This window comes from Pseudomonas sp. 32_A, assembly GCF_017490905.1.
Lineage (GTDB): Bacteria > Pseudomonadota > Gammaproteobacteria > Pseudomonadales > Pseudomonadaceae > Aquipseudomonas > Aquipseudomonas inefficax.
Genome location: NZ_JAFGYI010000030.1, coordinates 1 through 56,809 on the forward strand (window position 1 = coordinate 1; position 56,809 = coordinate 56,809).

The window sequence follows — 56,809 nt, forward strand, 5'->3', positions numbered from 1 at the left end:
GGCCTCTCTACATACAAGGTCAGGGGCAATGCCTGCCTTCAGGAGCGATCGGCCTCCCCGGAAGTGCTTCTTCAGCCCGACGAGAATAACCTCTCCCGCTAGGCCAGACACAACATACAAGGAGCGGCCTTGTGTCGCGAAAGGGCTGCAAAGCAGCCCCGGCAATTCAGAAGGTATAGGAAACCCCGGCCTGCACCGTGCGCGGCGCACCTGGGTAGGCGTAGAGGTTGAATGCTCCCTCGTCGTATTCCTTGTTGAACAGGTTCTTCAGGTCGAGATTGAGGCGAATGTTGTCGTTGACCTTGTAAAAGGCCAGCAGGTCGACAACGGTGTACTGGTCCATGTTGTAAGTCACTGCCTCGGTCTGGCCATTGCGGTCATCGACGTACTTCACCCCAACCCCCAGCCCAAGGCCTTTTGCCAATCCGTCCTGGAATTCGTAGGTGTTGAGCAGGCTGAAGCTGTTCCTTGGAATGTTCGCCAGCCGGGTGCCAGTGGGCAGGCGGTTGTCCTTGGTCACTTCAGCGTCCACGTAGGCATAACCACCGATCACGCGCCACTCCGGTGTCAGGTTGCCGGCGATGTTGATATCCAGGCCACGGCTACGTACTTCGCCAGCGGCAAGATTGTAGTTGGGGTCTGCCGGGTCGCGTGTCAGCACATTTTCCTTGACGATGTGGTAGATCGCCGCGTCAACGCTCAGCTGGCGGTCCGGCGCTTCCCATTTCACCCCCAGTTCATACGACTTTCCTTTCTCCGGGTCGAAGCCCGAACCTTGCAGGCTGGCGCCGCTGTTGGGCTTGAATGAACGGGCGGTATTGGCATAGACGGCGACAGTGTCGGTCAGGTCGTAGATCAGGCCGAAGCGCGGGGTGACGCCGTTTTCCCCCTTGCTGAAGTCGCGGTTTACGGGCCGCTTGTCGTCGTAATCATGCTCGAAGCGTTCGAAGCGCACACCGGCCAACGCCTTCAGGCGCTCGGTAAGGGCCACCTGGTCCTGGATGAAATACGCCCAGGTCTCGAGCTTCTCGCTGTCCCAGGTAGTGGGTACCGCTGCCAGCTCCGGCCGCGGCTGGCCTAGTACCGGGTTGTAGATATCGATCGTGTAGGGCGCGGTGGAACGTCGAATGATCGAACTGTAGTGGTAATTCTCGTACTCAACGCCGGTCAGCAGGGTATGGCTGAACCCACCTGTATCGAAATGCCCGGTGAGGTTCAGCTGCCAGTCGCGGTCGGTCCACTCCAGCTTGCGGTAATTGAAGTTGCGCTGCAGGGTACGGCCATCTGCGGGGGCACTGGTGGCCTCTACAGCATTGCCTTTGAGCGAGCCATCGAGGTACTGGAAGCCTCCACCCAGCGTCCAGTTGTCGTTGAGCAGGTGCTCGAAGCGCACCTGCGCCATGTTGTTGTCGTTGTGCAGCAGGTTGTCGCTGCCTTTTTCCCAGATGTAAGTGTCACGCGAGGCGCTGCCGGTCTGGGTCGGGTAGCGTGTCAGGCCACGGTCCAGCGGGTGGTTGTTGCGCATGAAATCGCCTTCGAAGACGATCTTGGTGCTGTCGTTGACCTGCCAGCTGAGCACCGGCGCCACGTCATAGCGCTCGCTTTCCACATCGTCACGGAAGCTTTCGCCGCCTTCGCCCAGCAGGTTCAGGCGGTAGGCCAGCGAGCCGTCCTGGTTCAGCGGCCCGGTGGCGTCCAGGGTCGCGCGGTGCATGCCTTGGTCATCGAACTGGCTGCCCAGGGTGACTTTCGACTCTGGCAGCGGCTGCTTGCTGACCACGTTGAAGGTGCCGCCGGGGTCGCCACGGCCGTACAGGCTGCTGGCCGGGCCACGGATCACTTCCAGGCGCTCGACGGTATTGGCGTCGGGGGCGTTGGGGTAGCCGCGGTTGATCGGGAAACCGTTGCGGTAGAACTCGCCGGTGGTGAAGCCGCGCACGGTGAAGGTGGTCAGGCCCTGGCCGCCGAAGTTGTTGGCGCGGCCGACACCGCCGGCGTAGTCCAGGCCGTCCTGCAGACGTGTGGCGCCAGTGTCTTGCAGTACATCCTTGGGCACCACGCTGACCGATTGCGGGGTTTCGTGCAAGGCGGTGTCGGTGCGGGTGGCGCTGGCCGAGCGGCTGGCCTTGTAGCCCTCGACCGGTCCATCGGCACGCTCGCTGTCGGCACTGCTGGTGATGTTCAGGGCCTGGAGTTCGATCTGGGCGGGTTCGCCGAGCGGTTCAGGCTCGGCAAAGGCCAGTGGGGAGACAGCATGAAGCACACAAAGCGAAACGAACGTGCGACGCATCGACAGTACGATCCTGGAGTAGGGCGCTGAGGGTAGGGTGAGCAAACGCCGAGAAACTACTACGAATCATTATCAAAAGCATTATTTTTGTGTGGTACTGGTGTACCAGATACCAAGAGTGAAATCCGTATTGGCCTCTTCGCGGGTAAACCCGCTCCCACAGGGGCTCACAAGGCCTTGGGCAGTGGAGTTACCTGTGGGAGCGGGTTCACCCGCGAAGAGGCCCGCGCAGGTGACTCGGCACTCAGCGAACCGCCTTGATCGCCAGCACATTGCACAACGGATGCTCCAGCACATGCGCCGTGGTCCCGCCCAGGAACGTCTGCATGGCGTCATGCCGGTGGCTGCCCATCACGATCACATCCACTCGGTTGTGGCCGACGAACTGAGCAATGGCCTTGATCGCGGTCCCTTCGAGGAAGTGCCTGCGCTCCAGCGGGATCTGGTGATGGTCGCCCAGCCGGTTGAACGCCGCCCGCTGCGAGGTCCGCACGCTGACATCGAAGCCGGGCATGGTCACCGTACCGGCGCCGAAGTCGGCTATGTGGGTCTTGGCCGCATCGCACACATGCAGTAGGTGCAGCTCGGCGTTGCACTGCAGGGCCAGGGCATGGGCGCAGTGGATCACCTGCTCATCCAGATGCTCGCCAGCGCCATGGCTGTTCAGGTCCACTGCGGCGGCTATCTGCCGGGGCAGGGGCAGGCGGATATCGCTGACCAGGTGCACGGCGACCGGGCTGTCCTTGAGCAGTTGCCAATCCAGTGGCGTTACCAGCAGGCGTTTGAGCACCGGTTCATGCTGCACGTCCTTGATCAGCAGGTCGCAACCCAGCTGTTCGACTCGCTCCAGCACGCTGGCCAGCGGGTCGCGGGTCAGCAGCAGCTCGGTAGACACATCCAGGCCGGCGTTGGCCAGTTGTTCGGCTTCATCTGCCAGCCATTGGCGGTTGTCGCTGAGTAATCGCTCACGCTCGCGGCTATCGCTCATCAAGCCGAAGGTGTCGACATCGTCGACGAACACGTTGATATCCAGCAAGGCACCGCTGGATTCCGCCAACGCCGCAGCGCGTTGCAGCGCCGGCGTGTGGCGCATCTGCGGGCCGAGCATGACGAACAGACGCTTGAACTGGCTCATCTCACACCTCCACGTGTGGCAGCCCCCCGATGATCTGGTCTTGTTCAGTCTAGACCGCGCCGGGCTGCATGAGCACCTGACGTCGGGTATGATGCGGGCCCCATCATTTTCACGAGGCCCGCCCCATGTCCCTGAGCGCTGAACAGATCGGCGAATTCCGTGCCTTCGCCGAGCAGCTGGCCGATGCTGCTGCTGTGGCGATCAAGCCATACTTTCGCGCCAGCCTGGACGTCGAGGACAAGGGGGGGCGGCTGTACGACCCGGTGACGGTGGCCGACAAGGCCGCAGAGGACGCCATGCGCGAGCTGATCCAGGCACGCTATCCCGAGCATGGCATCCTCGGCGAAGAAGCCGGCGTTGCAGTGGGCAGCAGCCCGCTGACCTGGGTGCTCGACCCGATCGACGGCACACGTGCCTTCATCACTGGCCTGCCGCTGTGGGGCACATTGATTGCCTTGAATGACGGCACGCGCCCGGTAGTCGGAGTGATGAACCAGCCGTTCACCGGCGAGCGCTTTGTCGGCACCCCGGAAGGCGCCTGGCGCGCCGGCACGCCGTTGAAGACCCGCGCCTGCGCCGACCTGGCTTCGGCCACGCTGATGTGCACCACACCGGACATGTTCGATACTGCCGAGCGCAAGGCCGCGTTCGAAGCCGTTGCCGGCAAGGCGCGCTTGATGCGTTACGGTGGCGATTGCTATGCCTACTGCATGTTGGCTTCGGGCTTTGTCGATGTGATCGTCGAGGCGAGCTTGCAGCCGTATGACGTGCAGGCGCTGATGCCGATCATTGAAGGGGCGGGGGGGGTGATCACCGCCTGGGATGGCAGCAGTGCGCAGGATGGCGGTTGTGTGGTGGCCTGTGGTGACCCGGCGCTGCATGCGCTGGTGGTGGAGATGTTGCGGCACGCCATGTGATTCATGTGTTGCCTGTGCCGGCCTCTTCGCGGGTAAACCCGCTCCCACAGGTACTGCACAGTTTTCAGGATTTGTGGTGATCTTGTGGGAGCGGGTTTACCCGCGAAGAGGCCGGCACAGGTATCCAAAACCCCCGATCACCGCACTTTTTCCGATTTCCGGGCTCTATGCTTGGCCAGGCCACACTGATCCTCGGTGCGGCCGCCGAATATCGACCCGGTGCCGATGGTTGCAAGCAATCCCAATGTCCTCTCCCGTCTGCTGCTGGCAGGCGCCCTCACATGCCTGTGCGCCTGCACCCAGCAGCAGGGGCGCGACATGCTCAACCAGTTCGGCAACGGCAAGCCCAGCGAACTGTTCCAGACCAGCGTCGACCGCCTGGCCACGCTGTCGATGCGCGACAACCTGCAGAGCTTGTACCTGCTGATGAACAAGCTGTACCTGCGCAACCCCAACCAGTGGAAGATGTCTGGCTACGTGGATGCTGCCACTGCCGAGCGGCAGATCCGTATCGCCATCGAGCAACGCCAGCCCTTGCCGCAATTGGGCAACCGTCGTGATCTTGCAGCCTTGAGCTACGCCCTGAGCCCCGAGTTTCGCGGTGACCGGGTCGGTGCCTTCATCTACGCCATCGGCAGCATGCTGATCACCGCGCACGGCGGCCGTACCGAGTTCTACATGACCGATACCATCGACCCGCTGTTCGTCAACAACGCGGCGCGCAATATCGAGAAGGCCACCTGGATGTTGAGCCAGCGACAGGATGCCAATGGTGTGCTGCTGTTGTTCTCCAACGAGATCTCGGAAGAGGGCAGCAACCTGAGTTTTGCCGTGGAGTTCGGCAAGATCGTGGCGCGGCTGGACTTGCTGGCGGAGTTGCTGGATGAGCGTTATCGGCGCATTGGTTTGAATTACGCACAAAGCCTGCTGTTGATGAATTTCTTGCCGGTGCAGTGAATTGGGCTGGCCTCTTCGCGGGTAAACCCGCTCACACAGGTACCTTACCCCTTCAGGCTGGTGGTATCTCTGTGGGAGCGGGTTCACCCGCGAAGAGGCCAGCACAACCGTTCGATAAACGAACACTGACCCTGTCCTGCCTGTCCGCTATCCGCCCATCCATTCCCAAGGTCGCATTGCCCAACCCCCGCCTTTTTGCTTAAGTGTGCCCATCCACCGGCTGTCGCCTGCCCCCGCGACCCGCAGCCGGCTCGATAGAATGACTGTGACGACCGCAACCACAGCCCACCGGGCCGTAGGGAGCGGCAACCAGAACAATAACGATACCGAGTGCCTTGCCTATGGAAAGCCGCCTGCTGAGCGAGCGCAGTAGCGTGTTTCATCACGCCGACCCTTATGCTGTGTCCGATTATGTCAACCAGCACGTAGGCCAGCATTGCATCGGCTTGTCCCGCACCACTCATCCGCAAGCCAGCCTCAGCCACCGCAAGTTCGCTGAACTCGACCTGTGCCGCATCAGCTACGGCGGCAGCGTGCGCGTTACCTCGCCGGCACTGGAAACCATCTACCACCTGCAGGTGCTGCTCAACGGCAACTGCCTATGGCGCGGGCACAAGCGCGAGCATCATCTGGTGCCAGGCGAGCTGTTGCTGATCAACCCCGACGACCCGGTTGACCTGACCTACTCGGAAGACTGCGAGAAATTCATCCTCAAGGTGCCGACCCGGTTGCTGGACTCGATCTGCGATGAACAGCGCTGGCACCGACCCGATGGCGGGGTGCGGTTCTTGCGCAACCATTACCGGCTGGACGAGCTGGACGGGTTCGTCAACCTGCTGGCCATGGTCTGCCACGAGGCGGAGGTAATCGACTCGTTGCCAAGGGTACAGAGCCATTACAGCCAGATCGTAGCCAGCAAATTGCTGACCCTGATGAGTACCAATGTCCGTCGCCAAAGCCTGAGCGCCCCTCAAGCAAGCCTTGAGCGAATTCTCGATTACATCGAGCACAATCTAAAGCTGGAGTTGTCGGCTGAGGTGTTGGCGGAGCAGGCCTGTATGAGTTTGCGTTCGTTGTATGCGCTGTTTGACCAGCATTTGGGCACCACACCCAAGCATTACGTGCGTCAGCGCAAGCTGGAGCGGGTGCATGCGTGCCTGAGCGACCCGACTTGTGGCGTGCGCAGTGTGACGGAACTGGCCCTGGACTACGGCTTCCTTCATCTGGGGCGTTTTTCCGAGGTCTATCGGCAGCAGTTTGGTGAGTTGCCGTCGCAGACGTTCAAGCGGCGGGGATGACATCCGCCCGCTTGGCCACCTGACATTTCTGCCAGTTGTTTGCATTTCATGCACAACACACCATTTGCCTTATCTCGGGTAAAAGGTAGCAATCATGTCGACTTCATTGCAGTACACCGTTTATGGGCATGATGGATGCAGTCAATACGCACCAGTGCTGCGCTTCAGCGGGCAGAGAAAAGCGCCGGTTGCAGGGCACTATTTGCTGGGGAATGGATACCGTGCGTTCAATCCGGTTTTGATGAGGTTCCTCAGCCCTGACAGCTGGAGCCCGATGGGCGCTGGAGGGTTGAATTGTTACGTCTACTGTGCTGGGGATCCCGTTAATAATACTGACCCGAGCGGTCACTTCAAGCTTCCCCGAGTGCGGTTGCCGAGCGTTCGCCCTAAGGCAGGGTTTCACATGCGAAATACAGAATTCAAAGGGAAAACAACGACTTCTCCGGTAGTAAGCGAACGTATCGTGGGAACGGTCAATGAGCTGGGCCTTGGTTATGGGAATCAGTTGAGCCACATAATGACATCGGCGGAATGGTCTGATCCTCAAATTCTACTGGTGGAAGGCACCACGCTGAAACTGATCAGCAATTATGGAGAAAACTTGAAACGGGAAGCGGGTTGGGCAGTCAGCCAAGCTGCAGCACCTATCAGTTCGCAGAGTCGACTAAGCGAGGCGATCGGCGTGCTCGTTCCGCTCTACGAAAAGATGAAGCTCGCCAAAAATACTCCTAGTGCAATCAGCTGGCTACATGACCCCAAACGGCAAATTCCGAACGTGCGAGATCCCGGCAAAGCTGGATAGCACTCTGCACAATCCGGATAGTCTCCCACCACCCGTCTCCCTAACCTGACCAGGTCTAAACAATAACAAGGGAGACCCTGGCCATGTCCCTGGGATTCGACTACCTCAATGCCTTGCTCGAGGACGACCGTGAAAAGGGCATCTACCGCTGCAAGCGCGAGATGTTCACCGACCCACGCCTGTTCGACCTGGAGATGAAACACATCTTCGAGGGCAACTGGATCTACCTGGCCCATGAAAGCCAGATCCCCGAGAAAAACGACTTCCTCACCCTGACCATGGGGCGCCAGCCGATCTTCATCGCGCGCAACAAGGACGGTGAGCTCAATGCCTTCCTCAACGCCTGCAGCCACCGCGGCGCCATGCTCTGCCGACACAAGCGCGGCAACCGTTCCAGCTACACCTGCCCGTTCCACGGCTGGACCTTCAACAACAGCGGCAAGCTGCTCAAGGTCAAAGACCCGAGCAACGCCGGCTACCCCGACAGCTTCAACTGCGACGGCTCCCACGACCTGACCAAGGTGGCGCGCTTCGAGTCGTACCGGGGCTTCCTGTTCGGCAGCCTGAATGCCGATGTCAAGCCGCTGGTCGAGCATCTGGGCGAGTCGGCCAAGATCATCGACATGATCGTCGACCAGTCGCCGGAAGGCCTGGAAGTGCTGCGCGGTGCCAGCTCGTACATCTACGAAGGCAACTGGAAGCTAACCGCCGAGAACGGCGCCGACGGCTACCACGTCAGTTCCGTGCACTGGAACTACGCCGCCACCCAGAACCAGCGCAAGCAGCGCGAGGCGGGTGAAGAGATCAAGACCATGAGTGCCGGCGCCTGGGCCAAGCAGGGCGGTGGCTTCTACTCGTTCGACCACGGCCACCTGCTGCTGTGGACCCGCTGGGCCAACCCCGAGGACCGCCCGGCCTACGAGCGCCGCGACCAGCTGGCCGCCGACTTCGGCCAGGCTCGTGCCGACTGGATGATCGAGAACTCGCGCAACCTGTGCCTGTACCCGAACGTGTACCTGATGGACCAGTTCAGTTCGCAGATCCGCATCGCCCGGCCGATTTCGGTCAACAAGACCGAAATCACCATCTACTGCATCGCGCCGAAAGGCGAGAGCGCCGATGCCCGCGCCAAGCGCATTCGCCAGTACGAAGACTTCTTCAATGTCAGCGGCATGGCCACCCCGGATGACCTGGAAGAGTTCCGCTCGTGCCAGACCGGCTACGGCGGCGGCACCGGCTGGAACGACATGTCCCGCGGCGCTGCGCACTGGGTGGAAGGCGCCGACGAGGCGGCCAAGGAAATCGAGTTGAAACCGCTGCTGTCCGGCGTACGCACCGAGGACGAAGGCCTGTTCGTACTGCAGCACAAGTATTGGCAGGAAACCATGATCCAGGCCCTGAAGGACGAACAGCAACTGATCCCCGTGGAGGCCGTGCAATGAGCCTGTATGAAACCGTGCGCGACTTCCTCTACCGCGAAGCGCGCTACCTGGACGATGCCCAGTGGGACCAGTGGCTGGAACTGTACGCCAGCGATGCCAGCTTCTGGATGCCGAGCTGGGACGATGACGACACCCTTACCGAAGACCCACAAAGCGAAATCTCGCTGATCTGGTACGGCAACCGTGGCGGCCTGGAAGACCGCGTGTTTCGCATCAAGACCGAGCGCTCCAGTGCGACCGTGCCCGACACCCGCACCTCGCACAACATCAGCAACATCGAGATCGTCGAGCAGGGCGAGGGCAGCTGCCAGGTGCGCTTCAACTGGCACACCCTGAGCTTCCGCTACAAGACTACCGACAGTTACTTCGGCACCAGCTTCTACACCCTCGACCTGCGCGGCGAACAGCCGCTGATCAAGGCCAAGAAGGTGGTGCTGAAGAACGACTACGTGCGCCAGGTCATCGACATCTACCACATCTGATCCAGGGTTTTGCGAGCGCTGCCCGGTGCGTCCCGCGACGTGCCGTGGCCAGGCTCGCCCGCGAGGTGCAACATGAGCTACCAGATCGCACTCAATTTCGAAGACGGGGTCACCCGTTTCATCGAGGCCAGCGGCCATGAAACCGTGGCCGACGCCGCCTACCGCCAGGGCATCAACATCCCGCTGGACTGCCGCGACGGCGCCTGCGGTACCTGCAAGTGCAAGGCCGAGTCCGGGCGCTACGACCTGGGCGACAACTTCATCGAAGACGCCCTGAGCGAAGATGAAGTCGCCGAAGGCTACGTACTGACCTGCCAGATGCGCGCCGAAAGCGACTGCGTCATCCGCATTCCGGCCTCGTCGCAGTTGTGCAAGACCGAACAGGCCAGTTTCGAGGCTGCCATCAGCGATGTCCGCCAGCTGTCGGCCAGCACCATTGCCCTGTCGATCAAGGGTGAAGCCCTTGGCCGCCTGGCGTTCCTGCCGGGGCAGTATGTCAACCTCAAGGTGCCGGGCAGCGAGCAGAGCCGCGCCTATTCGTTCAGCTCGCTGCAGAAGAACGGCGAGGTCAGCTTCCTGATCCGCAACGTGCCGGGTGGGCTGATGAGCAGCTTCCTGACCAACCTGGCCAAGGCCGGCGACAGCATGACCCTGGCCGGGCCGCTGGGCAGCTTTTACCTGCGGCCGATCCAGCGCCCGCTGTTGCTGCTGGCCGGTGGCACCGGCCTGGCGCCGTTCACGGCGATGCTGGAGAAGATCGCCGAGCAGGGCAGCGAGCACCCGCTGCACCTGATCTACGGCGTGACCAACGACTTCGACCTGGTCGAACTCGACCGCCTGCAGGCGCTGGCGGCGCGCATTCCCAACTTCACCTTCAGCGCCTGCGTGGCCAACCCGGACAGCCAGTACCCGCAAAAGGGCTACGTGACCCAGCACATCGAGCCGCGCCACCTCAACGACGGCGATGTGGATGTGTACCTGTGCGGCCCGCCACCGATGGTCGAGGCGGTCAGCCAGTACGTGCGCGAACAGGGCATCACCCCGGCGAACTTCTACTACGAGAAGTTCGCGGCGGCGGCCTGATTCCTTTTATCTCGAACATTACACCGCCCCCTGTGGGAGCGGGTTCACCCGCGAAGAGGCCAGCAGATACAGCGGCTTTGTCTTGTCTGACGCATTCGCGGGTAAACCCGCTCCCACAGGGGCAGCGAGAAGGCGGAAATTTGCATATGAACAACCGATTCCAAGGCAAGGTCGCCCTGGTCACCGGTGCCGCCCAGGGCATCGGCCGTGGCGTGTGCTGGCGGCTCAAGGCCGAAGGCGCGCAAGTGGTCGCGGTAGACCGTTCCGAACTGGTTCACGAACTGGCCGGCGAGGGCATGCTCACCCTCACTGCCGACCTGGAACAACATGGCGACTGCGCCCGAGTCATGGCCAGCGCCGTTGAAGCGTTCGGCCGCCTCGACATCCTGGTCAACAACGTCGGTGGCACTATCTGGGCCAAGCCCTTCGAACACTACGAAGTGGAGCAGATCGAAGCCGAAGTACGCCGTTCGTTGTTCCCCACCCTGTGGTGCTGCCATGCCGCACTGCCGTACATGCTCGAACGCGGCAGCGGCGCCATCGTCAACGTCTCGTCCATCGCCACCCGTGGCGTCAACCGCGTGCCCTACGGCGCGGCCAAGGGCGGCGTCAACGCGCTGACCGCGTGCCTGGCCTTCGAAACCGCCGGCCGGGGCATTCGTGTCAACGCCACCGCGCCTGGCGGCACCGAAGCGCCACCCCGGCGCGTGCCGCGCAACAGTGCCGAGCAGACCGAACAGGAAAAGCACTGGTACCAGCAAATCGTCGACCAGACCCTCGACAGCAGCCTGATGCACCGCTACGGCAGCATCGACGAGCAGGTGGGCGCGATCCTGTTCCTCGCTTCCGACGAAGCTTCGTACATCACCGGCGTGACCTTGCCGGTAGGGGGCGGCGACCTCGGCTGAGCGACCCTCAAGGCAAAGAGCTTTCTTTCACAACAAAAACAAGAGCGACAGATGCCATGCGAACCCTTGACGTACACCCGATCATCGATAATGCGCGCTTTACCCCGTTCCACTGGATGGTCATGGCCTGGTGCGGCCTGCTGCTGATCTTCGACGGCTATGACCTGTTCATCTACGGCGTGGTACTGCCGGTCATCATGAAAGAATGGGGCCTGACCCCGTTGCAGGCCGGTGCGCTGGGCAGCTATGCGCTGTTCGGCATGATGTTCGGCGCCCTGGCGTTCGGCAGCCTGGCTGATCGTATCGGGCGCAAGAAGGGCATCGCCATCTGTTTCGCCTTGTTCTCCGGGGCGACCATCCTCAACGGGTTTGCCAGCAGCCCGAGCGAGTTCGGCATCTACCGTTTCATTGCCGGCCTGGGCTGTGGCGGCCTCATGCCCAACGCCGTGGCATTGATGAACGAGTACGCGCCCAAGCGGCTGCGCAGCACGCTGGTAGCGATCATGTTCAGTGGCTACTCGCTCGGCGGCATGCTCTCGGCGGGTGTCGGCATCTTCATGCTGCCGCGTTTCGGCTGGGAATCGATGTTCTTCGCCGCAGCGGTGCCACTGCTGCTGTTGCCGGTGATTCTCTACCACCTTCCGGAGTCGATCGGTTTCCTGGTGCGCCAGGGCCGTACCGACGAGGCCCGCAAGCTGCTCAAGCAACTGGACCCGGACTGCGACGTGCAACCTGACGATGTACTGGTCGCCCCCGTGGGAGCGGGCTTGTCCCGCGAAAGGGCCGGCAAGTTCACCGGTGTAGTCGAACTGTTCCGCAACGGCCTGGCCATTCGCACCCTGGCGCTGTGGCTGGCGTTCTTCTGCTGCCTGCTGATGGTCTACGCGCTCAGCTCCTGGCTGCCGAAGCTGATGGCCAACGCCGGCTACAGCCTGGGCTCGAGCCTGTCGTTCCTGCTGGCGCTGAACTTCGGCGGCATGGCCGGGGCGATCCTCGGCGGCTGGCTCGGCGACCGCTACAACCTGGTCAAGGTCAAGGTGGCGTTCTTCATTGCCGCCGCGCTGTCGATCAGCCTGCTGGGCGTCAACAGCCCGATGCCGGTGTTGTACCTGCTGATCTTCATTGCCGGCGCTACCACCATCGGCACGCAGATCCTGCTGTATGCCGGCGCCGCCCAGTTGTACGGGCTATCGGTGCGCTCCACCGGGCTGGGCTGGGCCTCGGGCATCGGCCGTAACGGCGCCATTGTCGGCCCGCTGCTGGGTGGTGCGCTGATGGGCATCAACCTGCCCCTGCAACTCAATTTCATCGCCTTCGCCATCCCCGGCGCAATTGCCGCGCTGGCCATGGCCGTGCACCTGGCCAGCGGCCGCCAGCATGCCCAGGCCATTGCGGCGCAAGCGTAACTCCAGAAAACAACATGAGGTAATCCACCATGACCGTGAAAATTTCCCACACTGCCGAGGTGCAGCAGTTCTTCGAAGAGGCCGCAGGCTTTGGTAACGACGCCGGCAGCCCGCGCCTGAAACGCATTGTGCAGCGCCTGCTGCAAGACACCGCGCGGCTGATCGAAGACCTGGAAATCAGCGAGGACGAGTTCTGGCATGCCGTCGACTATCTCAACCGCCTGGGCGGTCATGGCGAGGCCGGGCTGCTGGTGGCGGGGCTGGGCATCGAACACTTCCTCGACCTGCTGCAGGATGCCAAGGACCAGCAGGCAGGCCTGGTCGGCGGCACCCCACGCACCATCGAAGGCCCGCTGTACGTGGCCGGTGCGCCCATCGCCGTAGGTGAAGTACGCATGGACGACGGCAGCGAGGAGGGCCTGGCCACGCTGATGTACCTGGAGGGCCAGGTGCTCGACCCGCAGGGCCGGCCGTTGCCGGGAGCCACGGTTGACCTGTGGCATGCCAATACCCGGGGCACTTACTCGTTCTTCGACCAGAGCCAGTCCGAGTACAACCTGCGTCGGCGCATCGTTACCGACGCCCAGGGGCGCTACCGCGCGCGCTCCATCGTGCCGTCAGGCTATGGCTGCGATCCGCAGGGGCCGACCCAGGAGTGCCTGGACCTGCTGGGGCGCCATGGCCAGCGCCCGGCGCATGTGCACTTCTTCATCTCGGCGCCGGGGCACCGACACCTGACCACCCAGATCAACCTGGCCGGGGACAAGTACCTGTGGGATGACTTTGCCTATGCCACGCGCGATGGGCTGGTGGGCGAGGTGGTGTTTGTCGAGGGCGAGGCGGGGCGGTATGCCGAGCTGAAGTTCGACTTCCAGTTGCAGCGGGCCCAGGGCGGTGCGGATGAGCAGCGCAGTGGGCGGCCGCGGGCTTTGCAAGAGGCCTGATCCAGCGGGTTTGCCGCTTCGCGGGTAAACCCGCTCCCACAGGTACGGCGAAAATGCTGAAACCTGTACAGCCCCTGTGGGAGCGGGCGAGCCCGCGAAGAAGCCAACACAAAACAAGAGCCAGCCACAAAGGCCGGCCGCCGCCTTGCGAGATATTCATGAAAACCCTGATCAAGGACTGCTCCCTGTCGGCCCTGGTCGCCGGCTGCATTGCCACGATGATCTCCTACGCAGGCCCTTTGGTGATCATCTTCCACGCCGCAGAAGCCGCCGGCCTGTCCCATCGGCAACTGTCCTCCTGGGTCTGGGCAGTGTCCATGGGCAGTGCCGTGCTCGGCGCGCTGCTCAGCCTGCGCTACCGGGTGCCGGTGGTGATCGCGTGGTCGATCCCCGGTTCGGCGTTGCTGGTCACCGCCTTGCCGCAACTGGGCCTGGAACAGGCCGTAGGCGCCTACCTGGTGGCCAACCTGGTTTTGCTGTTGATCGGCATCAGCGGGGCCTTCGACCGCATCATCACGCGCCTGCCAGGTTCCATCGCCGCCGGCATGCAGGCTGGCATCCTGTTCAGCTTCGGCATCGAGGTGTTCCGCGCCTTGCCGGTGCAACCGCTGCTGGTACTGGCAATGTTCGTCACCTACGTGGTGATGCGCCGGGTGCAGCCGCGCTACGCCGTGGCGGCGGTGCTGTGCGTGGGCACGGTAGTGACCATGGCCAGCGGGGCGTTTCGCAGCGAGGCGTTGGTGCTGGAGCTGGCGTCGCCGCAGTGGGTCACCCCGCAGTTCAGCATGGCAGCGGTATTCAGCCTGGCACTGCCCCTGGTGCTGGTAGCCCTGACTGGGCAGTTCATGCCGGGCATGGCGGTGCTGCGCAACGCCGGCTACCCCACGCCGGCCAGCCCGATCATCAGTGCCAGCGCCCTGGCCGGCGCCGCGCTGGCACCGTTCGGTTGCCACGGGCTGAACCTGGCGGCGGTCACCGCCAGCCTGTGCACCGGTCATGAGGCCCATGAAGACCCACGGCGGCGCTATGTCGCGGCGGTGGCTGGCAGTGCGCTGTACCTGCTGTTGGGGATCGCCGGGGCCACGTTGATGTCGCTGTTCGCAGCATTCCCCGCCGCCCTGATTGCCGCCCTGGCCGGGCTGGCGCTGTACGGCGCAATCAGCGAGGCCTTGGCCCGCAGCCTGGCAGAACCGGCCGAACGCGATGCCGGATTGTTCACCTTCCTGGTCACCGCTTCGGGGGTGGCCTTCCTGGGTCTTTCGGCAGCGTTCTGGGGCTTGCTGTTCGGCCTGCTGGCCCATGCGTTGCTCAGGCTGCGCCAGCCACGTGCCGGGGAGGTGCTGAGCCGTACCCCATGAACCGCCGTGTTTCCAGCGCTTTAACCATAAAAACAAAATCAAGAGAGCTTCGGAATGAACCACACCCCTTGCGTCGCCCTGGGCCTGACTTTGCTCAGCCAACCGTTGCTGGCCGCCGAAGGTGGCTTCTTCGAAGATTCGAAGGCCACACTGAGTGCCCGTAACTACTACTTCAGCCGCGACTTCTCTGACATCGTCGGGGCCAACCGGCAATCCAAGGCCGAGGAGTGGGCCCAGGGCTTCATCCTCGACTTCAAGTCGGGCTACACCCCAGGCACGGTCGGCTTTGGCGTTGACGCCCTGGGCCTGCTGGGCATCAAGCTCGACAGCAGCCCCGACCGCACCAATACCGGGTTGCTGCCGGTGCACAGTGATGGCCGGGCCGCCGATGAATACAGCCGCCTGGCGCCCACTTTCAAGGCCCGGCTGTCCAAAACCGAATTGCGCGTCGGCGAACTGCAACCCAACCTGCCGGTGCTGACCTTCAGCGACATCCGCCTGTTGCCACCGACCTACCAGGGTGCAAGCCTGAGCTCGGCAGAAATCGACGGCCTGACCGTGCAGGCTGGGCACTTGAAGAGCACCCACCTGCGCAACGAAGGCGGAGACGGCAAGATGAACGCCATGCTCGGCCATGTGCCGATGCGCCAGGCAGAAAGCGATGCCTTCAACTACCTGGGCGGGGACTATGCGTTCAATGCCAACCAGAGCAGCGTCAGCCTGTGGTACGGGCAGCTGGAGGACATCTACGAACAGGGCTTTGTCGGCCTCAAGCACAGCAAGCCTGTAGGCACCTGGGTGCTCAGCGCCAACCTGGGGTATTTCACCGCACGGGAGGATGGCGATGCGTTGCTCGGCAACATCGACAACCAGGCGTTCTTCTCTATGTTCACTGCCCGGCATGGCGGGCACAGCTTCCATGCTGGCTACCAGGGCATCTATGGCGACAGCCCGTTCCCACGGGTATTCGCCAACATCTCGCCGCTGGGTAACGAAGTGCCGACCTATGAGTTCGCCTATACCGACGAACGCTCGTACCAGGTGCGCTACGACTACAACTTCGCGGCCATGGGCGTGCCGGGGCTGACGGCGACCGTGCGCTACATCACCGGTAACAATGTCGACACTGGGCTGGGTTATGAAGGGCGCGACCGCGAGCGCGACCTGGACATCGGTTATGCGGTGCAGGGCGGGATGCTGAAGGGGTTGGGGATACGGATGCGCAATGCCATGGCCCGGTCCAACTACCGCAGCGACATCGACGAGAACCGTCTGACGCTGGTGTATACCTGGCAGTTGTTCTGACGCATCCACAGGATGCCTGCGGGACCTCTTTGGGAGCGGCCATAACCAAGGGAATTGCGCATCAGGGCTGGATGAAGGTAGCTTCTGGAAACCACCTTTTCAGGAATGCCACCCTTGGACTCCATCACCCAGGCTGTACTCGGCGCGGCCCTGCAAGGTACCGTACTCGGCCGTATCCAGGGCCGCCGCTCGCTGCTGTATGGCGCGGCGCTGGGCACGCTGCCCGACCTGGACGTGATCATCCGCTACGCCGACCCGGTGTCGCAGATGACCTACCACCGCGGCTTCTCTCATTCCTTGTTCGTGCTCACCGGGCTGGCCTTGCTGCTGGCCTGGCTGGTCAACAAGTGCTGGCCAGGCAAAGGCTATACCTTGCCCAGGCTGTTCCTGGCGTTCTGGCTGGTGCTGGTCACCCACCCGTTGCTCGACGCCTTCACGGTCTACGGCACGCAGTTGTTCTGGCCTTTGCAGGGCACCCCGGAAAGCTGGGCGGCGGTGTTCATCATCGACCCGGTCTACACCATGCCGCTGCTGGCGACGGTGATTTACGCAATCATCAGAGGGCTGACGAGCAGGGCTACGCGGTTACTGACCCTGGCCTTGGTATTCAGCGCAGCCTACCTGGGTTTCGGTCTGGCCGGACGCATGGCGGCCGAGCAGCGGTTCCAGGCTGCACTCGATCGCCAGGGTATCGCCGTCAGCGAGGTACGTGCCGTGCCGTTAGCGTTCAACAGCCTGGTCTGGCGGGTGCTGGCCAAGACCTCGGATGGCGATTACTACGAAGGCATCAGCAGCGGGTTCGACCAGCAACCGCCCGAAATGCAGCGTTTGCCGCGTAACCTGCAACTGGCGCAAGCGCTGGCCGGGCACCCATTGCACCAGCGCTTGCGCTGGTTCACCGATGACTGGCTGCGCTACGACCAGGTCGGCGATGCGCTGGTGGTGAGCGACCTGCGCATGGGCATCCCGGGGAACTACACGTTCCGCTTCAACATGGCCCACCTTGACAGCCAGGGGCACTGGATTGCCGATGTGCCGTCCATGTGGGAGGGCGCGGGGCCAGGGGCGGCGTTCAATGGCGGCGACCTGGTGCTGATCTGGCGACGGATCGTCGAACAGCAACCACCTTTGCCGCTGGCTGCCTGGACCGATCGTTACCTGGGGCCCGCCACAGTCGAGCCCGGGCGCTGAGGCATGCGTTCAGCCGGGCTGGACCTGGTCAAGTGGACGGCGATGCTGACCATGGTCGCCGACCACCTGCGTTTCCTGTGGCCTGCTGCCGATGGCCTGTTCGTACTGGGCCGGTTGGCGTTTCCGCTGTTTTGCCTGGCGATTGCGGTGAATGTGGGGCGCTCCAGAGGAGGAGCGCTCCATACCCGCGGCAACCTGCGTTATCTGGGGTTGATGCTGGTGTTCACGGTGCTGTCGGAACCTGCGTACCGTTGGCTGGACAGTGGTTCGCCAACATTCAGCGTGATGCCGACCCTGGTGTTGGGTTTGCTGGTTGCCTGGGGTATACATCATCCGTCGAGATCGGCGCGAGTGCTTGGCGTTGCCGGTCTGCTTGCAGGGTGGCTGCTAAGTGAACAGCTGATGTACGGACTGCCGGGGGTGATGCTGCCGGGCGCATGGTTGATGGCCCGCCGAACAGGAGGGGCGGCCTGGTTGTTGCCTTGCCTGTTGGCCATGGGCGGGAACCTGACCAACAGCTGGTTGAAGGAGCATCTGCTGGCGCCAATTACCGTGCTGACGCTTATTGCTGCAGCCTTGGCCATTCCGGTCGGATTGCTGTTGCTGCGTCATGATGATTGGCGGGTGCCAGCAGTCGGACGTTGGGGTTATCTGTTCTATCCGGTACATTTATTGGTGATCAAGGTCTTCGCTTGATCGCTCTGGCAGCCTCGACAGTCCTGCTTGCATTTCACAGACTCACACCCCATCTAAGCCGGCCGCATCAGATTCAGGAACCACCCATGGAACCCAACCGCTTCGGCGACATCGCCGCCTTCGTCAGTGCCGCAAAGGCCGGTAGTTTTACCGCTGCCGCCGCCACCTTGGGCCTGACGCGCTCGGCGGTGGGCAAGAGCATCGCTCGTCTGGAGTCGCGCATGGCCGTGCGCCTGCTCAACCGCACCACGCGCAAGCTGAGCCTGACAGACGAGGGCCTGGTCGCCTACGAGCGCTGGCGGCAGATTCTGGATGACCTGGACGAAGTGGAAAGCACCATGGCCCAGCGCCGTGGCAAGCCCACCGGCACTCTGCGCCTGACAGCACCTCTGTCGTTCGGCCAGCGCCATGTACTGCCGATTCTCGACCAGTACCTGAAGCAGTGGCCCGAGCTGCGCGCGGATATCCGCTTCACCGACCGTTTCGTCGACCTGGTCGAGGAAGGTATTGACGTTGCGGTACGTATCGGTGCACCGAAGGAAGACTCGCAACTGTTGACCCGCACGGTGGCCTGGCAGCAGTTCGTCACCTGCGCCTCGCCCGCGTACCTGGACACACGCGGCGCACCGCAGGTGCCCGGCGACCTCTACGGCCACGACAAGATCGCCTTCCTGGCCGGCGAGAAGGCCATGCCGTGGCGCTTCCATACCGAAGCGGGGCTGCACCTGTGCGAAGACCCCGGGCGGCTTAACATCGACAGCTCCGAGGCGATGCTCGATGGCGCGCGGGCGGGTTTCGGGCTGATACACCTGCCCACCTATATCACTGGCGACGACCTGCGCACCGGCACCTTGGTGGAGGTGCTGCAAGCCTATCGGCCGCCGGCGGACCCGATTCGCATCGTGTACCCAAGCAAGCGCCACCTGTCGCCACGGGTACGCGGCTTCATCGACCTGCTGGTAGCCAGCTGGGAACCGGGTGTGCCCTGGGAATACTGATTGGGGACTGACAGGCCCCTGTGCCGGGCCCGAAGCCGGGTTTATCGCTGGCTGCGCAGCAGGGAAACTGGCAGCCACTGATAATCCCTGTGGAGACCCCATGACTGCACTGTCCGTACTGGACCTGGTCATGATCGGTGAAGGCAAGACCTTCGCCGACGCGATCGAAGAGTCCCGCCAACTGGCGCGCCATGTCGAGCAACAGCAATACAGCCGCTACTGGATCGCCGAACACCACGACATGCCGGGCATCGGCTCGGCCGCCACGTCATTGGTCATCAACGAAATCGCCAACGCCACACGGCATATCCGCGTCGGCGCCGGTGGCATCATGCTGCCCAACCATGCGCCCTTGGTGGTGGCCGAGCAGTTCGGTACGCTCGACACCCTGCACCCGGGCCGCATCGACCTGGGCCTGGGCCGTGCACCGGGCAGCTCCGGCCCGACCGTGCGCGCCTTGCGTGGTGTTGCGCCAGAGCGCGACTTCGGCCAGGACATCGCCGAACTGCGCGACTACCTGGCTGACAACGGCAAACGGCGGGTGCGCGGCGTGCCGGGCTCGCACGACGTCCCGGTGTGGATCCTCGGCTCCAGCCTTTTCGGCGCCGACCTGGCAGCGAAACTGGGGCTGCCCTATGCCTTCGCCTCGCACTTTGCCCCGCGCTACCTGCTGCAGGCCATTGCCCATTACCGGGCCAACTTCCAGCCTTCGGCCCAACTGGCCAAACCGTACGTGATGGTGGGCATGAACCTGTTTGCCGCCGACAGCGATGCCGAGGCGGATTACCTGGCCAGCTCCCATCGCAGGTGGATGCTGGACCTGCATGTCGGGCGCTTCGGCCTGCTGCCCAAGCCGCAGGAGGGTTATGTCCAGAGCCTGCCGGACCATGAGCGCGCCGTACTTGAGCAGGTGATGGCCTGCACCGTGGCCGGCGGGCCGGAGCGGGTAAGGGAAGGGTTGCGCACGCTGATCGAGCAGACCGGCGCGGATGAACTGATGATCGACTGCCGCATCTACGACCCGCTGGCGCGGCAGCGTTCGCATGCCTATGCCGCGCAGGCCCTGGCGCAGTTGGTTTAAAGCTACCGGCCTCTTCGCGGGTGAACCCGCTCCCACAGGATAATCACAGGCTTGAACTTTGTGGGATCCCCTGTGGGAGCGGGTTCACCCGCGAAGAGGCCGGCACAGGCAACAAAAAGGGAGCCCATGAGCTCCCTTTTTCAGCATCAAGCCTGCTTCAGGAACGGATAATCCGTATACCCCTCAGCCCCATTGGCATAATCGAACTGCGCTCGGTGCGCATTCAACGGCGCCCGCACCCGCAACCGCTCTACCAGGTCCGGGTTGGCAATGAAGCTGCGCCCGAACGCTACGGCATCGATCAAGCCACGCCCGATCAGGTCTTCACCTTTCTCGGCGGTGTAGGCACCGGCAGCAATGATCACCCCCGGGTAGGCCGCACGAATCGCCTGGCGGAATTCGTCACGCAGCGGCTTGCCGCCGGCCCAGTCCGGTTCGGACAGGTGCAGGTAGGCGAGGTTGCGCTTGGCCAGTTCGCGGATCAGGTACAGGCCTGCGGCTTCCTGGTCCTCGCCATTGTCCACGCCATTGAAACCACCCAGCGGGAAAACTCGGATACCCACGCGCTCGGCGCTCCAGCTGGCAATCGCCGCATCCACTGCCTCAAGCACGATACGCGCACGGTTCTCGACGCTGCCGCCGTAGCGGTCTTCGCGTTGGTTGGCGCTGGGGGTGAGGAACTGGTGCAGCAGGTAGCCGTGGGCGGCGTGCAGCTCGATGAAGTCGAACCCGGCTTCACGGGCATTGGCGGCCGCCTGGCCAAAGTCGGCGACGATACCGGCGATTTCCGCCTCGCTCAGCGCTCGCGGCGCAGAGGTTTCCACACGCATCAGGTTGCCGTGCTCGTCACGCAGGGTAGTGCGGGCAGCTGCCGGCAGCGCCGAAGGTGCTACCGGGGCTTCGCCGCCGGGTTGCAGGGAAGTATGCGATACCCGCCCGGTGTGCCACACCTGCACGGCGCTGTGGCCGCCATCGGCGTGGATGCCCTCGTTGACATGCTTCCAGGCGGCGATCTGCTCGGCGCTGTGGATGCCCGGCGAGCCGGAATAGCCTTTGGCCTGGAAGGAAATCTGCGTGGCTTCGGTGATGATCAGCCCGGCGCTGGCGCGCTGGCGGTAATACTCGGCCATCAGTGGGGTAGGCACGTCACCCGGCTCCAGGCTGCGCAGGCGGGTCAGGGGGGCCATGAACACGCGGTTGGGCAGGGTGAGCGGGCCGACTTTCAGGGGTTGCAAGAGTTTCATTGCTGCTCCAGAGGTGGGAAACCAATGGTGCGCACGATACCGAGGTGATTGGGGAAAGGGGGGACCGGAAGCCTGGCATTGGGCTCCCCAATGGTTTGTTCTAGCAGCTTGGATGTCGCCTGTTCCGGCCTCTTCGCGGGTAAACCCGCTCCCACAGGAGTTGCACAGGCCCTGAAGGCATAGGTGATCCTGTGGGAGCGGGCGTGCCCGCGAAGAGGTCCGAACAGGAGAACGATCAGCTGCGGGCCAACCGCCCACTCACATAATGCGCCACATCATTGAACCCCGGCGTCGACGCATGCCCCGGCGTGACAAGTGAATCAATGAACGCTTCGTCCTCCGCGGTAATCTTCACCGCCAGCGCGCCGCCATAGGTATCCCACTGCTCTTCCGTCCGCGGCCCGACGATGGCCGAACTGACCGATCGGTTGTTCAGCACCCAGGCAATCGCGAACTCGACGATACCCACGCCCTTGGCCTCTACATAGGCCTGGATCTGCCGGGCAATGGCCAGCGACTCCTGGCGCCATTCCACCTCCATGATGCGTTTGTCCTGGCGCCCGGCACGGCTACCGGCATCCGGCACTGCGCCTGGCGCATACTTGCCGCTGAGCACGCCCCGCGCGAGCGGGCTGAACGGCACCACGCCCAGGCCATGGGCGGCCGCAGCGGTGAGCTGCTCCGGCTCGGCCTGGCGGTTGACGATGTTGTACAGCGGCTGGCTCACCACCGGCCTGGGCACGCCCAGGCGCTCGGCAATGTGGCAGGCTTCGGCGATGCGCCAGCCGCGGAAATTGGACACGCCCCAGTAGCGGATCTTGCCCTGGCGCAGCAGGTCGCCGATGGCCTGCACGGTTTCCTCCTGCGGCACCTTGTGGTCTTCGCGGTGCAGGTAGTAGATGTCCAGGTAGTCCATGTCCATGCGCGTCAGCGTGGCATCGAGCGCATTGAAGATGTGCTTGCGCGACAGCCCGCTGCGGTTGGGCAGGCCATCGGCCGGGCCAAAGCCGACCTTGCTGGCCACGATCCAGTCCTGGCGATGGCGGGCCACCGCTTCGCCGACGATTTCCTCCGCGCGTCCGGAGTTGTACACGTCTGCGGTGTCGATGAAGTTGATACCCTGGTCCCAGGCCTTGTCGATGATGCGCAGGGCATCCTCGGTGCTGGTCTGCTCGCCGAACATCATGCTGCCCAGAGTTAGTGCGGAAACCTGCAGGCCACTGTGGCCGAGGGGGCGGTAGATCATGCGCTTGGGTCCTTGTGCGGTCGGCTGAGCTACCCGTTTTACACACAACCGGGGCGCAATGAAAGGCAACCTCAACCGATCAGCGCCAAGGCCTCCTGCAAGGTCAGCGGACGCTTCAGGCGCTGCGACAGCGTCGCCATGGCATCGGAATAGCCTTTGGCAATGACCGCCTCGACCCGCTCATCTACGCATTGCAAGGCGATGAAGTCGCCTTTTTCCGGCTCGCCGACGAACTCGATACGGTTCCAGTCCCGCGCATGGCCCAGTACTTCGTAGGTGCGGCCGTGCTGGTAGGTCCAGAAGAACGGTACATCGGCGTAGCGGCGCTGCTCGCCGAGCATGTTGGCGGCGGCGATCACCCCATGTTGCTGGGCCAGGCGCCAGTGTTCGATACGCACCGGGCGCCCGCTGAGCGGGAAGGTGGCGATATCCCCCGCGGCCCACAGGCCATCTGCAGCGCGCATTTCAGCGTCGACTCGCACCGATTTGTCTTCGCTCAGCAGCACGCCTTGGATAAAAGCGGTCGCCGGTCTTACCCCGGTGCCCAGCAGCACCAATGGCGTCTGTAACCGCTCACCGTTGGCCAGCAGCACCGCCTCGACCTTGCCTTGGCCTTCGATCCGTTCGACCTCGGTGGGGCCGTGGAAGATGACCCCCTTGCGTTCGTGCAACTCGCGGATGCTACGGCCGATGCGCTCGCCCAGCTGGCGGGCCAGGGGGACCTCGTGGCGGGTGATCAGGTGCACCTGCACGCCGTACTTGCGCAAGGCCGAGGCGGCTTCCAGGCCGATGAAGCCGTCGCCGACGATCACTGCCGGCTGGCCGGGCTCGGCAGCGTCCAGCAGGAGCGCGGCATCCTCCCGTGAACGCAGGGTAAATACACCGGGCAGCCCCACACCCGGGATATCGGGCCGCAGCGCCTTGCCGCCGGTGGCCAGCAGGCAGGCGTCATAGTCGATCTGCTGGCCGTCGGCCAGTGTGAGCTGGCGTTTCTGGGTGTTCAGGGTACGCACCTTGCCATGCTTGCGTTCCAGCTGGCCTTTGCGCAGCGCGTCGGCTTCGAGCAGGCCCGGCACTTCATCGGGCGGCATCTGCCCGGCGATCACGAACTTGCTGAGGGAAGTACGATCGTAGGCTGGCTGGCGCTCCTGATCGACCCAGACCAGGCGGCCGGCAAAGCCATGGGCCAACAGGGTGGCGACTGCGGCACTGCCTGCGGCACCGGCGCCGACCACCACGAAGCAACGGGCATCACTGTGGCGGGGCGGCTCGGTTCTGGGCAGGGGTTGGTCGTCGACCCAGACCTCGTCACCCTTGACCCAGGTTCGATAGCGACGCAGGTCGGCCAGGGCCGGCGGCTCGCAGACCGCGCCCTCGTCCACGGCGAACGCGGCCTTGTGCCAGGGGCACACCAGCAGGCCGCCACACACCATGCCTTCATTGAGTGGTGCGCCTTCGTGGGGGCAGTTGCCCTGGTAGGCGTGCACCTGGTCGCCCTGGCGGATGAGGATGATTTCTTCGCTGCCGGCCTGCACGCGCAAGGGGCGGTGCTCGTCAAGTTGGGCCAGGCGGGCCACGGCGTGCTGGGTCATGAAGGCTCTCCAAAGGGGGCTTTGGAACCATTTGACGCCTGGGTCGGGGAGGGGATGCGTTGAGCTGACGATCGGTGGAGGGTGTGGATTGTGTGTGGTCTGGGCGGGCCTCTTCGCGGGTGAACCCGCTCCCACATGGATCCCACAATCTTCAAGTTGGTGGTGATCCTTTGGGAGCGGGTTCACCCGCGAATGCCTCAACTGGCCCTTGCAGTACTCAGCGCACCAGCCCGGGTAACCCGCAAGGCCACCAGGCTACCCAGCACGATCAACGCCGCCAGCGAATACAGTGCGGCATCGGTCGAGCCGGTCTGATCCTTGATGAAGCCGACCAGGTACGGGCTGAGGAAGCCAGCCATCTGGCCCACCGAGTTGATGATCGCAAGGCCCGCGACAGCCGCGCCAGCGCTGAGCAGTGCGGTGGGCATCGGCCAGAACATCGGCAGGCCGGTGAGCGCGCCCATGGTGGCGATCGACAGGCCGAGGATGGCAATGGCCGGGTTGCCGGCGAAGTTCACCGCGATCAAGAGCCCGATGGCGCCCATCAGCATCGGTACTACAAGGTGCCAGCGGCGCTCGTTGCGCAGGTCGGCCGAACGCCCGCAGAGGATCATGAACACACCGGCCAGCAGGTACGGGATGGCGCTGAGCCAGCCGATCAGCAGCGGGTTGTCGAAGCCCATGTTCTTGATGATCGACGGCAGCCAGAAGTTGATCGCGTACACACCGCTCTGGATGCAGAAATAGACGAAGCCGAAGGTCCAGATCAGCGGGTTGGTCAGCACGGCGAGCACGCTGTCGCCGGTGGTGCTCGGCTTGCCTGCGGCATCGGCTTCGAGGTCGGCGGCGATCAGCTGGCGTTCGGCCGGGCTCAGCCAGGCGGCTTTCTGGTAGCCGTCACTGAGCAGGAACACCGCCAGTACACCCAGGGCGACGGTCGGCAGGCCTTGGATCAGGAACATCCATTGCCAGCCGGCCAGGCCGTGCTGGCCAGCGGCGAAGTGTTGCAGGATCCAGCCGGAGAACGGCCCGCCGAGCAGGCCCGATACCGGGATCGCCGACATGAACAGGGCCATGATGCGACCGCGACGGGCCGCCGGGAACCAGCGCGAAAGGTACAGCACCACACCCGGGAAGAAGCCGGCTTCGGCGGCGCCGGTCAGCAGGCGCAGGGCGTAGAATTCGGTGGGCGTGGTGACGAACAGCAGGCAGGTGGAGAGGCTGCCCCAGGCGATCATCATCAGCGCGATCCAGCGTCGCGGGCCGAAGCGGTTGAGCGCCAGGTTGCTTGGTAGGCCGCAGAGCACATAGCCGATGAAGAAGATGCCGGCGCCAAGGCCGTACACCGTTTCGCTGAACTTGAGGGCGTCGAGCATCTGCAGCTTGGCAAAGCCGACATTGACGCGGTCCAGGTAGTTGAACAGGTAGCAGATGAAAATGAACGGAATCAGCCGCAGGGTGATGCGCCGGTACAGCGCGTTGCGGTTGGTGTCCGTGCCTTGGTCAGGGGCGGGGCTGTATGCCATGATCGGGTTCTCTGTTGTTATGGTTGTCGCCGCGTCGCCTGTTCCGGCGCTCGCCCTGACGAGTCTCGGGGACTGCGGCGTGCCTGTCTTTGTGCTTTTGCACAGCACTTGCACCGGGCTGCTGTGCCCGAGCCCAAAACCCTGACACCCAAAGGACCGTTCAATGTTCGAACTCGACCATGACCTGGCACAGGATATCGTTGACCGCGCGATGGCCATTCTGCCATGCAACGTCAATGTCATGGACAGCCAGGGGTTGATCCTCGGCAGTGGCGAACCGGAGCGTATCAACACCCGCCACGAAGGCGCGCAACTGGTGCTTGCCAACGGCCGCATCGTCGAGCTGGATAGCGACGCGGCCAAATGCCTGAAGGGTGTGCAGCCCGGGGTGAACCTGCCGCTGATGCTCGATGGCCGATTGATGGGCGTACTAGGCCTGACCGGTGACCCGCAGCAAGTGCGTACCTATGGCGAACTGGTGCGCATGACCGCCGAAATGCTGCTGGCCCAGCGCCATCTGCAGGCCGATCAGCAATGGCGACGGCAGCGCTGTGACGATCTGCTGGCCTTGCTGCTGGGCGGCAGCGGCGATTCTCCGCGATTGCTCGACGAGGCCCGACAGCTGGGCCTGAAGCCCCAGTTGCCGCGAGTACCGTGCCTGTTCGAACTGGCCTCGGGGTCGGCCGCCGAAACCCTGGCGGCATGGTTGATGAGCCGCTACCCGGACAGTTGGTGCGTCAGCCCGGCGCGCCAGTCGTTGTTGTGGTGTCGCCCGTCAGGCGTGGCGCTGGACGAACCTCGCCTGCTGGAGCGTCTGCTGCGCCATGGCTGGGAAGTGGAGCGGCTGGCCCTGGGCTGTGCCGCGCAAAGCCTGGAGCAACTGCGCCGGGGTTATCGCCGGGTGCGCGACCTGTTGGCTTATGGACGCGAGGTACTGCCGGACGAGCGCCTGCTCAGCCTGCAGCGCTACCGGTTGCCGGCATTGCTGTGGCGCCATCGCAACGATGATGCGCTGGATGAGTTGCTGGAGCCGTTGCAGCGTATTCGCAACAAGGACAGCAGTGGGCAGTTGCTCACCACCCTGCGCGCCTGGTGTGCCCATGACGGCCAGAGCCAGGCCTGTGCCGATGCCCTGGGCATCCACCGCAACAGCCTGCGCTACCGCCTGGAGCGAATTGCCGAACTGGGTGAGGTCGACCCCCTGCGCATGGAAGGGATGCTCAGCCTGTACCTCGGGTTGCAACTGCTGCCAGCAGACTGACCGAGACCTGTAGGAGCAGCCACGAAGGCATCTGCCCAAACAACCCGCCGAGCGTTTTGTGCATTTGACCGAGGCCTCCTTGCCAGTCACCTGTCAGCATGCCGCTCATCAGGACAGGAGAAAGCCCATGAAGATCGTCATTGCCCCCGACTCGTTCAAGGACAGCCTCGACGCTGCCGGTGTCGCACGCGCCATCGCGGCGGGCCTGGGCGAGGCCTGGCCGGAGGCCGAGCTGGTCGAGTGCCCGATGGCCGACGGTGGCGAAGGCACCATGGATGCGATTCTCGCCGCCAGCCACGGCGAACTGCGTCGTCAGACCGTACGCGGGCCGTTGGGGCAAAGCGTGGAGGCGGGCTGGGGCTGGCTGCCGCAAAGCCGCACGGCCATCATTGAAATGGCCCAGGCCAGTGGCCTGCAGCTGGTGCCGACCGGCCAGCGCGATGCCTGCCGCAGCAGCACCTGGGGCACCGGCGAGCTGATTGCCGCCGCCCTGGCCGCAGGCGCGCAACGGATAGTGCTGGCCATCGGCGGCAGTGCCACCAACGACGCGGGCAGCGGCATGTTGCGCGCGCTGGGCCTGCGCCTGCTGGACGCCGACGGGCAAGCACTGGAGGAGGGTGGACTGGCCTTGGCCAAGCTGGCCCGCATCGATGCCAGCGACCTCGACCCGCGCCTGGCCGAGGTGCAGTTCGAAGTCGCAGCGGACGTCGACAACCCACTGTGTGGTGCCAATGGCGCATCGGCTATCTTCGGCCCGCAGAAGGGCGCCAACCCACAGCAGGTGCAGGCACTGGACCAGGCCCTGGGGCATTTTGCCGACCATTGTGCGCAGCTGCTGGGGGAGGATGTGCGCGACTACCCTGGCTGCGGCGCTGCCGGCGGCATGGGGTTCGCGGCCCGGGCATTCATGGGCGCGCAGTTCCGCCCCGGGGTGGAAGTGGTGGCCGAACTGGCCGGCCTGGATACCTTGGTGCAGGGCGCAGCCTTGGTGGTGACCGGCGAGGGGCGCTTCGACGCCCAAACCTTGCGTGGCAAGACGCCGATGGGCGTGGCCCGGGTTGCCAAGCGCCATGGGGTACCGGTGGTGGTGCTGGCCGGGACCTTGGGTGAAGGCTACCAGCAGCTGTATGCCCATGGTGTCGATGCCGCCTTTGCCTTGGCCAGCGGGCCGATGAGCCTGGAGCAGGCATGCGCCAATGCCGCTGAGCTGTTGCAGGCGCGAGCTTGTGATATCGGGCGGCTGTGGCGCTGCGCAACGCGAACCTGATCGACCGCTGCAGTCAGCCGCAGCCCGCGCTTGGTCATTGATTTTTTTGTTGTTATCGTAGAGAGGAAAATCGAAGGTAATCAGCAAATGCCCGTCACAGAGCCTTTCCACGACAACGTCGCGGCCTTCACCGACGCCGCACAGGGCCTGGGATTGGCCTGTACCATGACGGTGGCTGAGGTGGACGAGCTGCGCAACCGCCTCAAGGCGTGCAGCTACGTGCCAGTCAACGTCGCCAGCACCCGCGCCGACCTGGGCGAAAGCCTGGTCTGGGATGAAGGCAGCGGGGCGTTGTACTTCGTCGATATCTCTGGCGGGCGCATCAACCGTCTGATACCCGATGGCCAAGCCGAGTGCCTGTACGAATCCGCGGCACGCATCGGCGCGCTAGCGTTGACCGACCAGGGCAACCTGATTTTCACCGAAGACGCCAGCGTGGCCATCTTCGATGTGTCGTTGCGCAGGGTGCGCCGGCATTCGGTTTCGGTTCACCCGCGGTCGACCTACCGTTTCAATGACGGCGCCTGCGACCCGCAGGGCCGCTTCGTGACCGGGCTGATGGACGATGCCCTGAGCGGCAACACCGGGGCGCTGTTCCGCTTTGACGGGAAGTTGACTGACCAGGTGATCCACGACGACATGGCATTGCCCACCGGTCTGGCCTGGTCGCAGGACGGCCACACGGTGTACTTCGTCGATTCGGCGGCGCGCTCGATCTACCGCGCCAGGTATCTGGCCGAAGGCCGGCTTGGCGCGGTCACACTGTTTGCCGAAACCCCTGCCGAACTGGGGCGGCCGGACGGCCTTGCACTGGACCGCGAAGGCGGCCTGTGGGTGTGCCAATACCATGGCAGTTGCCTGCTGCGTTATGACCGCCATGGCCAACTGACCGACCAGGTGCTGATGCCAGTACCGTGCCCTACCAGTTGCTGCTTCGGCGGGGAGGGGATGAATACCTTGTTCATCAGCACCGCGCGCTTCGGCATGAGTGCCGAAGACCTGCACCATTACCCTGATGCAGGCGACCTGTATGCCATCAGCCCGGCAATTGGCGGCATCCGCCGCCACACTTTCAAGGAATAAGCTTTTGCACCTGGCTGGCCGGTAGCACGGCCAGTTCGCCAAAGCGCTGCGCTGCGTCGATGTAGCGTAATGCCGACTTGGCGTCTTTCCAGCCCACATAGCTCATCAGCGCCTTCAGCTCCCAACCGTTGGCCGTGGCCCAGGTGGCGAAGCCACGGCGTAGCGAGTGGCCGGTGTACAGCGCCGCCGGTACCCCGGCGCGCTCCAGCATGCGCCGCAGAAGGCCGACCAGGCTGTTGCTGTTGAGCGCGGTGTCGCCGAGGTTGCCCCAGCGGTCGAGCTTGCGGAACACCGGCCCATGGGCGATGCCGGCGACCTCCAGCCATTGCAGGTAGGCCGTGACCGGGCACAAGGCCTTGAGCGCCGGGGTGCGGTGTTGTACGCCCAGGGCTTCGCGGTCGCCCTTGCTGCGCGGCAGGAACAGGGTGATGCCGACACCGGCCTCGGCCTGGATGTGCTCCACACGCAGGCGTGCCAGTTCATCGCCACGAAAACCACGCCAGAAACCCAGCAAAAGCAGTGCAGCGTCGCGACGCGCCCGGCGCAGGGTGGCCAGGTCATGGCGTTCCCGGGCTTGGCGGGCTTCTTCTTCGAAACACTCCACTGCGCTTTGCAGGTGCTGCAGCAACAACGGCGCGGCTTGCCTGGGTGGTGTCGGGTGCAAGGTGCGGATGCCGCGGAGTACCTGGCGCACCAGCGGCGCCTTGGTCGGGTCGGGGAAACCTTGGGCGACGTGCCATTGGCTGAGCGCCGCCAGGCGCTGGCGCAGCGTGCTGACGGCATGCTGGTCGGCGTGGTCGGCCAGGTAGCGGGCGATGCTCTCGGCCGTGGCCGGGAGAAAGCCGCCCCAGTGGGTTTCAAAATGCTCGATGGCGGCCTGGTAGCTGCGCCGGGTGTTGTCGCGGGTGGCGGCGCGGAGGTAGCGCTCGATGTCGGTCATGGTGCGTGCGCAAACGGATGATGGGTACACGATAAACTGAAATGGGCTGGTAATACATGCCCAGTCCTTGTAGGAGCGGCCTTGTGTCGCGATCGGGCCGCGAAGCGGCCCCGGCAGTATTTGCGTAACCGCTGAAATCAGAGGGGCCGCTTCGCGGCCCGATCGCGACACAAGGCCGCTCCTACAGACGTGGCGCGTCAGGCATGATCGGTTCATCCCGGCAGATCCACCACGGCTTGCGTTACACGCAGGCCTTGTCCTCGACACCATTGAACAGCGGGTACTCCCGCAGCTGCGCCGGCGACAGCGGCCGGCTGAAGTGGTAGCCCTGGGCGATATCGCAGCCGGCAAGCTTCAGGCACACCACTTGTTCGCGGGTTTCCACGCCTTCGGCCACTACTTCCAGGCCCAGGCGTTTGGCAAGGATGATGGTGGACGACACGATCGGGCTGTCGTCGTGGCTGTTGGACAGCGGCGCAATCAGCGAGCGGTCTATCTTCAGCTTGCTCAGCGGCAGTGAGTACAGGTGGGCGAAGCCGGCATAGCCGCGGCCGAAGTCGTCCAGGCTGATGCCCAGGCCGGCGTCGCGCAGGGTGTGAAGGTGTGCCACCGCCGTGCCTTCGGCGTCGAGAATGGTGGTTTCGGTGATTTCCAGCTCCAGCCGCTGCGGGGCGAGGGCGTACAGCTGCAGTTTGCTCAATAGCCGTGCAGCGAAGTCCGCCTGGCGCAGCTGCAGGGCGGATACATTGACCGCCAGCCGTGTCTCCCGGCCCTGGGCGTCCCAAGCCGACAAGGCCTCGCAAGCCAGGCGCAACACCTCCCAACCCAGCTCGACAATGAAGCCGCTGCGCTCGGCAAGGTCAATGAACCGGTCCGGGTACAGCAGGCCGAACTCGGGGTGGTCCCAGCGCACCAGCGCTTCGTAGCCCAGCACCTGCTGGGTGTCGAGGCGGATCTGTGGCTGGTAATGCAGCACGAACTGGCGCTCGGCAAGGGCGCTGCCGAAGGCCTGCTCGAGGGTGAAGGCGTGGATGTCGGCCCGGTTCAGCGACGGGTCGAAGAAACGGTACTGCGCGCGCCCGGCCTGCTTGGCCGAGTACATCGCGGCATCGGCACTGCGGATCAGGCTGTCGATGTCCTGGCCATCGCGTGGGCAGATACTCACGCCCACGCTGGGGCTGGTGTTGACCTCCTGGCCGTCCAGCGCATAGGTGGCCGACAGCTTCTGCACCAGTACGCGGACCCAGGCATTGATCTGTTCCTCGCTGCGCTCGCCGGCCAGCAGCACCACGAACTCGTCGCCACCAAAGCGCGAAGCCTCGTCGCCGGGCTCGAGCAGGCGCTGGATGCGCCCGGCCACGGCCTGCAGCAGCAGGTCGCCAATCTTGTGCCCGAGCGAGTCGTTGATCGACTTGAAGCGGTCCATGTCGATGAACAAAATCGCCATCAGCCGGCGCTTGCCGCGCTGCCGGGTCAGCGCCTGGCCGGCCACCTCGACGAACTGGCGGCGGTTGTGCAGGCCGCTGAGATGGTCGGTGGCTGCGGCATGGCTGCTGCGCCGGTGTTCGTCCTCAAGCCGGCCGATCAACTGCTGGTTGACCTGCTGGGCCTGTTCCAGCGCGCAGAAGGCCTCCTGGCGCTTGTGCAACAGGCGCAAGGTCCACAGCAGGCTGGCGAGGATCATCAGGGTCATGCTCAGGTTCAGCCAGAACTGCCGGGAATAGGCCAGCGCGGAGGGCGCGAGTATTTCGTCCTGACGTTGGCTGACCACCACGCTGAAACCCCGCTCGGGCAGGCGCCGGTACAGGCTCTGGTACGGGTCGCCGGCTGCGTATTGGGTCAGCATGCCTGTTTCACTGCCGCTGTCCGGTAGCTTGGGCAGCAGTGCGTCACCGGCCACCACCACACCGCTGCTATCGATGCGCAACCGCTCCAGGCCGTCATCCTGCAACAGGCGCACCAGCCCGCTGCTGCCCAGGTCGATGTGCTGTAGCAGCACCGCCAGGTAGCCGATGTCCAGCTGCACCACCAGGATATTGTCGATTTCGCGACCGGGCAGATTGGTCAGCGGCAGCAGGAAGGGTAGCCGCCAGTTGGGCAGGGTGGCTGGCTGGCCGGGCGCCTGCACGCTGGGTAGAAGCGGCTTGAAACCGTAGCGGGCAACGTGCCGCTGCAGCTGGCGCAACCAGTCTTCGGGCAGTTCGGCCGCTTCGTCGGCGTGGCTGGCCGACAACAGCCGGCCTTGCCGGTCGTACAGGCTCATGCGCTTGAATACCGGGTCTTCGGCAAGCATCCGCGCCAGGCTGACACTGCCCTTGCGCAGCACCTTCATGTCGTCCTGGGTAACCCGGCCCACGGCCTGGGCGCGATCTACCAGCTGGCGCAGGCTTTCGCCGACGATACTGGCCAGGTTCAGGTGCTCGGCGGCCTTGGCCGACAGCGCATCCTGGCGGGCGGCGGCCTTCTGCGAAACGTGCAGCCCCCAGAGAAAGGCTAGGGTGGCTGCACAGAGCATCAAAATCAGCAGCCGCAGAAGGCTGGCGGATGAAAGCGAACGGCGAATCACTGCTGATAGTTCCCGACCCTGGGTGATGGGTCGAAAAATACGACAGTAAGATGACAGCCTAATGACTGATGGCTAATTGCCTTTAAGGATTTCCCTTATCTGCCAGGGGTGTCTGCAGGCGTGCGGTTTCTTCCTCCATGTAGTTCATCAGCGCGCTGACTTCGGTATCGCCCAGGCGCATGTTGGGCATGGCCACGCGGTTGTACTGTTCGTACAGCAGCATGGCCAGCGGGTCTTTCTGTGCCAGCATCTGGTCGGGCTCCTTCAGCCAGCGGGTCAGCCAGTTGGCATCACGCTGGCGGGTCACGCCCAGCAGGTCGGGACCGATGCCGGCTTGCCCTGGCTCGGCGTTGCCCAGGGTGTGGCAGGACGAGCAGCGGGTACGGAACAGCTGCTCGCCACTGCTGGGGGTGCGCACCTTGGGAGCCTGAGCGTAGTCATTGGCCATGGCGCTGGCCTGTTTCCAGTTGTGCAGGCTGTTGCCCAGGCGGTCGGCGAGGATGTACGGGTTTTCGAAGGGCGATGCTTTCATCCAGCGGCCGGTGGCCTGGTTGCCGATGATCAGGCTCAGGTTGTGGTCCTTGGAGCGGCCGTTTTCCAGTCCATCGATGTACAGGCCCAGGCTGCGGCGCAATTGTTCGATATCGGCCGGCTCGCCGGTGAGCAGCGTCCAGCCGGGGCCGATACCGAACTTTTCGGCGTAGCGCTTGAGGGTGGCGGGGGTGTCGTTGTAGGGGTCGATGCTGATGGAATAGAGGAAGATATCCTTGCCGACCCGGTCACCGAGGATTTTCTGCACCTGGCGCAGGCGGGCGGTTTCCACCGGGCAGGAGTCGGAACAGCCGGTAAAGATGAAGTTGATGGCAACCACTTTGTCCTTGATCAGGTCGTCGAAGAAATGCACCTTTTCACCGTCCTGGGTGAGCAGGGGGATGTTGGGGAAGTAATCGGCCCCCCAGGGGGTTGCAGCTTCCTCGGCCACGGGGTGCTGCGGTTGCAACGGCCAGAACGGGATGCTGGCGGCGAACAGCGAGAGCACCAGCAGGAAGCGCCATGAACCGGACATGAAGCGGTCCTCGTCGATAACGGGGTTGGGGGCCGCACAGCGGCCCCCGCTTTTCGGTTACCTGATGCTGACAGGCGCCGTCACGCTCTGCCCCAGCGCCGATTTCACGGTCACGGTCGCCGGTGTGGCCGGGCCGCTGCCGGTGGTGGTGGTCGACAACCGCCAACGGGCACCGCTGGTCGTAGCACTGAGCGTCGCCGTACCCAGCAGCAGCGGGCCGCTGGTGGTTGCCGCAGTCACGGTAATGCTGTTGCCGGTGGCCACCGTGGTGGTGCCCGAAATGTCCCAGGTGAAGCGGTTGCCGCTGCGCACCTGCACCGTGGCACTGGTGACCTGGATCTGGTCGAGCGCCACTGCCGGGCTCACCGCAATGCTGACCGTGGCCGGGGCAACCGATTCAGCGCCCTTGGCATCACGAGCCGAGTAGTTGAAGCTGGCGGTGAACGCTGTGGTTACCGAGGCCGGCGGGACGTAGGTGACCGTGGTGCCGTCGGTACTGGTGGCGCCCTGGCCGGAGCCCGGCTGGCTGAGGCCGACGACGGTCAACGGCAGGTTGTTCTCGGGATCGGTGTCGTTGGCCAGCACGTTCAAGGTGATCTGCTTTCCGGCCGTGGTAGCTGCGGTGTCGTTGGCTGCGACCGGCGGTTTGTTGGCCGGGTCGTCGTCATCGTGGTCGTTGGTGCGGAAGGTCGGCAGGCCAACCGAAGCCACGTACTCCACGCCATCCCAGCCTGGCAGCGGGGTCGGCATAACCTGGAACTGGCCTGGGTGCTCCAGGTCCCAGCGCAGCAGCATCGACGAGTCTTCATGCTGGGTGTTGTGGCAGTGTTCCATGTAGGTCCCGGCAAACTCGCGGAAGCGGATCGCCACTTCCACTTCTTCCGAAGAGTCGATATCCGGCCCGATGCGATACACGTCCTTGCGCGCCCACTTTTCCCATTCTGGCGGGGCCTTGCCATCGCGGCTGAGAACCACGCCTTCTTCGAAGTGCACATGCACCGGGTGGCTCCAGCCATTGCCACCGTTGATGATCTTCCATACTTCCAGGGTGCCGTCGCCGCTGAAACCGCCGTCGGTGGACTGCTGGGCCAGTTGTGGCGCAGCGCTGATGCGCCGTGGGTCCATGCTGTAGCCAAAGCCGCCGTCGGTCTTGATGGTCCAGGGCTGGGTGTCGGTACCGTCCGAGCGACCGAAGATGAACTCGCGATGGCGGGCATCCTTGAGCTTGGCCTGGTCGGTGGCCGAGTTCCGGTCAATTGGCAGCGGCAGCATTCTCAGGCCTTCGGCCTTGCCCGGTTTGGCCGGTTCATAGGCCACCGGGTCCATGCTCAGGTCCTGGCCGCTGTAGGGTTGAACCACAAACTGCAGGAATTTGCCGATCGCCGGGTCGCCGTTGTCCCACTCCGGCCCGTTGCTGGTCTGCTTGATCACGGCCTTGTATTTTTCCGACAGCACATCGGCCAGCGCAATGGCACCTTCCGGGCCTTTGCCGCTCTGATGCTCCTCCAGGTTGACGAGGTACAGCTTGTCGCCAACCTTGATGCCATGCTTGGCGAAGTTGATGATGATGTCGTAGCGCTCGGCGATGCCCTGCAACGGCAAGACGCCATTGTTGTCCTGCAGGTTGCCATCACCGTTGAGGTCCATCGTCCCATCGAACGGCACGGTGTGTTCCATGATGTTGCCGTCGTTGGCGATCATGTGGAACGGCACCCGTGCATACGACAGATTGGAACCGGTCGGGCCTTTGAATTCGCCGCTGTTGCCGGCAATTTCCCGCACTACGGCAAGCTTCAGGTAGCGCGACACCGAGCCATTGAGAATACGGAACCGGTAACTGCGCGCGCGTACCTTGAGCACAGGCCGGTACTGCCAGTTGACCAGGATCTGGTCGCCGAGGAAGCCATCGGTGTTGAACGGGTTGAACCACAGCTGGCCCTTGGCATCCCAGGCCTTGTCAGCGATCAGCAGGTTGACGTCGTAGTCGCGGTTGCCCCACGGCATGCCCGAACCACTGGGGAAACGCAGGTTGACGCCATCCTGCAGGGCCTCGTTGCCGCGGTCCAGGGCGCTGTAGTAGTTCATCATCACGGCGTTGCCTTTGTAGACGTTCTGCGCCGTGAAATCCAACATGTGGTCGTGGAACCAGTGAGTGCTCATGGTTTCGCGCCAGTCACCACGGATCTTGATACTGCCGTTCTGGCAGGTTTTCAGGCCGGGGTTGGCATCATTGACGAACAAGGTTTCGCCCGCCGAGCAAGGGAACGCGGCACGTGGGTCTTCGGCACGGGTATTGATGGTGTCATAGCCGGCCAGTTGCAATGGCCAGCGGTAATCGTAGTACTGCCCCGGGAAGAAGTAGGCGTTTGCATAGCCATCGCTTTCGGCAGGGGAGTGGCCGTTGTGCTCATGGGTCGAAAGGGTATGCAGGCCAAACCCGGCGTTGGCCGAGGGGTCGATCGGCAGCGCGTTGTAATGGCGCATGAGGATCGGTTGGCCATAGCGCGCCATCAGCAGTTTGGGTGGGAAGGTCCCGTCGAAGGTCCATAGCGATTTGTGGTTTTGCAGTGGCATTTTCGGGTGGAAGCGGGTGTCGATGCCCTTGGTGGTGCCCAGCGTGTTCGGGATATCTGAGGTCTGGTAGTACAGGCCGCCCGGGGCAAACTCGCCAACCGCATAGTTGTGCAGTTGCTTGCGGTCACGCAGGCCGAGATTGATGCGCGCACCGGCCTGGGCAGTCTTGAACCCTGCCTGCGGATAGAACTCGTTCCAGCGCTGGTGCGACCAGCCTTTTCCTGGCGGCCGGCCTTCCGCAGGCGAACCGACCGGCTGGCGGTTGAGGAACATCTCGATCTGCGCTTTCCAGGGGTTGCGGTCGAGCACGTTGGAATACTGGGTCGGGAACGGGTACAGGCCCGGCTGTTTGAGGAACGCTTCAAGGGCTGTACCGCTGGGGCCGCTGCGGGCCACCACGTTAGGGTCCTGCGCCGGTGCCGCGCCCAAGGTGGGCACCGGGAAGGTCAGAGCGGGCGGCGGCAGCGTGGGGTCGAGTCTTTCCGTGCCGAACTCCTCGAACAGCAGTAACTGCTGGGTAAATGGCAGCGCCCCGTACAGCGGGCTGGGTTTGCCGTTGGTGGGGTATTTTTCCCCGGTTTGCAGAGCCGGCGGCAGCACGTTGTTTGCGCGTACCGTGTCGCGGTCGCCGTACACTCCATCAGTCAGTTCGAGTGAGCCTCGATTTGCCTCTGGCATGTTGTACAGGTCCAGCAAGGCCTGGGTCGGGTCAGCCGGCTGGTTGGTGTAGGCCGACGGGTCGGTTGGCGGTGGCATGCTGTTGTCGTCAAGTGGAGCTGCCGTAGCCGTGACCAGCCCAAGGCCGAGCATCAACGTGGTGAGGGTGGAAAGCTGGAATGCGTGCCTGGCAGGGTGGATCACGGCAGGTGTTTTCATTGCCTTTTGCCTCGTTCGCGACAGCATGGCTTGCGGCCATCAATGGCTTTTTGCCCGTTTCTGGGGCTGGAGCAATGGGTATGCCAACCCAAACACGAGGAATGTGTTTATAAACAAATCCTTGTGGCGCCTGATGTGCGCTAAATACCGTAGCGTCAAAAACGGGTGAAGGTCCCCACTAGTGGGTCCCCCATTGCCCACAGATTGGGTGGTGACAGCAGCGGCGCCCTGGGGTATACCTGAGCGCCACCAAGGGGAGCCTGGCAACGGGCTGAGAAACCGCTGGATGCTGCAGCGCGGTGACCCTTCGAACCTGATCCGGATCATGCCGGCGAAGGGATGGGACTTGAAACCTGCCTTTTTGCCGGCCTCACTGCGAGGCCCCGTCCATGCCAACCATCGCGGTCTCGCTGTCACCCTCATCAAGGACAGCAACATGACCGAACGTTTCAGCCAGTCCCTGCGCCGCCGCAGCGAGCCGACCTGGTCGGCGGCCGTTGGCCATCGCTTCGTCACCCAATTGTGCGACGGCAGCCTGCCGGACCCGATCATGGTTGACTACCTGGTGCAGGACCACCGCTTCCTCGACAGCTTCCTGACCCTGCTGGGCGCAGCCATCGCCACTGCCGACACCTTCGAGGCGCGCCTGCGCTTCGGTCGTTTTGCCGGGATGATCTCCAGTGACGAGAACACTTACTTCCTGCGCGCCTTCGAGGCCCTTGGGGTCAGTACTGCACAACGCAGCGAGCCGGCTGACACCGTGCCGACCGCCGGTTTCAAGGCGATCATGCGCGAAGCGGCGGCCACCCGGTCCTATGCAGCCGCGCTGGCGGTGCTCAACGTCGCCGAAGGCCTGTATCTGGACTGGGCGCTGAAGGCGCCAAAACCGATGCCGGACAACTTCGTCCACGCCGAATGGATCACCCTGCACGACAACCCGGCATTCCAAGACTTCGTTGCCTTCCTGCAAGCCGAACTCGACCGCGTCGGGCCGCAGGATGCCGCGCTGGCGGGTGACTTCTACCAGCGCACCGTGGCACTGGAGCTTGCCTTCTTCGATGCCGTCTACCCGGAGGACAAATGAACATGGATATCTTCGACCGCCTCAAGGCTGCCGCCACGCGGCAATGGAACAGCTACATCGACCACGAATTCGTGCGCCAGATGGGCGAGGGTACGTTGAGCGAAGCCGCCTTCCGTACCTATCTGGTACAGGATTACCTGTTCCTCATCCAGTTCGCCCGCGCCTGGGCGCTGGCCGCCTACAAGAGCCGTCGCCCGGCCGACATCCGCGCCGCACAGGCCGGGCTGGGGGCGATTCTGGATGAAACCGAGCTGCACTTGCGGCTGTGTGCACGCTGGGGCCTGACCCAGGCCGATATCGAGGCCGCGCCTGAACACCAGGCCACGGTTGCTTATACCCGCTATGTGCTGGACTGCGGTGCAGCGGGTGACCTGCTGGAGTTGCATGTGGCGTTGGCGCCGTGCGTGATCGGCTATGCCGAGATCGGCCGAACCCTGGCCGAGCGCATCGGCGATTTGAGCAATCACCCGTACCGCGAATGGATCGGTGAATATGCCGGGGAGGGCTACCAAGGTGTTGCAGCGGCGGCGCGCAAGCACCTGGATGAGCTGGCGGCACGAAGCATGACCGAGCAGCGGTTCGCCGAGCTGGTGGGGATTTTCGGCCAGGCGTCCAGCCTGGAGGCGGATTTCTGGCAGATGGGGTTGGACGGAGCCTGATTTGCTGCCCTGCATCGGCCCTATCGCCGGCAAGCCAGCTCTCATAGAACTGCACATAACTCATTGAATTAGCAGGGACCCTGTGGGAGCGGCTTTAGCCGCGAACACCGGCGCAGCCGGTGCCATGCACCGCGTTGGACTCTTCGCGGCTAAAGCCGCTCCCACAGGTAAACCACAGCCCTGAGGCCTGCGCAAAACGTGGGAGCTGGCTTGCCGGCGATAGGGCCGGTAGCAAATACCACAAGGCTTGGGCCACTATGCTGGTAGGGCCACTCGCAAAGCCCAGGGAGACGCATCATGAACATCATCAACGCACGCCTGCGCGGCAAGCCTGGCCTGTTCCGCATCGAGCTCAGCGGCGAACGCATCGCCGCCGTTCTGCCCCAGGCAGAAGGGGTGGCAGTGCGCGCTGCCGATGATCTGGACGCGGGGCAGAACCTGGTGGTAGCGCCGTTTATCGAACCGCACATTCACCTGGACGCCACGCTGACCGCCGGCGAGCCGCGGTGGAACATGAGTGGCACCCTGTTCGAAGGGATCGAGTGCTGGGCCGAGCGCAAGGCGATCACCACCCACGACGACATCAAGAACCGCGCGAAAAAGACCATCGGCATGCTGGTGGAGCATGGCATCCAGCACGTGCGCACCCATGTCGATGTCACCGACCCCACCCTGACCGCGCTCAAGGCCATGGCCGAAGTGCGTGACGAAGTACGCCACCTGCTCGACCTGCAAATCGTCGCCTTTCCCCAGGAGGGTATCGAATCGTACGCGAACGGCCGGGCGCTGATGACCGAGGCGGTGGCCATCGGTGCCGATGTGGTAGGTGGCATCCCGCATTTCGAGAACACTCGCGACCAGGGTGTGTCGTCGGTGAAGTTCCTGATGGACCTGGCCGAGCGTACCGGCTGCCTGGTGGATGTGCATTGCGACGAGACCGACGACCCGCAGTCGCGCTTTCTCGAAGTGTTGGCCGAAGAGGCGCGGGTGCGCGGCATGGGCCCCCGGGTAACAGCCAGCCATACCGTGGCCATGGGCTCGTACGACAATGCCTACTGCTACAAGCTGTTTCGCCTGCTCAAGCAGTCGGGTATCAATTTCGTGTCCTGCCCGACCGAGAGCATTCACCTGCAAGGGCGTTTCGACAACTACCCGAAACGCCGCGGCGTCACCCGCGTGGCCGAGCTCGACCGGGCTGGTATGAACGTGTGCTTTGGCCAGGATTCCATCGTCGACCCTTGGTACCCGCTGGGCAACGGCAACATCCTGCGTGTTCTCGAGGCCGGCCTGCACATCTGTCACATGCTTGGCTACGAAGACCTGCAGCGCTGCCTGGACCTGATCACCGACAACAGCGCCCGCACCCTGAACCTGGGCGAGCGCTACGGCATCGAGGTGGGGCGCCCGGCGAACCTGTTGCTGCTGTCCGCGCCAGACGATTACGAGATGGTGCGCAGCCAGGGGCATGCGCTGGTGTCGGTACGCAGTGGCAAGGTGCTGATGCGTAGAACACCTGCCAGGGTTGAACACTACACCTGACGCTAGCTGCGACAGCGTTTTGCAGCGCCCCGCCGGCTTGAAGCCGAGCGGGGCGCTTTGCTGTCTGGCGTACTGTTTTATCCCCTTGCACAGCCTCCATGACCCACTCACATGCGATAAGCCGTGATTATTCCACCATAGGAAATGTTTGCACGGGTAATTGCTTGCCTCCATAATTGGTATGTAATTACATGGTACATAACACGGTACAAAATCGTAGGAGCAAGCATGGCCCGGGGCGGTATAAACAAGGTTGTAGTGCAGCAGGCGCGCCAGGCGCTGATTGCCCGGGGTGAAAACCCCAGCATCGATGCAATACGTATCGAGCTGGGTAACACCGGCTCCAAGACCACGATTCACCGCTACCTGAAAGAGTTGAACGGCCAGCAGCCTGTGGCCTCCGAGGGCGGCATTGCGCTGAGTGATGTGCTGAGCCGAATGGTCGGGCAACTGGCTACCCAGTTGCAGGACGAGGCCGACCTGAAGATCGAACAGGCCGAAAGCGCCTTCACTCGACAGCGCGAACAACTGGAGGCTCAACTGGCCGTAGCCCAGCAGGCACTGGCTGCGGCGCATCAACAGCATCAGATCGATGTGGCCGCACTGGCCGCCGAATCGGAAAAACTGCTTTCCACCCAAAGCACCCTGCAGGCCGAACAGCTGCGCAGTGCCAGCCTCAACCAGTCGCTGGGCGAGATGCAGGTGCGCCTGGCCGACAAGGACGAGCAGGTCAAGTCACTGGAAGACAAGCACCGTCATGCCCGCGATGCGCTGGAGCACTACCGCAACGCCAGCCGCGAACAACGTGAGCAGGAACAGCGCCGCCACGAAGCGCAGCTGCAACAAGTGCAGGTGGAGGTGCGTCAACTGCAGCAGGGCATGATCGTCAAACAGGACGAGCTGACCCGCCTGCACCGCGACAACGAGCGCTTGCTGGGTGAACATCGCCAGGCCGCCAGCGCCTGCAGGGCGCAGGATGAATTGCTGGAGCAGCGTGATGCGCAGATTCAGGGCTTGCGCACGATCCTGGCCCAGGCGCAGGGTGCCAGCGAGGAAATGCGCCGGCAGCTGGATATGCAGGCACAGAGCCTGGAGACCAGGCGCGAATTGTGCGCGGAACAGGCTCGGCAACTCCAGCGGCTCGAGGAACAACTGAAGGAGCGTGATCAAGCGTTGGTTGAATGCCGCGCTCGGCTAGCTGTGAATGCAGATTAATCAAACTTTTCACCGCCGGTGGTTTCTTCCCTAGACACTCACCGGAGATAGCCTCATGCCCGAACCAGAACAGCCAGGCAAACATCCCCAAGGACCTCATTCGTCCGAGCAGGCGAACAGAAGCGAGGACTTGGGTTTCGATCCCGATTCACCCGATGTGGAAGATCCACAAGTCGACCCGCAAGGGCCTGCCAAGCCACCGCGGGACGTCGAAAAACACCCATGAAGTTGGCATTGTCGCAAAGGGCCGCGCAGCGGCCCCTGCGATCAAGACGGCATTGCTCGGGGCAGGCTGGCTCGAGCCCTTGGCCAGGCAAGCCCCGCTCACACGACTCAGGGCTCTGCCTGCCTGGCTGCCTCCACGCCCGCAGCCGAGAGTTTGATCGGATAGTTCACGCTGATCTGGTGGTCGCTGCCAACCGCCACGCTGCCATCCTGGATCAAACCGGCCTCCTGCAGCGTTTTCAGCATGCCGGCAACGGCTTTCTCGCCCCGGTAGTTGTCCAGCACCTCCTTGCCCAGCCCTTGGGGGTGTGCGTGCAGCAGGCGAGTCAGCACTTCGGCTTTCAATGCATCGTTACTCATGGCGGGCCTCACTTGCCGTGTTTGGCCTGAAGCGCCTTGGCATGCTCCAGATGCTGTTCGAGCTTGGGCAGGGTTTCACTGGCGAAGGCCTTCAGTTCAGCCTTGTCGGACGATGCCGCTTCCTTCTTGAACAGCTCCACCGCCTTTTCGTGAGCGTCGACCTGGTTGTTGACGTAGGACTTGTCAAACGACTCCTCCCGCCATTCCAGGATCATTTTCTTGACCTTGTCGGTTATGGCCGCTTCGTCAGGTACGGAAATGTCGAGCTTGCGAGCGATGTCGCCAAGCTTCTGGTTGGCTTGCGTGTGGTCGGTGACCATCTGCTGGGCGAAGGTCTTGATTTCGGCATTCTGAGTTTTTTCCAGAGCCAGCTTGCCGGTTACCACTTCGGCAATACCGGCCTCGGTGGCCGCTTCGACGAAGTCATCGGAACTTGCCGCCATCGCGTGTACCGATGCCAAGCCCAATACCATGGAAAAACCGACGCGCTTGATGAAGAGACTGCTCATGCTTCACTCCTTAAACCGTGGCGCGACCTCAGTGTCGCGTACGGTTGAGGGTGAACGGGGGGCAAAGGTTTAATCTTTTTCCTGGCCGGCTGCGTGCAGATGGTGCTCAACTATAGTGAAAGGCGGCGAACGCGGTATGGCTAGGGATTTCAATGTGTGCAGCCAGGAAACAGGATGAAGACGGGCTCTTCGCGCTAACCGGCGAGGGCCGCGCCGTGGCGCTTTTCCGCCTGGTACTGGCGTTCATGCTGGTGGTGATGCTGGCCTTCGTCGTGGTGGAAGGCTGGCGTATCTGGCGCGATTACCGGCACGCCTTCACCAATGCCGAGAACATGGTCACCAACCTGGCCCGGGCCACGGCGCAGCATGCCGAAGACGCCATCCGCCAGGTCGACGCCATTACCGCGGCGCTGGCCGAGCGCCTGGAAGGCGACGGCTTCGAGCATATCGACCGGCCGCGCCTGCATACCTTGCTGGTCCAACAGAAAAGCATAATGCCGCAGTTGCACGGGTTGTTCGTGTATGGTCCGGATGGCAGCTGGATCGTTACTGATCAGGAGGTAGTCCCGCCCAATGCCAACAATGCCGACCGCGACTACTTCGTCTACCACCGCGACCATCCCGACCGTGGGATACACATCGGCTCGGTGGTGCGCAGCCGTTCCACTGGCGACCTGATCATCCCCATTTCACGGCGCCTGCAATATGCCGATGGCAGCTTCGCCGGGGTGTTGCTGGGCACCATCAAGGTGGAGTGGTTCGTGCGCTACTACGGTGACTTCAAGATCGACGAACGCGGCGCGTTGGTGTTGGCCAAGCGCGACGGCACCATCCTGGTACGGCGGCCGTTCGTCGAGCAGGTGGTGGGCCGCAGCCTGAGCAGTAGTGAGATTTTCCGCATTCACCTGCCGCATGCAAGCGAAGGGGTGGCCGAAGCGGTCGCGGTGGTGGACGGCACGCCACGGCTGTATGGCTATCGCGCACTGGCCAGCTACCCGTTGGTGGTGGAAGCGGGCTTGTCGCGGGAGTCGATCGTCGCGCCCTGGCGGCACGATGCGATCAAGTCGGTGGCGGTATTGCTGCTGTTGCTGGTGGGGCTGGCGGCCTTTGGTGGTGTGGTGTTGCGCCAGTTGCGCGAGCGTATTGTCATCGAGCGGGCGCTGCACCAGGCACATCAGACCCTGAAGGCTCTGGCACTGACCGACAGCCTGACCGGCCTGGGTAACCGCCGACGGCTGGATGCAGTGTTCGAGTCGGAGCTGCGCAGGGCACGACGCAAGGGCTATCCACTGGCGCTGGTGATGCTCGACCTGGATTACTTCAAGGCCTACAACGACCGTTATGGGCACCCCGCGGGCGACCAGTGCCTGCGGCGCTTTGCCGAGGTGCTGCAGCAGGCGCTGAAGCGGCCGGCCGACCTGGCTGTGCGCTATGGTGGCGAGGAGTTCACACTGCTGCTGCCCGATACCGATGCTCGCGGGGCGGAGCTGCTGGTGCAGGAGGTGCAACAGCTGTTGCGCCGGCAGCTGCTGGAGCATGTGGGCAGCCCACTTGGCCGGGTGTCGTTCAGTGCGGGGATTGCTGTGGGTGACCTGGCGCGAGAGGGGGTGACGGCCGAGCGCCTGATGGCCGCGGCGGATGCGGCGCTGTACCAGGCCAAGCGCCAGGGGCGGGATGGGTATTGCCTGGCAGAAAGTTCGGTAGTGGGTGTAAATGAATGAAAGCCCGGGTTGCCTGTACCGGCCCCGGGGTCTAGTTATCTACACCAAGGCGCATCGCACAACGGCCCTCGAGCCCATGGGCACGCTCGCGGGCCAGAATCTGCTGCAAGCGAGCATCCAGCAGCCCCTCATCAATCACCTCGAACCCCAACCGCGCATAGAACGGCGCATTCCACGGCACATCGGCAAAGGTGGTCAAGGTCAGCTCCCGCGCCCCCGCCTGGCGCGCCGCATCGGCCACCTGCAGCAGCAGCTTGCGCCCTACACCTTGCCCCTGGGCCTCCAGGCGTACCGAAACTTCATGAAGGTGCAGCGCCTGAGCCTCGAGCCGGGCACAGGCAAACCCCAGAATGCACCCATCCAGGTCTTCGACCACCCAGCTACCGCCTGCGTCGACAAACGCCCGGTGTGCCTCGCAATCCATCACGTCACCCTGCGCCAGCCAGGCCAGTGCCGGCCAGGCGGCAAAGGCCTGCGCAGCCGAGCGTTCGACGCCCGGTAGCCATTGAATGTCTTGATCGAGGGTAGGGCGAATGCGCATGAAGAAGTCCTTTCGTTCTAGTCTGTAGCCAGTACCTGCGGCTGCAATTGCCAGCGCACCGAGCTTACACCTTTCTCCAGGCTGACCCGGCTGACCAACTGCTCCAGTTGCGCTGGCGCCTGCGCGGTGCCCAGCAGTTCGGCGCGCACTTCCAGGCGTGCGGGGTTCGCCAGGTCTTCGCTGTGCAGTGACTGCAGCCTCAGCTGCGGGTCGCCCAGGCTTTGCAACATCAGGCTGCGGACCTGGATCTCGTCCTCGGCGCGGCAGACGATGCGCACCTCGAAATGCTGCTCTACCTCGCTGGCCGGCACCACGTCCTGGCGGTCCAGGCGCTGGGCAATATCGCGCAACAGGATATTGGCGCACAGCACCGCCAGGCTACCCAGCGTCGCTTCCAGCAGCAGCCCAAGGCTGCACAATACGCCGACCGCGGCCGTGCACCACAGAGTGGCGGCGGTGTTCAGGCCACGCACGTTGAACCCGTCGCGCATGATCACGCCGCCACCGAGAAAACCGATGCCCGACACCACATACGCGGCGACACGCGATGCGTCGGTCGGCGCCATGCCCGGCACCGCTTGGGTCATCAGCACGAACAGGGAGGCACCGGTGCTAACCAGTGCATTGGTGCGCAGCCCGGTCAAGCGCTGGCGCAATTGACGCTCGGCGCCAATCAGCGCCCCTAGCAGCAAAGCGATGCTGACGCGCAGCAGAAATACTTTCCAATCCATAGCAAACCTCTTCCACGGGCACGCGCCCGCATGAACGCCATCAGCTGGCGTGGTTGAAAAACCAGAAAATGCGCAGGACCATGGAGGGGAAGGAAGAAAAGGAGGGTTACAAGAAACCACCGTCTTGCCAGGCCGGCCAGACAGTGCAGGACACTACCTGACTAGCGCGCCACGTGGGCCTGTCGCATGCGACTGGGGCTACTGTCCAATGCAGGGCTCCTGTTCAGGGATGCAAAATTGCGTCGCGGACCTTACGCCCCGTCGCAGGCCAGGTCAAGGGTGAAAACATGACAATGGGTTCATCCGCACCGGGCCTGCAACCGGTCACGCCTGCATGGAAAAAAACGCGGGCAATCGGTACCCTTGCGCCTTCCCTTGCCATCCCCCGGACCGTTCCATGCTGTTCAATCTCGCCGTACTGTTCGGCACCCTGGTGGCCATGGAGGGCGTTGGCACGCTGGCTCACAAGTACATCATGCATGGCTGGGGCTGGTGGCTGCATCGCTCGCACCATGAGCCGCAATTGGGCATGCTCGAAACCAATGACCTGTACTTGGTGGCCCTGGGGCTGATCGCTACGGTGCTGGTGGCCCTGGGCAAGGGTGGTCATGCGCCCTTGCAGTGGGTGGGCGGCGGGGTGGCGGGGTATGGCGTGCTGTATATCGTGGCCCATGATGGGTTCTTTCACCGGCACTGGCCACGCAAGCCACGGCCGGTCAACCGCTACCTCAAGCGCCTGCACCGCGCGCACCGGTTGCACCATGCGGTGAAAGGGCGTACGGGGAGTGTGTCGTTCGGGTTTTTCTATGCACCGCCGTTGAAGGTGTTGAAGCAGCAGTTGAAGCGTAAGCGCAGCCAGTCGTGACAGGGACTTGCATCTGACTCGTGTGAGCAGCCCTCCATGATGGAACTGCATATGACCCATTGAGTCAGCACAGACCCTGTGGGAGCGGCTTCAGCCGCGAACACCGGCGCAGCCGGTGCCACGCACAAGGTTGGATTCTTCGCGGGTGAACCCGCTCCCACAGGGTACGTGGAGCGCTTGCAAAGGCCATCAGTTAACCGTTTCCCCCTTGGGCTGCGCCGCCACATGCCCGCGGCTCACCCACCAGCCAAACGCCGCTGCGGTGAAGAACATGATCAGGCTGTACAGCGCCGCCGGCACCGCCATGGTGGCGTTGTTCAGCAGCGAAGGGCTCAATGCCAGGGCAATCGCCAAGGTGCCGTTGTGTATGCCGATCTCCATGCCGATGGCAATCGCCTGGCGCTTGGGAATGTTCAGCAGGCGCGGCACCCAGTAGCCTACGCCCAGGCTCAGCAGGTTGAACAGCAGCGCGGCCAGGCCTACCACCGGCGCGTACGCAACCACGGTCTGCCAGTCCTTGGCCAGCGCCAGAACGATGGTGAACGCCAGGAACAACGCGGCCACCAGCTTCATCGGCTTTTCCATGCGCGCGGCAAAAGCGGGTGCGAAGCGGCGAATCAGCATGCCCAGCGCTACCGGCAGCAGGACGATGGCGAACACCTGCATCACCTTGGCAAACTGCAGCGGTATGGCCTGGTCCGATGCCATGAACCAGCTCAGCGACAGGTTCACCAACAGTGGCATGGTCAGGATAGCGATCAGCGAGTTGACCGCCGTCAGGGTGATATTCAATGCCACATCGCCATGGGCCAGGTGGCTGAACAGGTTGGCCGTGGTGCCGCCTGGCGACGCGGCCAGCAGCATCAGCCCCACCGCCAGGGCCGACTCCAGGCCAAAGCCGTTGGCGATCAGGAAGCACACCAGCGGCAGCAGCAGGATCTGGCAAACCAGGCCTGTCACCACTGGCTTGGGGTACTTCACCACGCGAGCAAAGTCGGCCAGGGTCAGTGATAACCCGAGGCCGAGCATGATGATGCCCAGGGCCAGCGGCAGGAAGGCGGTGAGCAAAGGCGAGGCGGTCATGGGCGGTCTCTCGGGCGAAGGATCGGGAGGAGTGTAGGTCGGCCCTGATTGATAGCTAATTGCAAAGCGCCAGCACTTGGTAACCGTTTATTACCAAACGCAGCGGCTGGCGAGGCTGTATGCCGCGTTGCAGTGGGCCTGCAGGCGCAGTAGCATTCCTTTTTTTACCAAGGATTTTCCTGTCATGCCGTTCCAGCAAGGTCTGCTTGCCACCCCGGTGCCGGCTCACGCCCGTCACCTGTTCTTCGCCCTGCAGTCGCCCGAGGCCCTGCCTGCCGCCCTGGATGCCTTGCTGCCGCAGGTCGATGGCGTACAGTTGATCCTGGGTGTCGGCGCCCCGCTGGCCAAGGCCCTGGGCCGTGAGGTACCTGGCTTGCGCGCCTTCCCTCAGCTGGATGCTGCAGTGGAGAACCCCAGTACCCAACACGCCCTGTGGCTGTGGCTGCGTGGCAACGAGCGGGGCGACCTGCTGCTGCGGGCCCAGGCCCTGGAGCTGGCATTGGCTCCGGCCCTGCGCCTGGCCGATAGCGTCGACGGCTTCCTGCACCGCGGCGGCCATGACCTGACCGGCTATGAAGACGGCACCGAAAACCCGGTGGACGAAGCGGCCGTGCAGGCGGCCATTGGCGCCGATGGCGCAAGCTTTGCCGCGTTCCAGTTGTGGAAGCACGACCTCGAGTACTTCAAGTCGCTGCCCCAGGCCGACCAGGACAACATCATCGGTCGCCGCCTGAGCGACAACGAAGAGCTCGATGACGCCCCCGAGTCGGCCCATGTCAAGCGCACGGCCCAGGAAAGCTTCGAACCAGAGGCGTTCATGGTCCGTCGTTCGGTGGCCTGGGCAGACCAACGCGGCGCTGGCCTGGCCTTCGTGGCTCTGGGGCACAGCTTCGATGCGTTCGAGGTACAGCTGCGGCGCATGAGCGGCCTGGAGGACGGCATCATCGACGGCCTGTACCGCTTCAGCCGGCCACTGACCGGTGGGTATTACTGGTGCCCGCCCATGAGCGAGACGGGTGTCGACCTGCGCCTGCTGCTACAAGCCTGATCGCTAAACATCCAGCTTGGGCTTGCTGGCCGCCAGAAGCCGGCAAGCCAGCTCCCACCTCGACCACACCGGCCTCAAGCCATGGGCAAATACCTGTAGGAGCGGCCTTGTGTCGCGATGGGGCGCGAAGCGGACCCAGGTTTTCAGCTTCGCAGCAAAGATTGCCGGGGCCGCTTCGCGCCCCATCGCGACACAAGGCCGCTCCTACAAGGGCCAGTGCTGGCTTGAAGAGATTTCCAAGACAGTTGCTCCCACCTCGACTGCGTTGCCATCGGCAGATCCAGCTGGCTCGCTATCGCGCGACTGACAGGCGCGCCAAATATGCTGATGCCGCTTATTTAATGCCGCTGGTCAGAACGCTTCGCATTAAACCGAATCCGCCGAAATGACTGAACTCCCAACAGGTGTACGGCAGGTAATGCCGTGCATTCCGAAGTCATACGAGGTTTAAGACCATGGCCAACAAAGAGAACAGCCGCACCGGCAACCAGCAAGGCAGCCAGGGTGGCAACAAGAACCCGGGCAACTTTGCCAATGACCGCGAAAAAGCCTCCGAAGCTGGGCGCAAGGGCGGCCAGCACTCCGGTGGTGGCCGTACCAGCGAATCGGGCCGCAAGGGCGGCCGTTCGTAAGTGAGGCTACGCAGTGCCCGGGTGATCGGGCACTGCGATTTTGCACAGAAGGAGAACCCCATGCGATTGATCCCTCTGATAACCCTGGTGGGCGCGCTTGGCTTGCTGGGTGGCTGTTTTGACCGGGACAACGATCACCCGGCGAAGGATGCCGACCAAAGCAAACCCTCCCTGCAGATGCAGCAACCCGACGACAAACCTGCTTCACAACCTGCGCCAGACCCTGAACCGATGCCTGGTCAGAAACCCAGCCAATAAAATGCGGACAAGGACTACGGCATGACGGTAATGACCCGCAAGACCGACGCGGTGATACCGGCTTCGGCAAATGGGCCAAGCCTGAAGGAGCGCTACCAGAGGTTGCTCGTGGGCCACGACAGCACGAGCACTGCATGGCTGGGCGAACAGTTGGCACACGCGCAGCGTTTGCCAGATGACTTGCCTGCAGACCCTGCTGAGCTGGAAGCCTGGAGCGCTCGCCACGCAAGCGGGGTGGCTGAAGCCTACGCCAGTTACCTCGAGCAACGCCGCCAAGGCGCACCACGGCGCTATTTTGCCAACCGCGCCCAGGCGTTGTGGTTCCTGCAGCAGGTGGCACCGACCAAGGCAGTGGACGGTGCATGGTTGCACAGTACCTTGCGACACTGGCGGGATCCGCGCTATCACGGCCTGATTCGCACCTACATGGAAGAACTGGGCAGCGGCGACCCGCGCTGCAACCATGTACTGATCTACCAACGGCTGTTGAGCCGGCTGGGTTGCCTTGAACTCCCTGAACTGGATGACCAGCGTTACCTGCAAGGCACCTTGCAATTGGCATTGGGGCGCCACGGCGATGAATTTCTTCCCGAGGTGATCGGCTACAACCTGGGCTATGAACAGCCACCGTTGCATTTGCTGATTACCACCTACGAACTGGCGGAATTGGGCATCGATGGCCATTACTTCCAGCTCCACGTGACCATCGACAACGCGGCCAGCGGGCATGCGCATCTGTCCATTCAGGCGCTGCGCCAACTATGCCCGCTCGACGACACTGGTCAGTTCTACCAGCGGGTGCGCAGCGGGTACCGCTTGAACGACCTGGGGCTCGATACCTCCAGCCTTATCAGCAGCTTCGACCTTGAATTCGAACTGCTGTCGGCACTGGAACAAAAGCGCAATTTTGGCCGATTCATGCATTCCGACCATTGCCGCTTGCAAAAGCGCACCGTCAACCAGTGGCTGGCCGAGCCCGGCGCCATGCCCGCGTTCGTGCAGGCTCTGCAGGCGCAAGGCTGGATCCGCCGTGGTGAAGCGCCCACCAACAGCCGCTGGTGGGCGCTCATCGACGGCCCTTCGGCACCGATGTATGGCGTGTTCACGGCGTATGAAAAACAACTCTGGCACGACTGGATCGCGGCAGGCTGGCAAGCACGGGGTCGTCGCGTGCTGCCAGGCAGCTGGGAGGTGCAAGTGCAATCGGATGATACGCCTGCGAATCCTGCCCCGGACGCCGATATCGAAACTTTGATCGACACGATGTCCGGTAACCGCCATGCGACACCGGAAGGATTGCTGGCCACCCGGCGCTATTTGCGTGCTACCGGCCTGATCCAGGAGGTAACCCGCTGATGCTGCTCGATCCCCAACAAATCCAGGCTGACCAGGCAATGCTGCAGTTGGGCAAGCGCCTGCGTGCCGACGGCTACCGCTTCACCTGTGTCACCCCGGCAACGCATGCGCGCGTTAATGCGCGCCCGGAAGCTGGGCAGGCCAGGACAGTGCGCGATGTATTCGGCTGGAGCCGTCCGTTCCGTTCGTCACTGGTTTCTGCCGACGAGCTGGAACAAATGCGGCTGGCCCAAGTGCTCAAGGAGCACGGGGACATGCTGATCAGCACCGTGCGCTGGTCGACTATCGACGACCTGCTGCTGGTGCACTCTGCGTACCCCACCCAAGAAGCCGACGCGGTGTTTCTCGGCCCGGACAGTTACCGTTTCGCCCAGGTCATCCACGATCATCTGCAACGCACCCCGAAACGTGTCGAGCATGCCGTGGATATTGGTTGCGGCACAGGTGTGGGCGCCTTGCTGATTGCGCGTGCGGCGCCCCATGCCCATGTCAGCGCCGTGGATATCAACCCGCTCGCGCTGCGTTACACAGCGATCAACGCAGCTTTGGCGGGGCTGAGCAACGTGTCCGTGGAACCGAGTGATCTGCTCGGCGGCATTACCGGGCTGTTCGACCTTATCATTGCCAACCCGCCGTACATGCTGGATGCCGGTGAGCGTACCTATCGGCATGGCGGTGGTTCGCTCGGCGCGCAGCTGTCGCTGCGGATCGTCGAACAAGCCTGCGAGCGGCTGGGCTCAGGAGGCACGCTACTGTTGTATACCGGCGTGGCGATAATCGAAGGCCGGGACGCCTTGCTCGAAGCCATCCGCCTGCGCCTGGCGGGCCCGGAATGGTCCTGGGTGTATCGGGAAATCGACCCGGATGTGTTTGGCGAGCAACTGGACGAACCCGGTTACGAACAGGTCGAGCGCATCGCCGCGGTGGTGCTCACAGTCACCCGCAACAGCTGAGGCAGCATGGCCCGACCCTGCACATTCGGCATCGAGGAAGAATACCTGCTGGTGAACCTGGACACAGGGCAGGTACCGGCCGCTCCTTCGCCAGCCGTAGTGGGGCGTTGCCGGGAGGCCTTGGGCCAGCATTTTGCCCAGGAAATGTTCCGCAGCCAGATCGAAGTGGCCTCGCCTGTGTTCGCCAACCAGTTCGAGGCACGCGAGTTCTTCCAGCACAGCCGCGAGCGGTTGAACACGGTGCTGGCCGAAGAGGGCATGGGCCTGTACGGTGCGGCCAGCCATCCCAATGCTGCCTGGCTGCGGCAGAAACCGGCTACCCCGGCGCATTACCGGCAATTGTTCGCTGACTACCGGCATGTAGCGCGGCGCAGCCTGCTCAACGGCCTGCATGTACACGTGGGCGTACCGCCAGGCTGCGACCGCATGCAACTGATCAACCGTGTACTGGGCTGGCTGCCCTTGTTGTTGGTGCTGAGTACGTCATCGCCGCTGTGGGCAGGCCAGTGCACGGGCTACATGAGCTACCGTCGGGTGATTTGCGGGGAGTGGCCGCACATGGGCTTGCCTGAGCCTTTGCCGGACTGGGCCGCCTACGAGCGCTACCGCGCATTGCTGCAACGCACCGGGTCGTTGGCCGTGGATGGCGACTTCTGGTGGGCGATCCGGCCTTCGCGGCGCTTCCCCACGGTCGAGCTGCGCATCTGCGATGGTTGCCCGCGCCTGGAGGACGCGCTGTGCATCGCTGCGCTGTTTCGCCACTTGGTAGAGCACAGCATCATGTACCGGCATGAGCCGGTGGCCTGTAGCCGCGAGCAGCGCTGGATCACCCAGGAAAACTACTGGCGCGCCATGCGCCATGGTCACCAGGGCGAGTTCATCGGCCTGCATGAGCAACAGCCGGTCACGGCCGAAGGTTGGCTGGCCCAGTTGCAGGAGCAGTTGCCGGTCGATACGGCAGATGCCGAGCGTGCCTTCCACCATGCACGACACCTGTTGCGCCAAGGCACCCATGCCGACCAGCAACTCCAGTGCCTGGCCCAGGCCAGCGCTGCCGGCCTGGGCAGGGCGCAGGCGTTACGGGCGGTAGTGGCCGCCGGGGCTTGCAATTAGCCGGGGTTGGCCGAAAATGGCCGCGCCTTTCGCAGCCACTCGGAACCACCCGCGCCATGATGCTGATCAAGCAGTTCCCCGACATCTCCCTGGACGACACGTTGTTTGTCTTCGCCCTCGAAGCCGAGGCCGGCGATGTATTCGCTGACCTCGACACCGTGTTCACCGGCATCGGCAAGGTCAATGCTGCCATCGCCCTGACCAAGGCCATTGCCGCACGCAGGCCCAGGCTGATCGTCAACCTTGGCTCGGCCGGCAGCCAGCGGCATGGAAAAGGCGAGGTGGTGTGCTGCACCCGCTTCGTGCAGCGCGACATGGATGTGACCCCGCTGGGCTTTGCCCGCTACCAGACGCCTTTGTCGGATATCCCGGTGGTGTTGGAGCACGGGGCGCAGATCCCCGGCTTGCCCCTGGAAACCTGCGGCAGTGGTGACAGCTTCGAAATCAATCATGGCGATGCACCTTACGACGTGGTCGACATGGAAGCCTACGTGCTGGCGCTGATCGCACGTAGCGAAGGCATTCCGTTCGTGTGCCTGAAATACATTTCCGATGACGCCGGCAGTGACGCAGCGCAGGACTGGGCGGTGCAGGTACACCTGGCCGCCGAGGCTTTCAGGCGGGTGCTGTTCAGCCAGGCGTGACTGCTAGCTTGATTGGGGCTGCTTTGCAGCCCTTCGCGGGCTTGCCCGCTCCCACAGGAACCACGCATATCCCCTGAGCATGGCACCAAACCTGTGGGAGCGGGCGAGCCCGCGAAGGACCGCAAAGCGGCCCCAACAGTCCTGAAACGTGCCTTGGCCTGATATTCGGTCCTTTGAACTCAGGCAGACAGTACTAGTCTTAATATGTGGGAATATTTCCCACGCAAAGATGCTGACTGGCTCTGAAGGATCGTGCGAAACCGAAGCTGCTCGCTGACACTGCAGATCTATGGCCGCGCCGGTTGGCTGTCCGCTCCATGAGCGGTTGCGAACTCATTGGTCATTGCGTTCGATACGGAGATGACGACGCAACTCCAAGCGGAGGTGCATCATGTTGCTCAAGAAATGTTTGTTGGCATTGGCAATAGGTGGCGTCCTGTCGGCATCGACCGTCCTGGTGCCCGACTACATCGGTAGTTTCTCCAGCGTGTATGCCAAGGACGGTGGCGGCGGCGGTGGTCACGGCGGCAGTGGCAGCGGGCACAGTGGCGATAGTGGTGGGCATGGTGGCCCGGGTCATGATGGCCGCGGGCGCAATGGTGCTGATGATGGTGCCGACCATGAGGCTAACCACGAAGCAAATCATGAAGCCAATCACGAAGCCAACCATGAGGCGAATCACGAAGCGAATCACGACGTGGGCGAGCCCCACGGTGTAGGGCATGGCGCTGATGATGGGGCTGACCATGATGTTGGGGATGATCGCGGAGGCGACCAGAACTAGCAATTTGGGTGTCTGTGCCGGCCCTTTCGCGGGTAAACCCGCTCCCACAGGTACTGTGCCGATCTCAAGCTTGGCGCGGCCCCTGTGGGAGCGGGTTTACCCGCGAAAGGGCCGGCACAGGTTTACAAGCGTTCAGATCGACAACCGCACCACCCGGTTATCCAGCACCTGCTGCTCCTGCCCCCGCCGTTTGTTCACCACCAACTCGCCGATCGCAATCAGCCGGGTGCGGGTGATGTTGCGCGACAACCCCAGCAACTGCGCGGTATGCACCTGGTTGTAATGGCAGAACCGATATGCCGACCGCAGCAGGGCATTTTCCACCTTCTCGTACAGGTCACCCGACTGCTCTTCGTACAGGCGGCTGAACGCTCGCTGTAGCAGATCCTCCACACCATTGCCCGCCGGCTCTTCTTCCTGCCGTTCGATACGCAGGTTGGACAAGCGCAGGTCCTGCGCCTGCACCGTACCGTCGCCACAGGTCAGCAAGCTGTGGTGAATCACGTTCTCCAGTTCGCGGATGTTGCCCGGCCAACTGTATTCCACCAGCTTGGCCTGGGCCTTGGCGCTCAGCTCCACCGGCCCGTAGCCCAGCCGGTCGCTGTAGCTGCGAATGAAATGTCGGGCCAGCGGCAGGATGTCCCCGGGGCGGTCGCGCAATGGGTGCAACTGCAAGGTCACCACGTTCAGCCGGTAGTACAGGTCTTCGCGGAAATGCCCCGCGTTAATGGCCTTTTCCAGTTGCACGTTGGTCGCCGCCAGTACCCGCACGTTGATCGGGATGCTCTTGCGCGACCCCAGCCGCACCACTTCGCGCTCCTGCAGCACGCGCAGCAGCTTGACCTGGATCGGCAACGGCAGGTCGCCGATTTCGTCAAGGAACAGCGTGCCGCCGTTGGCCTCCTCGAACCAGCCGGCCTTGGCCGCCAAAGCCCCGGTGAAGGCGCCTTTTTCATGGCCGAACAGCTCCGCCTCGACCAGCGATTCGGAGAAGGCACCGCAGTTGACCGCGACGAACGGGCCGTTGCGCCGGCCGCTGAGGTTGTGGATGTGGCGTGCGACCAGCTCCTTGCCCGTGCCGGTTTCGCCGATGATCAGCACGCTGGCCTCGCTGGGGGCGACCTGTTGCAGGTGGGCGAGCAGGGCCTGTGACCGGGGGTCTTCGAAAACCTGTGCGGTGGCCCGGATCGAGGTGGCCAGAGTCGGGGACGGGGGGAGGGTCAGCAGTTGCATGGGCAATCCTCAGGAATAGAAGGATGGGGCAGGGCGCTTGTCGTTGAGGGCCCACTCGCCGAGTTCGTGGATGCGGTAGTCCACCGGGTCGTGCAGGGTTTGCGTGCGCAGGTTGCGCCAGTGCCGGTCGAAGCGCAGCGAGGCATGAGTTGCGCGTGCGCCGGTGACTTCGAACAGGCGGTTGCAGATGTCCAGGCCATGGCGGCTGGCGGCGACCTTGGCGGTGCCGATGGCCAGGGCCAGGTCGCCGCGCTCTTGTGCCGTGAGGGCGTGCTCCCTGGCCCAGGCAGCATCGAGCTGGCGTGCGGCCCGTTCGATCAGCAGGCGCACGCTCTCCAGGCCGACCCAGAACTCGCCGTAATGGCGCAGCACATATGGGTCTTCGGCGCTGCTGGCGGCGCTGGAGCGGAACCACGGCCGGCTTTCCTTGAGCGTGTACTGGCGGGCCTCCTCGAACGCCCCCTCGGCGATGCCGAGGAACAGGTTGGCGAAGTGCAACTGGGCAATCAGCGGACGCAGGGCGGCAAACGGCGTGCTCAGGGGGCCCGGGTCGAGCAGCAGTTCGTTGTGCTCCACCCGTACCCGCTCGAAGGTGGCACTGCCGCTGTCGGTCTGGCGCTGGCCGATGTTGTTCCAGTCGCGGTGCAGGCTGATGCCGGTGCGGCCACTGGGGATGGCGGCGATCAACAGCTTGCCGCCGGCACGTTCGTCCACCGCCGAGG

General features: G+C 63.5%; 50 protein-coding genes, 1 pseudogene and 1 riboswitch (1 of these 52 cut by a window edge). Of the genes and pseudogenes, 33 read left to right on the plus strand and 18 right to left on the minus strand.

All coding sequences use genetic code 11. The features are described from left to right. Nucleotides 1-166: 166 nt before the first annotated feature. On the minus strand, nt 167-2,290 hold the full coding sequence (locus J5M58_RS17995; RefSeq protein WP_207878962.1) for a TonB-dependent siderophore receptor: 2,124 nt from the start codon (nt 2,288-2,290) through the stop codon (nt 167-169). 244 nt (nt 2,291-2,534) lie between these two features. Continuing rightward, nucleotides 2,535-3,425, minus strand: a complete 891-nt coding sequence (locus J5M58_RS18000) for a universal stress protein (RefSeq protein ID WP_112253981.1) — start codon at nt 3,423-3,425, stop codon at nt 2,535-2,537. Nucleotides 3,426-3,550: 125 nt separating this feature from the next. Here J5M58_RS18000 and hisN point away from each other — a divergent pair, with 125 nt between their 5' ends. The 16 genes and pseudogenes from hisN to J5M58_RS18080 all read left to right on the plus strand — a co-directional run bounded on the left by hisN (nt 3,551) and on the right by J5M58_RS18080 (nt 20,293). Next, complete coding sequence (gene hisN, locus J5M58_RS18005; protein ID WP_207878965.1) at nt 3,551-4,342, plus strand: histidinol-phosphatase; 792 nt, start codon at nt 3,551-3,553, stop codon at nt 4,340-4,342. A 225-nt stretch (nt 4,343-4,567) separates the two neighbouring features. Then, complete coding sequence (locus J5M58_RS18010) at nt 4,568-5,299, plus strand: hypothetical protein (RefSeq protein WP_207878967.1); 732 nt, start codon at nt 4,568-4,570, stop codon at nt 5,297-5,299. 341 nt (nt 5,300-5,640) lie between these two features. After that, nucleotides 5,641-6,597, plus strand: coding sequence for a benABC operon transcriptional activator BenR (gene benR, locus J5M58_RS18015; protein ID WP_207878972.1), 957 nt, complete (start codon nt 5,641-5,643; stop codon nt 6,595-6,597). A gap of 103 nt (nt 6,598-6,700) precedes the next feature. Then, a pseudogene (locus J5M58_RS27990) lies at nt 6,701-6,946 on the plus strand (RHS repeat-associated core domain-containing protein); the annotation flags it as partial. A 536-nt stretch (nt 6,947-7,482) separates the two neighbouring features. Further along, entirely contained in the window at nt 7,483-8,841 is a 1,359-nt protein-coding gene (gene benA / locus J5M58_RS18025) for a benzoate 1,2-dioxygenase large subunit (protein ID WP_112253986.1), read from the plus strand. Beyond that, complete coding sequence (gene benB, locus J5M58_RS18030; protein WP_004374327.1) at nt 8,838-9,323, plus strand: benzoate 1,2-dioxygenase small subunit; 486 nt, start codon at nt 8,838-8,840, stop codon at nt 9,321-9,323. Before benA ends, benB begins: the two co-directional genes overlap by 4 nt. 72 nt (nt 9,324-9,395) lie before the next feature. After that, nucleotides 9,396-10,406: a benzoate 1,2-dioxygenase electron transfer component BenC gene (gene benC / locus J5M58_RS18035; protein WP_112253987.1), complete on the plus strand. Its 1,011-nt coding sequence runs from the start codon at nt 9,396-9,398 to the stop codon at nt 10,404-10,406. A 146-nt stretch (nt 10,407-10,552) separates the two neighbouring features. After that, nucleotides 10,553-11,314 (plus strand): 1,6-dihydroxycyclohexa-2,4-diene-1-carboxylate dehydrogenase, encoded by a 762-nt coding sequence (locus tag J5M58_RS18040; protein WP_112253988.1) that lies wholly within the window; start codon nt 10,553-10,555, stop codon nt 11,312-11,314. 56 nt (nt 11,315-11,370) lie between these two features. Further along, nucleotides 11,371-12,720: an aromatic acid/H+ symport family MFS transporter gene (locus tag J5M58_RS18045; protein ID WP_112253989.1), complete on the plus strand. Its 1,350-nt coding sequence runs from the start codon at nt 11,371-11,373 to the stop codon at nt 12,718-12,720. Between the two features lie 29 nt (nt 12,721-12,749). Further along, on the plus strand, nt 12,750-13,664 hold the full coding sequence (gene catA / locus J5M58_RS18050) for a catechol 1,2-dioxygenase (RefSeq protein ID WP_207878976.1): 915 nt from the start codon (nt 12,750-12,752) through the stop codon (nt 13,662-13,664). A 158-nt stretch (nt 13,665-13,822) separates the two neighbouring features. After that, nucleotides 13,823-15,022 carry a benzoate/H(+) symporter BenE family transporter gene (locus tag J5M58_RS18055; protein ID WP_207878978.1) on the plus strand — a complete coding sequence of 400 codons (1,200 nt, stop codon included), beginning with the start codon at nt 13,823-13,825 and terminating at the stop codon, nt 15,020-15,022. A 54-nt stretch (nt 15,023-15,076) separates the two neighbouring features. Beyond that, entirely contained in the window at nt 15,077-16,327 is a 1,251-nt protein-coding gene (locus J5M58_RS18060) for an OprD family porin (protein ID WP_112253992.1), read from the plus strand. 114 nt (nt 16,328-16,441) lie between these two features. Then, entirely contained in the window at nt 16,442-17,518 is a 1,077-nt protein-coding gene (locus J5M58_RS18065; protein ID WP_112253993.1) for a metal-dependent hydrolase, read from the plus strand. Between the two features lie 3 nt (nt 17,519-17,521). Continuing rightward, nucleotides 17,522-18,214 carry a TraX family protein gene (locus J5M58_RS18070; protein ID WP_112253994.1) on the plus strand — a complete coding sequence of 231 codons (693 nt, stop codon included), beginning with the start codon at nt 17,522-17,524 and terminating at the stop codon, nt 18,212-18,214. Between the two features lie 86 nt (nt 18,215-18,300). Beyond that, nucleotides 18,301-19,212 carry a LysR family transcriptional regulator gene (locus tag J5M58_RS18075; protein ID WP_207878980.1) on the plus strand — a complete coding sequence of 304 codons (912 nt, stop codon included), beginning with the start codon at nt 18,301-18,303 and terminating at the stop codon, nt 19,210-19,212. Between the two features lie 100 nt (nt 19,213-19,312). Then, nucleotides 19,313-20,293, plus strand: a complete 981-nt coding sequence (locus J5M58_RS18080; RefSeq protein WP_207878982.1) for an LLM class flavin-dependent oxidoreductase — start codon at nt 19,313-19,315, stop codon at nt 20,291-20,293. Between the two features lie 146 nt (nt 20,294-20,439). Here J5M58_RS18080 and J5M58_RS18085 read toward each other — a convergent pair whose 3' ends face one another. From J5M58_RS18085 to J5M58_RS18100, 4 genes are all read right to left on the minus strand, one after another. Then, nucleotides 20,440-21,537, minus strand: a complete 1,098-nt coding sequence (locus J5M58_RS18085; RefSeq protein ID WP_112253997.1) for an alkene reductase — start codon at nt 21,535-21,537, stop codon at nt 20,440-20,442. Between the two features lie 235 nt (nt 21,538-21,772). Then, complete coding sequence (locus tag J5M58_RS18090; RefSeq protein WP_207878983.1) at nt 21,773-22,783, minus strand: aldo/keto reductase; 1,011 nt, start codon at nt 22,781-22,783, stop codon at nt 21,773-21,775. A 71-nt stretch (nt 22,784-22,854) separates the two neighbouring features. After that, entirely contained in the window at nt 22,855-24,375 is a 1,521-nt protein-coding gene (locus J5M58_RS18095) for an FAD-dependent oxidoreductase (protein ID WP_207878984.1), read from the minus strand. A gap of 197 nt (nt 24,376-24,572) precedes the next feature. Then, a complete protein-coding gene (locus tag J5M58_RS18100) occupies nt 24,573-25,901 on the minus strand; it encodes an MFS transporter (protein ID WP_112254000.1) in 1,329 nt (442 codons plus the stop codon). Between the two features lie 163 nt (nt 25,902-26,064). Here J5M58_RS18100 and J5M58_RS18105 point away from each other — a divergent pair, with 163 nt between their 5' ends. The 3 genes from J5M58_RS18105 to J5M58_RS18115 all read left to right on the plus strand — a co-directional run bounded on the left by J5M58_RS18105 (nt 26,065) and on the right by J5M58_RS18115 (nt 29,512). Continuing rightward, nucleotides 26,065-27,162, plus strand: a complete 1,098-nt coding sequence (locus tag J5M58_RS18105) for a sugar diacid recognition domain-containing protein (RefSeq protein WP_207878986.1) — start codon at nt 26,065-26,067, stop codon at nt 27,160-27,162. A 127-nt stretch (nt 27,163-27,289) separates the two neighbouring features. Next, on the plus strand, nt 27,290-28,429 hold the full coding sequence (locus J5M58_RS18110; RefSeq protein ID WP_112254002.1) for a glycerate kinase: 1,140 nt from the start codon (nt 27,290-27,292) through the stop codon (nt 28,427-28,429). Nucleotides 28,430-28,594: 165 nt separating this feature from the next. Then, on the plus strand, nt 28,595-29,512 hold the full coding sequence (locus tag J5M58_RS18115) for an SMP-30/gluconolactonase/LRE family protein (protein WP_243432404.1): 918 nt from the start codon (nt 28,595-28,597) through the stop codon (nt 29,510-29,512). Here the strand turns inward: J5M58_RS18115 and J5M58_RS18120 are convergent. The 4 genes from J5M58_RS18120 to J5M58_RS18135 all read right to left on the minus strand — a co-directional run bounded on the left by J5M58_RS18120 (nt 29,502) and on the right by J5M58_RS18135 (nt 37,534). Further along, nucleotides 29,502-30,452 carry a site-specific integrase gene (locus J5M58_RS18120; RefSeq protein WP_207878988.1) on the minus strand — a complete coding sequence of 317 codons (951 nt, stop codon included), beginning with the start codon at nt 30,450-30,452 and terminating at the stop codon, nt 29,502-29,504. The two genes, J5M58_RS18115 and J5M58_RS18120, sit on opposite strands and share 11 nt — an antisense overlap. Nucleotides 30,453-30,693: 241 nt before the next feature. Further along, complete coding sequence (locus J5M58_RS18125) at nt 30,694-33,018, minus strand: bifunctional diguanylate cyclase/phosphodiesterase (RefSeq protein ID WP_112254005.1); 2,325 nt, start codon at nt 33,016-33,018, stop codon at nt 30,694-30,696. 82 nt (nt 33,019-33,100) lie between these two features. Beyond that, nucleotides 33,101-34,084: an SCO family protein gene (locus J5M58_RS18130; RefSeq protein ID WP_112254006.1), complete on the minus strand. Its 984-nt coding sequence runs from the start codon at nt 34,082-34,084 to the stop codon at nt 33,101-33,103. Between the two features lie 57 nt (nt 34,085-34,141). After that, the gene (locus J5M58_RS18135; protein WP_207878996.1) at nt 34,142-37,534 is read right to left on the minus strand and encodes a multicopper oxidase domain-containing protein; all 3,393 of its coding nucleotides are present in this window, start codon (nt 37,532-37,534) and stop codon (nt 34,142-34,144) included. Between the two features lie 242 nt (nt 37,535-37,776). Further along, nucleotides 37,777-37,891: riboswitch (TPP riboswitch) on the plus strand. A gap of 79 nt (nt 37,892-37,970) precedes the next feature. Here J5M58_RS18135 and J5M58_RS18140 point away from each other — a divergent pair. From J5M58_RS18140 to J5M58_RS27995, 5 genes are all read left to right on the plus strand, one after another. Further along, nucleotides 37,971-38,618, plus strand: a complete 648-nt coding sequence (locus tag J5M58_RS18140; protein WP_207878998.1) for a TenA family protein — start codon at nt 37,971-37,973, stop codon at nt 38,616-38,618. Beyond that, nucleotides 38,615-39,277: a thiaminase II gene (tenA, locus tag J5M58_RS18145; protein ID WP_207879001.1), complete on the plus strand. Its 663-nt coding sequence runs from the start codon at nt 38,615-38,617 to the stop codon at nt 39,275-39,277. The genes J5M58_RS18140 and tenA overlap by 4 nt, the downstream gene beginning before the upstream one ends. A 297-nt stretch (nt 39,278-39,574) precedes the next feature. Further along, nucleotides 39,575-40,816: a cytosine deaminase gene (codA, locus tag J5M58_RS18150; RefSeq protein ID WP_112254009.1), complete on the plus strand. Its 1,242-nt coding sequence runs from the start codon at nt 39,575-39,577 to the stop codon at nt 40,814-40,816. Nucleotides 40,817-41,044: 228 nt separating this feature from the next. Then, on the plus strand, nt 41,045-42,031 hold the full coding sequence (locus tag J5M58_RS18155; protein ID WP_207879004.1) for a DNA-binding protein: 987 nt from the start codon (nt 41,045-41,047) through the stop codon (nt 42,029-42,031). 55 nt (nt 42,032-42,086) lie between these two features. Then, nucleotides 42,087-42,257 carry a DUF6021 family protein gene (locus J5M58_RS27995; RefSeq protein ID WP_220087594.1) on the plus strand — a complete coding sequence of 57 codons (171 nt, stop codon included), beginning with the start codon at nt 42,087-42,089 and terminating at the stop codon, nt 42,255-42,257. A gap of 107 nt (nt 42,258-42,364) precedes the next feature. Here J5M58_RS27995 and J5M58_RS18160 read toward each other — a convergent pair whose 3' ends face one another. Both J5M58_RS18160 and J5M58_RS18165 read right to left on the minus strand, forming a co-directional pair. Beyond that, nucleotides 42,365-42,616, minus strand: a complete 252-nt coding sequence (locus tag J5M58_RS18160; protein WP_112254011.1) for a hypothetical protein — start codon at nt 42,614-42,616, stop codon at nt 42,365-42,367. An 8-nt stretch (nt 42,617-42,624) separates the two neighbouring features. Then, nucleotides 42,625-43,125, minus strand: coding sequence for a DUF4142 domain-containing protein (locus tag J5M58_RS18165; RefSeq protein ID WP_085692579.1), 501 nt, complete (start codon nt 43,123-43,125; stop codon nt 42,625-42,627). A 152-nt stretch (nt 43,126-43,277) separates the two neighbouring features. Here J5M58_RS18165 and J5M58_RS18170 point away from each other — a divergent pair, with 152 nt between their 5' ends. Beyond that, entirely contained in the window at nt 43,278-44,846 is a 1,569-nt protein-coding gene (locus J5M58_RS18170; RefSeq protein ID WP_207879005.1) for a sensor domain-containing diguanylate cyclase, read from the plus strand. A gap of 31 nt (nt 44,847-44,877) precedes the next feature. On the opposite strand, the gene J5M58_RS18175 is transcribed toward J5M58_RS18170, so the two are convergent. Both J5M58_RS18175 and J5M58_RS18180 read right to left on the minus strand, forming a co-directional pair. Then, nucleotides 44,878-45,387 carry a GNAT family N-acetyltransferase gene (locus J5M58_RS18175; protein ID WP_112254013.1) on the minus strand — a complete coding sequence of 170 codons (510 nt, stop codon included), beginning with the start codon at nt 45,385-45,387 and terminating at the stop codon, nt 44,878-44,880. A gap of 17 nt (nt 45,388-45,404) precedes the next feature. Continuing rightward, the gene (locus J5M58_RS18180; protein WP_112254014.1) at nt 45,405-46,118 is read right to left on the minus strand and encodes an MgtC/SapB family protein; all 714 of its coding nucleotides are present in this window, start codon (nt 46,116-46,118) and stop codon (nt 45,405-45,407) included. A gap of 397 nt (nt 46,119-46,515) precedes the next feature. Here J5M58_RS18180 and J5M58_RS18185 point away from each other — a divergent pair, with 397 nt between their 5' ends. Then, nucleotides 46,516-46,983 carry a sterol desaturase family protein gene (locus J5M58_RS18185; protein WP_112254015.1) on the plus strand — a complete coding sequence of 156 codons (468 nt, stop codon included), beginning with the start codon at nt 46,516-46,518 and terminating at the stop codon, nt 46,981-46,983. A 189-nt stretch (nt 46,984-47,172) separates the two neighbouring features. Here J5M58_RS18185 and J5M58_RS18190 read toward each other — a convergent pair whose 3' ends face one another. Further along, the gene (locus J5M58_RS18190; protein ID WP_112254016.1) at nt 47,173-48,066 is read right to left on the minus strand and encodes a bile acid:sodium symporter family protein; all 894 of its coding nucleotides are present in this window, start codon (nt 48,064-48,066) and stop codon (nt 47,173-47,175) included. Between the two features lie 184 nt (nt 48,067-48,250). On the opposite strand from J5M58_RS18190, the gene J5M58_RS18195 reads away from it, so the two are divergent. From J5M58_RS18195 to J5M58_RS18225, 7 genes are all read left to right on the plus strand, one after another. Beyond that, complete coding sequence (locus tag J5M58_RS18195) at nt 48,251-49,114, plus strand: Dyp-type peroxidase (protein WP_112254017.1); 864 nt, start codon at nt 48,251-48,253, stop codon at nt 49,112-49,114. Between the two features lie 455 nt (nt 49,115-49,569). After that, complete coding sequence (locus tag J5M58_RS18200; RefSeq protein WP_085625022.1) at nt 49,570-49,746, plus strand: general stress protein; 177 nt, start codon at nt 49,570-49,572, stop codon at nt 49,744-49,746. A gap of 60 nt (nt 49,747-49,806) precedes the next feature. Beyond that, complete coding sequence (locus tag J5M58_RS18205; RefSeq protein WP_112254018.1) at nt 49,807-50,004, plus strand: hypothetical protein; 198 nt, start codon at nt 49,807-49,809, stop codon at nt 50,002-50,004. A 21-nt stretch (nt 50,005-50,025) separates the two neighbouring features. Next, complete coding sequence (locus J5M58_RS18210) at nt 50,026-51,360, plus strand: iron-containing redox enzyme family protein (RefSeq protein WP_112254019.1); 1,335 nt, start codon at nt 50,026-50,028, stop codon at nt 51,358-51,360. Then, on the plus strand, nt 51,360-52,313 hold the full coding sequence (locus J5M58_RS18215) for a class I SAM-dependent methyltransferase (RefSeq protein WP_112254020.1): 954 nt from the start codon (nt 51,360-51,362) through the stop codon (nt 52,311-52,313). The genes J5M58_RS18210 and J5M58_RS18215 overlap by 1 nt, the downstream gene beginning before the upstream one ends. Before the next feature lie 6 nt (nt 52,314-52,319). Continuing rightward, nucleotides 52,320-53,426 carry a carboxylate-amine ligase gene (locus tag J5M58_RS18220; RefSeq protein WP_112254021.1) on the plus strand — a complete coding sequence of 369 codons (1,107 nt, stop codon included), beginning with the start codon at nt 52,320-52,322 and terminating at the stop codon, nt 53,424-53,426. A gap of 56 nt (nt 53,427-53,482) precedes the next feature. Next, nucleotides 53,483-54,070 carry a nucleosidase gene (locus J5M58_RS18225; RefSeq protein WP_112254022.1) on the plus strand — a complete coding sequence of 196 codons (588 nt, stop codon included), beginning with the start codon at nt 53,483-53,485 and terminating at the stop codon, nt 54,068-54,070. A gap of 340 nt (nt 54,071-54,410) precedes the next feature. Here J5M58_RS18225 and J5M58_RS18230 read toward each other — a convergent pair whose 3' ends face one another. The 3 genes from J5M58_RS18230 to J5M58_RS18240 form a co-directional block, all read right to left on the minus strand. Beyond that, nucleotides 54,411-54,857: a hypothetical protein gene (locus J5M58_RS18230; protein ID WP_207879007.1), complete on the minus strand. Its 447-nt coding sequence runs from the start codon at nt 54,855-54,857 to the stop codon at nt 54,411-54,413. Between the two features lie 129 nt (nt 54,858-54,986). Then, nucleotides 54,987-56,087 (minus strand): sigma54-dependent transcriptional activator SfnR, encoded by a 1,101-nt coding sequence (sfnR, locus tag J5M58_RS18235; RefSeq protein ID WP_085593485.1) that lies wholly within the window; start codon nt 56,085-56,087, stop codon nt 54,987-54,989. 9 nt (nt 56,088-56,096) lie between these two features. Next, a protein-coding gene (locus J5M58_RS18240) for an acyl-CoA dehydrogenase family protein (RefSeq protein WP_112252697.1) crosses the window boundary here: on the minus strand, nt 56,097-56,809 show its 3' portion. The gene runs 475 nt beyond the window's last position; 713 of the gene's 1,188 nt are visible here — the last part of the coding sequence; its start codon lies beyond the right edge, outside the window; the stop codon is at nt 56,097-56,099.

Excerpts from the sequence above, each read along its gene's own strand:
- J5M58_RS18095 (WP_207878984.1), bottom strand. The coding sequence starts at position 24,375 with ATGACCCAGCACGCCGTGGCCCGCCTGGCCCAACTTGACGAGCACCGC.
- J5M58_RS18205 (WP_112254018.1), top strand. The coding sequence starts at position 49,807 with ATGCGATTGATCCCTCTGATAACCCTGGTGGGCGCGCTTGGCTTGCTG.
- J5M58_RS18165 (WP_085692579.1), bottom strand. The coding sequence starts at position 43,125 with ATGAGCAGTCTCTTCATCAAGCGCGTCGGTTTTTCCATGGTATTGGGC.
- codA (WP_112254009.1), top strand. The coding sequence starts at position 39,575 with ATGAACATCATCAACGCACGCCTGCGCGGCAAGCCTGGCCTGTTCCGC.
- J5M58_RS18100 (WP_112254000.1), bottom strand. The coding sequence starts at position 25,901 with ATGGCATACAGCCCCGCCCCTGACCAAGGCACGGACACCAACCGCAAC.
- J5M58_RS18040 (WP_112253988.1), top strand. The coding sequence starts at position 10,553 with ATGAACAACCGATTCCAAGGCAAGGTCGCCCTGGTCACCGGTGCCGCC.
- J5M58_RS18210 (WP_112254019.1), top strand. The coding sequence starts at position 50,026 with ATGACGGTAATGACCCGCAAGACCGACGCGGTGATACCGGCTTCGGCA.
- J5M58_RS18080 (WP_207878982.1), top strand. The coding sequence starts at position 19,313 with ATGACTGCACTGTCCGTACTGGACCTGGTCATGATCGGTGAAGGCAAG.
- J5M58_RS17995 (WP_207878962.1), bottom strand. The coding sequence starts at position 2,290 with ATGCGTCGCACGTTCGTTTCGCTTTGTGTGCTTCATGCTGTCTCCCCA.
- J5M58_RS18200 (WP_085625022.1), top strand. The coding sequence starts at position 49,570 with ATGGCCAACAAAGAGAACAGCCGCACCGGCAACCAGCAAGGCAGCCAG.
- J5M58_RS27995 (WP_220087594.1), top strand. The coding sequence starts at position 42,087 with ATGCCCGAACCAGAACAGCCAGGCAAACATCCCCAAGGACCTCATTCG.
- J5M58_RS18045 (WP_112253989.1), top strand. The coding sequence starts at position 11,371 with ATGCGAACCCTTGACGTACACCCGATCATCGATAATGCGCGCTTTACC.
- J5M58_RS18190 (WP_112254016.1), bottom strand. The coding sequence starts at position 48,066 with ATGACCGCCTCGCCTTTGCTCACCGCCTTCCTGCCGCTGGCCCTGGGC.
- benA (WP_112253986.1), top strand. The coding sequence starts at position 7,483 with ATGTCCCTGGGATTCGACTACCTCAATGCCTTGCTCGAGGACGACCGT.
- J5M58_RS18110 (WP_112254002.1), top strand. The coding sequence starts at position 27,290 with ATGAAGATCGTCATTGCCCCCGACTCGTTCAAGGACAGCCTCGACGCT.
- J5M58_RS18225 (WP_112254022.1), top strand. The coding sequence starts at position 53,483 with ATGATGCTGATCAAGCAGTTCCCCGACATCTCCCTGGACGACACGTTG.
- benR (WP_207878972.1), top strand. The coding sequence starts at position 5,641 with ATGGAAAGCCGCCTGCTGAGCGAGCGCAGTAGCGTGTTTCATCACGCC.
- J5M58_RS18170 (WP_207879005.1), top strand. The coding sequence starts at position 43,278 with ATGTGTGCAGCCAGGAAACAGGATGAAGACGGGCTCTTCGCGCTAACC.
- sfnR (WP_085593485.1), bottom strand. The coding sequence starts at position 56,087 with ATGCAACTGCTGACCCTCCCCCCGTCCCCGACTCTGGCCACCTCGATC.
- J5M58_RS18090 (WP_207878983.1), bottom strand. The coding sequence starts at position 22,783 with ATGATCTACCGCCCCCTCGGCCACAGTGGCCTGCAGGTTTCCGCACTA.
- J5M58_RS18115 (WP_243432404.1), top strand. The coding sequence starts at position 28,595 with ATGACGGTGGCTGAGGTGGACGAGCTGCGCAACCGCCTCAAGGCGTGC.
- J5M58_RS18105 (WP_207878986.1), top strand. The coding sequence starts at position 26,065 with ATGTTCGAACTCGACCATGACCTGGCACAGGATATCGTTGACCGCGCG.
- J5M58_RS18070 (WP_112253994.1), top strand. The coding sequence starts at position 17,522 with ATGCGTTCAGCCGGGCTGGACCTGGTCAAGTGGACGGCGATGCTGACC.
- J5M58_RS18055 (WP_207878978.1), top strand. The coding sequence starts at position 13,823 with ATGAAAACCCTGATCAAGGACTGCTCCCTGTCGGCCCTGGTCGCCGGC.
- J5M58_RS18085 (WP_112253997.1), bottom strand. The coding sequence starts at position 21,537 with ATGAAACTCTTGCAACCCCTGAAAGTCGGCCCGCTCACCCTGCCCAAC.
- J5M58_RS18135 (WP_207878996.1), bottom strand. The coding sequence starts at position 37,534 with ATGAAAACACCTGCCGTGATCCACCCTGCCAGGCACGCATTCCAGCTT.
- J5M58_RS18010 (WP_207878967.1), top strand. The coding sequence starts at position 4,568 with ATGGTTGCAAGCAATCCCAATGTCCTCTCCCGTCTGCTGCTGGCAGGC.
- J5M58_RS18120 (WP_207878988.1), bottom strand. The coding sequence starts at position 30,452 with ATGACCGACATCGAGCGCTACCTCCGCGCCGCCACCCGCGACAACACC.
- J5M58_RS18130 (WP_112254006.1), bottom strand. The coding sequence starts at position 34,084 with ATGTCCGGTTCATGGCGCTTCCTGCTGGTGCTCTCGCTGTTCGCCGCC.
- catA (WP_207878976.1), top strand. The coding sequence starts at position 12,750 with ATGACCGTGAAAATTTCCCACACTGCCGAGGTGCAGCAGTTCTTCGAA.
- J5M58_RS18140 (WP_207878998.1), top strand. The coding sequence starts at position 37,971 with ATGACCGAACGTTTCAGCCAGTCCCTGCGCCGCCGCAGCGAGCCGACC.
- benB (WP_004374327.1), top strand. The coding sequence starts at position 8,838 with ATGAGCCTGTATGAAACCGTGCGCGACTTCCTCTACCGCGAAGCGCGC.
- J5M58_RS18000 (WP_112253981.1), bottom strand. The coding sequence starts at position 3,425 with ATGAGCCAGTTCAAGCGTCTGTTCGTCATGCTCGGCCCGCAGATGCGC.
- J5M58_RS18195 (WP_112254017.1), top strand. The coding sequence starts at position 48,251 with ATGCCGTTCCAGCAAGGTCTGCTTGCCACCCCGGTGCCGGCTCACGCC.
- J5M58_RS18185 (WP_112254015.1), top strand. The coding sequence starts at position 46,516 with ATGCTGTTCAATCTCGCCGTACTGTTCGGCACCCTGGTGGCCATGGAG.
- J5M58_RS18180 (WP_112254014.1), bottom strand. The coding sequence starts at position 46,118 with ATGGATTGGAAAGTATTTCTGCTGCGCGTCAGCATCGCTTTGCTGCTA.
- J5M58_RS18075 (WP_207878980.1), top strand. The coding sequence starts at position 18,301 with ATGGAACCCAACCGCTTCGGCGACATCGCCGCCTTCGTCAGTGCCGCA.
- J5M58_RS18160 (WP_112254011.1), bottom strand. The coding sequence starts at position 42,616 with ATGAGTAACGATGCATTGAAAGCCGAAGTGCTGACTCGCCTGCTGCAC.
- J5M58_RS18220 (WP_112254021.1), top strand. The coding sequence starts at position 52,320 with ATGGCCCGACCCTGCACATTCGGCATCGAGGAAGAATACCTGCTGGTG.
- benC (WP_112253987.1), top strand. The coding sequence starts at position 9,396 with ATGAGCTACCAGATCGCACTCAATTTCGAAGACGGGGTCACCCGTTTC.
- J5M58_RS18060 (WP_112253992.1), top strand. The coding sequence starts at position 15,077 with ATGAACCACACCCCTTGCGTCGCCCTGGGCCTGACTTTGCTCAGCCAA.
- J5M58_RS18155 (WP_207879004.1), top strand. The coding sequence starts at position 41,045 with ATGGCCCGGGGCGGTATAAACAAGGTTGTAGTGCAGCAGGCGCGCCAG.
- J5M58_RS18215 (WP_112254020.1), top strand. The coding sequence starts at position 51,360 with ATGCTGCTCGATCCCCAACAAATCCAGGCTGACCAGGCAATGCTGCAG.
- hisN (WP_207878965.1), top strand. The coding sequence starts at position 3,551 with ATGTCCCTGAGCGCTGAACAGATCGGCGAATTCCGTGCCTTCGCCGAG.
- J5M58_RS18175 (WP_112254013.1), bottom strand. The coding sequence starts at position 45,387 with ATGCGCATTCGCCCTACCCTCGATCAAGACATTCAATGGCTACCGGGC.
- tenA (WP_207879001.1), top strand. The coding sequence starts at position 38,615 with ATGAACATGGATATCTTCGACCGCCTCAAGGCTGCCGCCACGCGGCAA.